The organism is Kocuria oxytropis (genome assembly GCF_040981195.1).
GTDB lineage: Bacteria > Actinomycetota > Actinomycetes > Actinomycetales > Micrococcaceae > Kocuria > Kocuria oxytropis.
Genome location: NZ_JAVFXA010000001.1, coordinates 1 through 57,177 on the forward strand (window position 1 = coordinate 1; position 57,177 = coordinate 57,177).

General features: G+C 73.2%; 51 protein-coding genes (1 of these 51 only partly in view). 27 read left to right on the plus strand and 24 right to left on the minus strand.

What is annotated here, in order from left to right:
* Nucleotides 1–719 (minus strand): (Fe-S)-binding protein (locus tag QYM41_RS00005; RefSeq protein ID WP_368797684.1); only part of this gene is annotated, 719 nt, incomplete at its 3' end.
* 275 nt (nt 720–994) lie between these two features.
* Between QYM41_RS00005 and QYM41_RS00010 the strand changes: the two genes are divergently transcribed.
* Together QYM41_RS00010 and QYM41_RS00015 are read left to right on the plus strand one after the other, a co-directional pair.
* The gene (locus QYM41_RS00010) at nt 995–2,782 is read left to right on the plus strand and encodes an L-lactate permease (RefSeq protein WP_368797685.1); all 1,788 of its coding nucleotides are present in this window, start codon (nt 995–997) and stop codon (nt 2,780–2,782) included.
* Between the two features lie 151 nt (nt 2,783–2,933).
* A complete protein-coding gene (locus QYM41_RS00015; protein WP_368798133.1) occupies nt 2,934–3,653 on the plus strand; it encodes a FadR/GntR family transcriptional regulator in 720 nt (239 codons plus the stop codon).
* 448 nt (nt 3,654–4,101) lie between these two features.
* On the opposite strand, the gene QYM41_RS00020 is transcribed toward QYM41_RS00015, so the two are convergent.
* Nucleotides 4,102–4,782 (minus strand): response regulator transcription factor, encoded by a 681-nt coding sequence (locus QYM41_RS00020; RefSeq protein WP_368797686.1) that lies wholly within the window; start codon nt 4,780–4,782, stop codon nt 4,102–4,104.
* A gap of 219 nt (nt 4,783–5,001) precedes the next feature.
* On the opposite strand from QYM41_RS00020, the gene QYM41_RS00025 reads away from it, so the two are divergent.
* From QYM41_RS00025 to QYM41_RS00035, 3 genes are all read left to right on the plus strand, one after another.
* A complete protein-coding gene (locus tag QYM41_RS00025; protein ID WP_368797687.1) occupies nt 5,002–5,154 on the plus strand; it encodes a hypothetical protein in 153 nt (50 codons plus the stop codon).
* Nucleotides 5,155–5,281: 127 nt separating this feature from the next.
* On the plus strand, nt 5,282–6,424 hold the full coding sequence (locus QYM41_RS00030; RefSeq protein ID WP_368797688.1) for a sensor histidine kinase: 1,143 nt from the start codon (nt 5,282–5,284) through the stop codon (nt 6,422–6,424).
* Nucleotides 6,421–6,762, plus strand: coding sequence for an MGMT family protein (locus tag QYM41_RS00035; protein WP_368797689.1), 342 nt, complete (start codon nt 6,421–6,423; stop codon nt 6,760–6,762). Before QYM41_RS00030 ends, QYM41_RS00035 begins: the two co-directional genes overlap by 4 nt.
* Nucleotides 6,763–6,838: 76 nt before the next feature.
* On the opposite strand, the gene QYM41_RS00040 is transcribed toward QYM41_RS00035, so the two are convergent.
* On the minus strand, nt 6,839–7,819 hold the full coding sequence (locus QYM41_RS00040; protein WP_368797690.1) for a phosphoribosylaminoimidazolesuccinocarboxamide synthase: 981 nt from the start codon (nt 7,817–7,819) through the stop codon (nt 6,839–6,841).
* Entirely contained in the window at nt 7,816–9,138 is a 1,323-nt protein-coding gene (purD, locus tag QYM41_RS00045; RefSeq protein WP_368797691.1) for a phosphoribosylamine--glycine ligase, read from the minus strand. Before purD ends, QYM41_RS00040 begins: the two co-directional genes overlap by 4 nt.
* A 107-nt stretch (nt 9,139–9,245) precedes the next feature.
* Between purD and QYM41_RS00050 the strand changes: the two genes are divergently transcribed.
* Genes QYM41_RS00050 through purM form a run of 5 tightly spaced genes read left to right on the plus strand, consistent with a single transcriptional unit; the run spans nt 9,246 to nt 14,026 of the window.
* On the plus strand, nt 9,246–10,277 hold the full coding sequence (locus QYM41_RS00050) for an asparaginase (RefSeq protein ID WP_368797692.1): 1,032 nt from the start codon (nt 9,246–9,248) through the stop codon (nt 10,275–10,277).
* A 3-nt stretch (nt 10,278–10,280) separates the two neighbouring features.
* On the plus strand, nt 10,281–10,646 hold the full coding sequence (locus tag QYM41_RS00055; protein ID WP_368797693.1) for a sterol carrier family protein: 366 nt from the start codon (nt 10,281–10,283) through the stop codon (nt 10,644–10,646).
* A 10-nt stretch (nt 10,647–10,656) separates the two neighbouring features.
* Nucleotides 10,657–11,091 (plus strand): hypothetical protein, encoded by a 435-nt coding sequence (locus tag QYM41_RS00060; RefSeq protein ID WP_368797694.1) that lies wholly within the window; start codon nt 10,657–10,659, stop codon nt 11,089–11,091.
* 5 nt (nt 11,092–11,096) lie between these two features.
* Nucleotides 11,097–12,863, plus strand: a complete 1,767-nt coding sequence (gene purF / locus QYM41_RS00065; RefSeq protein WP_368797695.1) for an amidophosphoribosyltransferase — start codon at nt 11,097–11,099, stop codon at nt 12,861–12,863.
* Between the two features lie 2 nt (nt 12,864–12,865).
* On the plus strand, nt 12,866–14,026 hold the full coding sequence (gene purM, locus QYM41_RS00070; RefSeq protein WP_368797696.1) for a phosphoribosylformylglycinamidine cyclo-ligase: 1,161 nt from the start codon (nt 12,866–12,868) through the stop codon (nt 14,024–14,026).
* Nucleotides 14,027–14,301: 275 nt separating this feature from the next.
* Here purM and QYM41_RS00075 read toward each other — a convergent pair whose 3' ends face one another.
* The 7 genes from QYM41_RS00075 to QYM41_RS00105 form a co-directional block, all read right to left on the minus strand.
* Nucleotides 14,302–14,526 carry a DUF3073 domain-containing protein gene (locus QYM41_RS00075; RefSeq protein ID WP_368797697.1) on the minus strand — a complete coding sequence of 75 codons (225 nt, stop codon included), beginning with the start codon at nt 14,524–14,526 and terminating at the stop codon, nt 14,302–14,304.
* Nucleotides 14,527–14,765: 239 nt separating this feature from the next.
* Entirely contained in the window at nt 14,766–17,381 is a 2,616-nt protein-coding gene (clpB, locus tag QYM41_RS00080) for an ATP-dependent chaperone ClpB (RefSeq protein WP_368797698.1), read from the minus strand.
* Between the two features lie 215 nt (nt 17,382–17,596).
* On the minus strand, nt 17,597–18,166 hold the full coding sequence (locus QYM41_RS00085; RefSeq protein WP_368797699.1) for a hemerythrin domain-containing protein: 570 nt from the start codon (nt 18,164–18,166) through the stop codon (nt 17,597–17,599).
* Between the two features lie 204 nt (nt 18,167–18,370).
* Complete coding sequence (gene amaB / locus QYM41_RS00090; RefSeq protein ID WP_368797700.1) at nt 18,371–19,897, minus strand: L-piperidine-6-carboxylate dehydrogenase; 1,527 nt, start codon at nt 19,895–19,897, stop codon at nt 18,371–18,373.
* A 153-nt stretch (nt 19,898–20,050) separates the two neighbouring features.
* A complete protein-coding gene (gene hglS / locus QYM41_RS00095) occupies nt 20,051–21,460 on the minus strand; it encodes a 2-oxoadipate dioxygenase/decarboxylase (RefSeq protein ID WP_368797701.1) in 1,410 nt (469 codons plus the stop codon).
* Nucleotides 21,461–21,493: 33 nt separating this feature from the next.
* The gene (locus QYM41_RS00100; protein WP_368797702.1) at nt 21,494–22,684 is read right to left on the minus strand and encodes an NAD(P)/FAD-dependent oxidoreductase; all 1,191 of its coding nucleotides are present in this window, start codon (nt 22,682–22,684) and stop codon (nt 21,494–21,496) included.
* A 187-nt stretch (nt 22,685–22,871) separates the two neighbouring features.
* Nucleotides 22,872–23,537: a GntR family transcriptional regulator gene (locus QYM41_RS00105; RefSeq protein ID WP_368797703.1), complete on the minus strand. Its 666-nt coding sequence runs from the start codon at nt 23,535–23,537 to the stop codon at nt 22,872–22,874.
* Nucleotides 23,538–23,919: 382 nt separating this feature from the next.
* On the opposite strand from QYM41_RS00105, the gene QYM41_RS00110 reads away from it, so the two are divergent.
* The 8 genes from QYM41_RS00110 to ppgK all read left to right on the plus strand — a co-directional run bounded on the left by QYM41_RS00110 (nt 23,920) and on the right by ppgK (nt 34,904).
* Nucleotides 23,920–25,272, plus strand: coding sequence for an MFS transporter (locus tag QYM41_RS00110; protein WP_368797704.1), 1,353 nt, complete (start codon nt 23,920–23,922; stop codon nt 25,270–25,272).
* A 168-nt stretch (nt 25,273–25,440) separates the two neighbouring features.
* Nucleotides 25,441–26,322, plus strand: coding sequence for a ribonuclease Z (locus QYM41_RS00115; protein ID WP_368797705.1), 882 nt, complete (start codon nt 25,441–25,443; stop codon nt 26,320–26,322).
* A gap of 397 nt (nt 26,323–26,719) precedes the next feature.
* Entirely contained in the window at nt 26,720–28,405 is a 1,686-nt protein-coding gene (locus QYM41_RS00120) for a ribonuclease J (RefSeq protein ID WP_368797706.1), read from the plus strand.
* A gap of 117 nt (nt 28,406–28,522) precedes the next feature.
* Nucleotides 28,523–28,891, plus strand: a complete 369-nt coding sequence (locus QYM41_RS00125; protein WP_368797707.1) for a MerR family transcriptional regulator — start codon at nt 28,523–28,525, stop codon at nt 28,889–28,891.
* A 230-nt stretch (nt 28,892–29,121) separates the two neighbouring features.
* Complete coding sequence (locus QYM41_RS00130; RefSeq protein ID WP_368797708.1) at nt 29,122–31,323, plus strand: acyltransferase family protein; 2,202 nt, start codon at nt 29,122–29,124, stop codon at nt 31,321–31,323.
* Between the two features lie 202 nt (nt 31,324–31,525).
* Nucleotides 31,526–33,049 carry a SulP family inorganic anion transporter gene (locus QYM41_RS00135; RefSeq protein WP_368797709.1) on the plus strand — a complete coding sequence of 508 codons (1,524 nt, stop codon included), beginning with the start codon at nt 31,526–31,528 and terminating at the stop codon, nt 33,047–33,049.
* 540 nt (nt 33,050–33,589) lie between these two features.
* Nucleotides 33,590–33,910, plus strand: coding sequence for a hypothetical protein (locus QYM41_RS00140; protein WP_368797710.1), 321 nt, complete (start codon nt 33,590–33,592; stop codon nt 33,908–33,910).
* A gap of 148 nt (nt 33,911–34,058) precedes the next feature.
* On the plus strand, nt 34,059–34,904 hold the full coding sequence (gene ppgK / locus QYM41_RS00145) for a polyphosphate--glucose phosphotransferase (protein WP_368797711.1): 846 nt from the start codon (nt 34,059–34,061) through the stop codon (nt 34,902–34,904).
* Here ppgK and QYM41_RS00150 read toward each other — a convergent pair.
* On the minus strand, nt 34,874–35,479 hold the full coding sequence (locus QYM41_RS00150; protein ID WP_368797712.1) for a CDP-alcohol phosphatidyltransferase family protein: 606 nt from the start codon (nt 35,477–35,479) through the stop codon (nt 34,874–34,876). The two genes, ppgK and QYM41_RS00150, sit on opposite strands and share 31 nt — an antisense overlap.
* 284 nt (nt 35,480–35,763) lie before the next feature.
* On the opposite strand from QYM41_RS00150, the gene QYM41_RS00155 reads away from it, so the two are divergent.
* Both QYM41_RS00155 and QYM41_RS00160 read left to right on the plus strand, forming a co-directional pair.
* A complete protein-coding gene (locus tag QYM41_RS00155; protein WP_368797713.1) occupies nt 35,764–37,914 on the plus strand; it encodes an acyltransferase family protein in 2,151 nt (716 codons plus the stop codon).
* A 40-nt stretch (nt 37,915–37,954) separates the two neighbouring features.
* Nucleotides 37,955–38,383 (plus strand): VOC family protein, encoded by a 429-nt coding sequence (locus QYM41_RS00160; RefSeq protein ID WP_368797714.1) that lies wholly within the window; start codon nt 37,955–37,957, stop codon nt 38,381–38,383.
* Between the two features lie 29 nt (nt 38,384–38,412).
* Here QYM41_RS00160 and QYM41_RS00165 read toward each other — a convergent pair whose 3' ends face one another.
* Both QYM41_RS00165 and QYM41_RS00170 read right to left on the minus strand, forming a co-directional pair.
* The gene (locus tag QYM41_RS00165; RefSeq protein WP_368797715.1) at nt 38,413–38,964 is read right to left on the minus strand and encodes a DinB family protein; all 552 of its coding nucleotides are present in this window, start codon (nt 38,962–38,964) and stop codon (nt 38,413–38,415) included.
* Nucleotides 38,965–38,995: 31 nt separating this feature from the next.
* Nucleotides 38,996–39,529: a hypothetical protein gene (locus QYM41_RS00170; RefSeq protein ID WP_368797716.1), complete on the minus strand. Its 534-nt coding sequence runs from the start codon at nt 39,527–39,529 to the stop codon at nt 38,996–38,998.
* A 177-nt stretch (nt 39,530–39,706) separates the two neighbouring features.
* On the opposite strand from QYM41_RS00170, the gene QYM41_RS00175 reads away from it, so the two are divergent.
* The gene (locus tag QYM41_RS00175) at nt 39,707–40,420 is read left to right on the plus strand and encodes an HAD family hydrolase (protein ID WP_368797717.1); all 714 of its coding nucleotides are present in this window, start codon (nt 39,707–39,709) and stop codon (nt 40,418–40,420) included.
* Complete coding sequence (locus QYM41_RS00180; protein WP_368797718.1) at nt 40,417–41,076, plus strand: HAD family hydrolase; 660 nt, start codon at nt 40,417–40,419, stop codon at nt 41,074–41,076. Before QYM41_RS00175 ends, QYM41_RS00180 begins: the two co-directional genes overlap by 4 nt.
* A 148-nt stretch (nt 41,077–41,224) precedes the next feature.
* On the opposite strand, the gene QYM41_RS00185 is transcribed toward QYM41_RS00180, so the two are convergent.
* From QYM41_RS00185 to QYM41_RS00195, 3 genes are all read right to left on the minus strand, one after another.
* Nucleotides 41,225–42,745 (minus strand): DEAD/DEAH box helicase, encoded by a 1,521-nt coding sequence (locus QYM41_RS00185; RefSeq protein ID WP_368797719.1) that lies wholly within the window; start codon nt 42,743–42,745, stop codon nt 41,225–41,227.
* A 375-nt stretch (nt 42,746–43,120) separates the two neighbouring features.
* Nucleotides 43,121–43,873: an SDR family NAD(P)-dependent oxidoreductase gene (locus tag QYM41_RS00190; RefSeq protein ID WP_368797720.1), complete on the minus strand. Its 753-nt coding sequence runs from the start codon at nt 43,871–43,873 to the stop codon at nt 43,121–43,123.
* A 138-nt stretch (nt 43,874–44,011) separates the two neighbouring features.
* Entirely contained in the window at nt 44,012–44,785 is a 774-nt protein-coding gene (locus QYM41_RS00195; RefSeq protein WP_368797721.1) for a type 1 glutamine amidotransferase domain-containing protein, read from the minus strand.
* A gap of 187 nt (nt 44,786–44,972) precedes the next feature.
* Here QYM41_RS00195 and QYM41_RS00200 point away from each other — a divergent pair, with 187 nt between their 5' ends.
* Together QYM41_RS00200 and QYM41_RS00205 are read left to right on the plus strand one after the other, a co-directional pair.
* Nucleotides 44,973–45,368: a hypothetical protein gene (locus QYM41_RS00200; protein WP_368797722.1), complete on the plus strand. Its 396-nt coding sequence runs from the start codon at nt 44,973–44,975 to the stop codon at nt 45,366–45,368.
* 140 nt (nt 45,369–45,508) lie between these two features.
* Nucleotides 45,509–47,188: an HNH endonuclease signature motif containing protein gene (locus QYM41_RS00205; RefSeq protein WP_368797723.1), complete on the plus strand. Its 1,680-nt coding sequence runs from the start codon at nt 45,509–45,511 to the stop codon at nt 47,186–47,188.
* A 201-nt stretch (nt 47,189–47,389) separates the two neighbouring features.
* On the opposite strand, the gene QYM41_RS00210 is transcribed toward QYM41_RS00205, so the two are convergent.
* From QYM41_RS00210 to QYM41_RS00220, 3 genes are all read right to left on the minus strand, one after another.
* Nucleotides 47,390–48,265, minus strand: a complete 876-nt coding sequence (locus tag QYM41_RS00210) for a D-hexose-6-phosphate mutarotase (protein ID WP_368797724.1) — start codon at nt 48,263–48,265, stop codon at nt 47,390–47,392.
* 66 nt (nt 48,266–48,331) lie between these two features.
* Entirely contained in the window at nt 48,332–49,777 is a 1,446-nt protein-coding gene (locus QYM41_RS00215) for an alanine/glycine:cation symporter family protein (protein WP_368797725.1), read from the minus strand.
* 267 nt (nt 49,778–50,044) lie between these two features.
* Complete coding sequence (locus QYM41_RS00220; protein ID WP_368797726.1) at nt 50,045–51,307, minus strand: multidrug effflux MFS transporter; 1,263 nt, start codon at nt 51,305–51,307, stop codon at nt 50,045–50,047.
* Between the two features lie 419 nt (nt 51,308–51,726).
* On the opposite strand from QYM41_RS00220, the gene QYM41_RS00225 reads away from it, so the two are divergent.
* Genes QYM41_RS00225 through QYM41_RS00235 form a run of 3 tightly spaced genes read left to right on the plus strand, consistent with a single transcriptional unit; the run spans nt 51,727 to nt 53,658 of the window.
* A complete protein-coding gene (locus QYM41_RS00225; RefSeq protein WP_368797727.1) occupies nt 51,727–52,371 on the plus strand; it encodes an LOG family protein in 645 nt (214 codons plus the stop codon).
* Between the two features lie 4 nt (nt 52,372–52,375).
* A complete protein-coding gene (gene trmB / locus QYM41_RS00230) occupies nt 52,376–53,167 on the plus strand; it encodes a tRNA (guanosine(46)-N7)-methyltransferase TrmB (protein WP_368797728.1) in 792 nt (263 codons plus the stop codon).
* Complete coding sequence (locus QYM41_RS00235) at nt 53,164–53,658, plus strand: GNAT family N-acetyltransferase (RefSeq protein WP_368797729.1); 495 nt, start codon at nt 53,164–53,166, stop codon at nt 53,656–53,658. The genes trmB and QYM41_RS00235 overlap by 4 nt, the downstream gene beginning before the upstream one ends.
* A gap of 21 nt (nt 53,659–53,679) precedes the next feature.
* Here the strand turns inward: QYM41_RS00235 and QYM41_RS00240 are convergent, their stop codons facing one another.
* The 4 genes from QYM41_RS00240 to dnaK all read right to left on the minus strand — a co-directional run.
* Nucleotides 53,680–54,120 (minus strand): heat shock protein transcriptional repressor HspR, encoded by a 441-nt coding sequence (locus QYM41_RS00240; protein WP_368797730.1) that lies wholly within the window; start codon nt 54,118–54,120, stop codon nt 53,680–53,682.
* A gap of 1 nt (nt 54,121) precedes the next feature.
* Nucleotides 54,122–55,138, minus strand: coding sequence for a DnaJ C-terminal domain-containing protein (locus QYM41_RS00245; RefSeq protein WP_368797731.1), 1,017 nt, complete (start codon nt 55,136–55,138; stop codon nt 54,122–54,124).
* A 164-nt stretch (nt 55,139–55,302) separates the two neighbouring features.
* Nucleotides 55,303–55,959 (minus strand): nucleotide exchange factor GrpE, encoded by a 657-nt coding sequence (locus QYM41_RS00250; RefSeq protein WP_438612527.1) that lies wholly within the window; start codon nt 55,957–55,959, stop codon nt 55,303–55,305.
* Between the two features lie 2 nt (nt 55,960–55,961).
* Nucleotides 55,962–57,177, minus strand: the 3' portion of a protein-coding gene (gene dnaK / locus QYM41_RS00255; RefSeq protein WP_368797733.1) for a molecular chaperone DnaK. It continues 641 nt past the right edge of the window; only the last 1,216 of its 1,857 coding nucleotides appear in the window; the start codon falls outside the window, past its right edge; its stop codon occupies nt 55,962–55,964.

The following is a 57,177-nucleotide window of genomic DNA, read 5'->3' on the forward strand; positions in this document are numbered from 1 at the left end:
AAGTGCACGGTGGCCGGCCCGGTGTCCCGGCGGTTCATGGCCCCGCCCAGGTGCATGAGGCAGGAGGCGTCACCGCCGGTGCACACCGCGGCACCGGTCGAGACGATGTTGCCGATCTTCTCCTCGGCCATCGCGGCGGAGACGTCCGGGTTCTTGAAGGAGAAGGTCCCGCCGAAGCCGCAGCACTCCTCGGCGTCGGGCAGGTCCACGAAGTCGATGCCGTCGACCGAGGCGACGAGGTCCTTCTGCCGGTCCCCCAGGCGCAGCAGCCGCATGCCGTGGCAGGACGGGTGGTAGGTGACCCGGTGCGGGAACCAGGAGCCCAGCTGCGCGGCGGCGTCCGTCACGCCGAGCACGTCGGTCAGCAGCTGGGAGAGCTCGTAGGTGGTCGCGGCGACCGCCGCGGCGTCCCGGGCGAGGCCCTCGTCGCCGCCGGCGCGGGCGATCATCGGCTGCTGGTGGCCGAGCGACGCCACGCAGGAGCCGGAGGGAGCCACCGCCACGTCGTAGTCGGCGGCGGTGAAGGCCTTGACGTGGTTGCGGACCACGGGCAGGGCGTCGTCGAAGTAGCCGCTGTTGACGTGCATCTGGGAGCAGCAGCCCTGGCCGGGCGGGAACACCACCTCGTGGCCGAGCCGCTCGAGCAGCCGCACGGTGGCCAGGGCGACCCGGGGGTACATCGCGTCCACGATGCACGTGGCGAACAGGGCGATTCTCATGGGACCTCCGGGGAACGAGGGACGGGCAGGTCGACGACGCCGGGCCGCCTGTGGTCTGACCATACTAGGCCAGTGAGACGGACGACACAACGCACCCCGGAAACAGTCGGAATCGGCAGGGACGAGGGTTGGACGTGTGACCTGGCTCATGTACTCTTCGTGGTCAGACCATTGTGGTCCGACCATAGCGTCGTCCGGTGCGCGGGACTCTCCCCGCACGTCCGGCCCCTTCCCTCGCCCCGCCCCTGACGAGGTGGGCCCAGAAAGGAATCCCCGTGGACTCACTTGCTGTGCTGAGCCTCCTGGCCCTGCTGCCCCTGCTCCTCGTGGGCGTGCTCCTGGCCGGTTTCCGGTGGCCGGCGAAGTACGCGATGCCGGTGGGCTACGTCACCGCCGTCCTGGTGGCGCTGCTCGTGTGGCGCATGAGCTTCACGGGAGTCCTGGCCGCCACCATCGAGGGACTTGTCGTGGCCATCACCATGCTCTACATCGTCTTCGGCGCCCTGCTGCTGCTCTCCACCCTCACCGTGGGCGGGGCGATGGCCACGATCCGCGCCGGCTTCGACAACATCTCCGCGGACCGGCGGATCCAGGCCGTCATCATCGGCTGGCTCTTCGGCTCCTTCATCGAGGGCGTCTCCGGCTTCGGCACCACGGCCGCGGTGGTGGCACCGCTGCTCCTGGCCATGGGCTTCCCCGCGATGGCCGCCGTGATGGTGGGGCTCATCGTGCAGAGCACGCCCGTGAGCTTCGGAGCGGTCGGGACGCCCATTCTCGTGGGGGTGGCCAACGGTCTGGGCGGGGACCCCGCGGTCGCCGAGCGCGTCAGCGTCCTCGGCCTGACCATGCCCGAGTTCGTCAACTCGATCGGCTTCTACACCGCGGCCATGCACGCCGTCGTGGGCCTCCTCGTCCCGCTCATCCTCGTGACCCTGCTGACCGGTTTCTTCGGCCCGGACCGCCGCTTCCGCGACGGCCTCGCCGTGTGGCCCTTCGCCGTGTACGCCTCCCTGGCCATGACCGTCCCCTACCTGCTGGTCGCCCGCTTCCTCGGCCCCGAGTTCCCCTCGATGTTCGGCGGGCTGATCGGCCTGGCGCTGGTGATGTTCACCTCCAGCAAGGGCTTCCTCATGCCGAAGGACACCTTCGTGTTCGGTCCCCGCACCGACTGGCCCGCCCGCTGGATGGGCACCATCGAGCCGGCCGAGGCCACGGACGTGTCCACGCACATGAGCGTGGTCCGCGCGTGGGCCCCCTATGCGCTCATGGCGGGACTGCTGGTGGCCAGCCGGGTCATCGCCCCGGTGAAGGAGTTCCTGACCGGTCTCGCGATCCCGTTCGAGAACATCCTGGGCACCGGGATCACCACCACCGTCCAGCCTCTCTACCTGCCCGGTTTCGTCCTGATCCTCGCCTCCGTCTTCGCGTACCTGCTGCACCGGATGACCTCCCGGCAGATCGCCCGGACGCTCAGCATCTCGGCGGGCCAGCTCGCCGGCACGGCCGCCGCCCTGCTCTTCGCCGTCCCCCTGGTCCGTGTGCTCATCCAGTCCGGTCCCGCCCTCAACGAGTCGGGGCTCTCCAGCATGCCGGTCACCCTCGCGGAGGGGGCCGCGGCGATCTCGGGCGGCGCCTGGCCGGTGATCGCCCCCTGGATCGGTGCCCTGGGCGCCTTCGTGGCCGGGTCGAACACCATCTCCAACCTGACGTTCTCGCAGTTCCAGTTCTCCACCGGCGCCCAGATCGGCCTCGACCGCCCCGAGCTCGTGGTGGCCGCCCAGGCCATCGGCGGCGCCGGCGGCAACCCGATCGCCATCCACAACATCGTGGCGGCCTCCGCCACGGTGGGCCTGCTCGGGCGCGAGGGAGACCTGCTGCGCAAGACGATCATCGTGACCACGTACTACTGCCTGGCCGGCGGCGCGGTCGCGTACCTCTTCATCCACGGCGTGGGCCTGAACCTGGGCACCGTCATGCTGGTCCTGCTCGTGGCGGGACTCGCCCTCCTGGCCCGGCGGCTGTGGCGCCAGGACGCGCCGGCGAGCACGCGGCTCCGGGTCTGAGCCGGGCCGCGACGGCACCGCGTGCGCTGCGACCCCTGCCCTCGGTCAGGGGTCGCCGTCACCTCCGGCGCGGCGGACCGACGGCACCTCCCTAGACTGGTCTGCGTCCCGCCCATCCCGTGAGGAGCCCCTCGTGCCCGCCACCTCGCGCATGTACACCGTCGTCCTGGACTGGCTCGAGGAGCGCCTGCGCTCGGGCGAGATCTCGGTGGGCGACAAGCTGCCCGGGGAGCGCCACCTGGCCGAGGAGTTCGGCATCTCCCGTGCGTCCGTGCGGGAGGCGATCCGCATCCTCGACGCCATGGGGCTGGTCCGCTCCTCGACCGGCTCGGGGCCCAACGCCGGAGCGATCGTCATCTCGGACCCCTCGGCCGCGCTCGGGTGGGCGCTGCGGATGCACGTGGCCACCCGGTCCCTGCCGGTGCGGGACCTGGTGCAGACGCGGCTGCTGCTGGAGACCCAGTCCGCCCACGAGGCGGCCACCGCGGCGGAGACCCCGGAGCGGGCGGCCGCGCTCGGGCGCGCGGCGGAGCTCGTGGAGGCCATGGAGGATCCGGACCTGCCGGACGAGCGCTTCCACGCCGCCGACGCGCAGTTCCACATCCTGCTCGCCTCCCTGGCCGGCAACATGGTGGTGGAGACGATCATGTCCTCGCTGCGCCAGGCCACCATCGGGTACGTGCAGGAGACGGTCGCCGGGCTCGAGGACTGGCCCCGGGTCCGCCGCACCCTGCAGCAGCATCACCGGGAGATCCTGCTCGCCACCCAGGAGCGCCGGGGGGAGGACGCCGCCGCGGCGCTGCAGAACCACATCACCTGGTTCTTCGGCCACAGCGCCGCCGCCCGGCATGAGGACGACCGGCACGACTGACAGCACCCCGGGACCGCGGTGCCGCGGACCCGGCCGGGCGCTCCGCCGGACCTCCGGAACGAGCGGAACGCACGAGAACGGCCCCACCGTTGCCGGTGGGGCCGTTCTCCTCTGCGAGATCTGCGGAGCAGGTGTTGCACGGTAGGGGGCCGTCGGCCGAGGGGGGTGCAAGGTGATCCAGGCCTTGCGCGGCCACATCCCGGTCCAGGGGGGACTGTCCCGGGGCGGCCCCCTACCGTGAGCAGGTCGGTGGACCATCCGGTCCGGGGCTCGGCCACAAGGGGGGTCGGGCCGTGCGCCGTGGGGATGTCTCTCACTCATCCACCGACTTTTCTTCTCTGCTCGCACTGATCACTATGCCGTGTTTGCTAATGCAGATGAATGCACTTTCGTCTACAAGTGGCGTGGACTTCCGTCCGGATCCGGGCCGACGGAGGTCGAGGGGACCTCAGAGATCACGCAGCTGCGGATCCACGAGTCCGCTCTGGTACGCCTTGATCAGCGCCTGCACACGGTCGCGGACCCCGAACTTCTCACAGACCCGCCCGAGGTAGGCCTTCACGCTGCCCTCGGAGACGTGCATCTGCTCGGCGATCTCCCGGTTGCTCAGACCCTGCGCCAGGAGGGTCACGGTCTCCATCTCCCGGTCGGTCAGCAGGGAGCGCAGGCCGTCGTCGGCCGAGCGCGCCTGCTGCTGGTCCGGGACGGAGATGACGTTGTCCGCGAGCGCCCGGGCGATCGCCGGGGAGAGGGCGATCTCGTCGGCGAGCACCTGGTTGACGGCGTCGATGATCTCGTCCGGCCGCGCGTCCTTGACCAGGTAGCCGGCGGCACCGGCACGCAGCGCCGGCACCACGAACTCCAGCGTGGAGAACGTCGTGAGCGCCAGCACCTTGGACCGCGGGCTGCGCGAGGTGATCTCGCGGGTGGCCTCGATCCCGTCCATCACGGGCATCTTCATGTCCATGAGGACCACGTCGGGGTCGATCGCCAGACATCGGTCGACGGCCTCGCGCCCGTTGGAGGCCGTGCCGATCACCTCGAACCCGGGCTCGGCCGAGAAGAAGGACTTCAGGGCCTCCAGCATCAACGGCTGGTCGTCCACGACAAGCACTCTGCAATCAGTCACCCGCACAGTCTATTTTTCCCTGTCCCCCAAAGTGCAACACGTCATATTCGACAAAAGTCACAGAGGGTCTGGACAAAGGTCAATAGGTCGACCTGGTTAACGTTGGCAAAATGGAAGGTACCAGGGCAGCACACCCCCCTCGCGGCCGGGACATCTCTCCCCCCTCACCGGCCGCCACCCCCCGATCCGGTGCTGACCTCGTGATCCAAGGAGCCCCCCATGTCCAAGAAGAAGCTGACCACCGCCATCGCCTCTGCCGCCCTCGCGGTGTCGTTCATCGTCGCCCCGGTGGCCCCCGCGAACGCCGCCGGCGTGATCGTCCCCATGGGTCCCCGCGCCACGATCTGCTACTACGTCCCCTTCTGGTGCTAATCGGCCCAGGGTCTGTGCTAGATCTCTCTGAGTGACCCTCACAACGGAAACTCCGGCGACAGCACCGCGTGCAACCGGGAAGATCCCCGTCTTCCAGGCCGAGCCCCTTGCTCGGTGGTTGCGCACGGTGCTGTTGTTGTTCGCCGTCTTCGCCGCCATCGACGATCTCCGCGACGTCTTCCAGGCGTGGCTCGACGGCTCGATCAACACGGGAGACGTCGAGCAGGCGCTCGACAGTGTGCTCGCCTACGCCGCCATCGGCATGCTTGCCACCAGAGCGACCTGGGCATCCCTCGTCTCGTGGGGATGTCTCGCGTTCTCCCTGCGCATCGACGAATACCCCATGGCTGCGCTCACGGCGTGCACGATCACCATTGCTGTGGTGGCGACCACCACACGGCGTTTCGTCGTCATCCACTTGATCAGCTATGGCGTATGGATACTGCTGTCCTCGCTCAAGCACCCGGAATCCTCGATCATCTTCTGGAGTCTCAGTGCGGTCACCCTGGCCGGGGCTCTGATCGGCGCGGCTGTCCGCTATTTCGGCGCCCAACGACGGCGCAGCGAGCAGCGCGTCCGCGACCTGGAGATCCTCAACGAGCGGCTCCGGGAGGACGAGCGGCAGGCGCTGGCCCGCGACCTGCACGACGTCGTCGCCCACGAGCTCACTCTCATCACGATGCAGACCATGAGCCGGCGCCGCTCCGGGGACGTGGGCGAGCTCCACCAGGTCCTCGAGACCGTGGAGGACGCCGCGCGCTCGGCGCTGCACGAGCTGCGGGTCATGCTGCGGCTGCTGCGCAACGAGAACGAGGGAGAGCACCCTCGGGACGTCACGGGCGCGGGCCTGTCCATCGGCAGCCTCGAGCACGTGGTGACGTCCCTCGCGGCGAGCCTGCGGGACCTGCGCTTCGAGCCGGAGGTCGTCGTCACCGGGGACCTCGAGGCCATGCCCACCACCGTGCGCGGCACGGCGGCCCGGATCCTGCAGGAGTCGGTCACCAACATCATCAAGTACGCCCCGCGCGGGTCCCGGTGCCGGATCGAGGTCACGGCGGACGACCACGAGCTGTGCCTGCGCGTGGCGAACCCCATGCCGCGCAGCACCCAGCGCACGGGAGGCCGCTCCGGGGAGCTGTCCTCCGGGCTCGGCCTGCGGGGCATCGCGGAGCGCGTGTCCCTGCTGGGCGGCCGCGCCGACAGCGGCCCCGTGGGCGGGCAGTGGGTCCTCGACGTGTGCCTGCCCGTGGACGGCCGGGACGCCCTGTGAGCCGGCGGGCCGGGGCGGACCCCGGCGTGGCCCGGCGCGTGGCGGAGGTCGTCGCGCTGATCCCCCCGGGCCGGGTGCTGCCCTACCGGGACGTGGCGGAACTGGCGGAGTGCCGGTCCCCGCGCCTGGTGGGCACGATCATGGCGCGCAACCCCACCGGCGCCGAGCTCCCGTGGTGGCGGGTGGTCACCGTGCAGGGCACGCTCGCCGACCACCTGCAGGCCGAGGCCCGGCAGCGCTACCGGGAGGAGGGCACTCCCCTGGTGGAGGACGACCGGCACCTGGTGCGCGTGGACATGGGCCGCGCGCTGTGGACGCCGGACTCCCCCGGCGCCTGAGACCGGCCACACCTGCTCGGCGCCACGTCACGGATTCCGGGAGCCCGGATCCGGGCTGCCGGCCCCCGCACCGAGGTCAGTACTCCGGCGGGCCCGCCACCTCGAAGAAGTTGCCGTCCGGGTCGAAGCTCCGGCCGGTGAGCCGTTCGAAGGCCTCGACGTAGCGGGCGCGGGTCCGCTCCACCACCTGCTCCGGCAGCGGGGGGACGGGACCGCTCCCGTCCCACCCGGACTCGTCCGAGCGCAGCCAGTCCCGCACGTACTGCTTGTCGAAGGAGGGCTGGGGCCGGCCCGGCTCGTAGGTCGCGGCGTCCCAGAAGCGGGAGGAGTCCGGGGTGAGCACCTCGTCCCCGAGGGTGATCGCGCCCCGGTAGGAGTCCAGGCCGAACTCCACCTTGGTGTCCGCCACGATGATCCCGCGCTCGCGGGCGATCCGCTCGGCGGCCGTGTAGATGGTCAGGGTCAGTTCGCGCAGCCGGTCCGCCACGGCGTGGCCGACGCCGTCGGCCATCTCCTGGAACGTGATGGGCAGGTCGTGCTCGCCCACGTCCGCCTTGCCGGTCGGGGTGAAGATCGGCTCGTCCAGCCGGGAGCCGTCCACGAGTCCCGGGGGCAGCGCGATCCCGCAGATCTCCCCGGTCTGCCGGTAGTCCTTGAGCCCGGACCCGGTCAGGTAGCCGCGGGCGATGCACTCCACGGGGAACATGGACAGGTTCTTGCACACGATGGCCCGTCCCCGGACGGACTCGTGCACGTCCGTCGACAGGACGTGGTTGGGCACGTCGGCGAGCTGCTCGAACCACCACAGGGACAGCTGCGTGAGGATCTTGCCCTTGTCCGGGATCTCGGTGGGGAGGATCTCGTCGAACGCGCTGATCCGGTCCGTGGCCAGCACCAGGACCGAGCCGGCCCGGTACTCGGCGTCGTCGTGGATGGCCACCCCCGTGGCGCGCAGCCGCGACTCGTCGGGGACGTAGAGCTCCCGGACCTTGCCGGAGTAGATGTGCGTCCACCCGGGGATCTCGGGAGGGGTGGTGACGGTGCCCTGCTCGCTCATGCCTGCTCCTGACGGGATCGGGGATCGGACGCGCGCGGGACGGTGATGAGCCCCCGGGCCGCCTTCAGCGCGATGTCGGTGCGGTGCTGGGAGCCCTCGAGGGTCACGACGCCCACGCCCCGGTACGCGCGCTCGCGCGCGACGTCGAGGTCCGCGCCGAGCCCGACGACGGCGAGCACCCGCCCGCCGGCCGAGACGACCTGTCCGGCGTGCTCGCCCTCGGGGGCCAGGGCGGTCCCGGCGTGCACCACGTGCACGCCCTCGAGCGCCTCGGCCTCCTCCAGCCCGCCGACCGGGTCCCCCCTGCGGGGGCTGTCGGGGTAGTCCTGCGCGGCGACGACCACGGCCACCGCCGTCTCGGGCCGCCAGCGCAGCTGCTCCGCCTCGTCGAGCCGGCCGGCCGCGGCGTCCCGCAGCAGCCGCCCGAGCGGGGTGCCGAGGCGGGCCAGGACGGCCTGCGTCTCGGGGTCCCCGAATCGGGCGTTGAACTCGATGACGCGCAGGCCGCGGCTCGTGACGGCCAGCCCGCAGTACAGCACGCCCACGAACGGGGTGCCCCGGCGGCGCATCTCGTCCACCGTGGGACGGGCCACGCGCTCCACGACCTCGTCCACGAAGCCCTGCGGCAGCCACGGCAGCGGCGTGTAGGCGCCCATGCCGCCGGTGTTGGGGCCCTCGTCGTCGTCGCGGATCCGCTTGAAGTCCTGCGCGGGGCTCAGCGGGATCACGCGGGAGCCGTCGGTGAGCACGAACAGGGACACCTCGGGGCCGTCGAGGAACTCCTCGACCACCACGGACCCGCCCGCGGCGAAGCAGGCGGCGGCGTGCTCGAGCGCGGCCGCCCGGTCGGAGGTGACGACCACGCCCTTGCCGGCGGCGAGCCCGTCGTCCTTGACGACGTACGGCGGGCCGAAGGTGTCGAGGGCGTCGGCGGCCTCCTCCTCCGTGGTGGCGACCCGCGCCATCGCGGTCGGCACCCCGGCGGAGGCCATGACCTCCTTGGCGAAGGCCTTGGAGCCCTCGAGCCGTGCCGCGGCCCGCGACGGGCCGAAGACGAGGAAGCCCGCCTCCCGCAGGGCGTCGGCCACACCGGCCACCAGCGGCGCCTCGGGCCCGACGACGACGAGGTCCACCGCGAGCTCGCGCGCCAGCGCGGTGGCCGCGGCGGGGTCGTCGGCGTCCACGGCGTGCACCGGGACGAGCTGGGCGATCCCGGCGTTGCCGGGCGCGCAGTGGACCTGCTCGACCTCGGGATCTGCCAGCAGTGCACGGATGATTGCGTGTTCGCGGCCGCCGGGGCCCAGTACCAGAACCTTCACGCCCTCAGGCTAGTGGGCGGCACCGGGAAGTGGCACATCGTTCCCGGCATGCGGGCACGGCCCCCGGGCCCGTCCGGGACGGCCGTCCCCGCTGACATACTGGGGCGATGCAGACCTTCACCTCGGACCGTGCCGTGGACCTCGCCGTGATCGAGCGCAGCGGCTTCGTCGAGTCCCGCCACCGCGGCTCCGCCGTGGTCCTGGCCCCGGACGGGACCGTGGCGGTGGAGCTGGGCGACATCGGCACCCCGATCTTCCCCCGTTCCACGCTCAAGCCGTTCCAGACGATCGCCGCCATGAAGGCCGGCGTCCCGCTGCGCGGGGCCCAGGTGGCCATCGCCTCCGCGTCCCACATCGGCTCCTTCGAGCAGCTGGACGCCGTGAGCTCGATCCTGACGGCCGCCGGCCTGACCGAGGACGCGCTCCGGTGCCCGCCGGACTGGCCGGAGGACGAGGAGGTCCGCACCGAGCTGGTGCGCACCGGGCAGGGCAGGACGCGGATCTGCATGAACTGCTCCGGCAAGCACGCCGCGTTCCTGTGGGCCTGCACCGAGAACGACTGGCCGACGGACAGCTACCTGGACCCCGAGCACCCCCTGCAGCGCACCGTGCTGGAGACGGTCGAGGAGTTCACCGGCGAGCGCGTGGCGCACGTGGGCGTCGACGGGTGCGGCGCCCCTGTCGCGGCCGTCTCCCTGACCGGTCTCGCCCGGGCCTACTCCACCCTGGGCCGGGCCGCGGGCAACCTGGACGCCGACGCCCGCGCCGCCACGGTGGCCCAGTGCATGCTCGACTACCCCGAGCTCGTGCACGGCCCCGGCAAGTACAACACCGTGGTCATGGAGGAGCTGGACGTCGTGGCGAAGCTCGGGGCGGAGGGCGTGCTCGCCCTCGGCACCCGCGGCGGGTGGTCGGTGGCGCTCAAGGTGCTCGACGGCGGCTCCCGCGCCAACGCGCTCGTCGGGCTGGCCCTGCTCGCCCACGCCGGGGCCGTGCCCGCCCCCGCGGCCGCCGCGGTGATCGAGCAGGTCGTGCGCCCGATCATGGGCGGCTCCCGGCCGGTGGGCCGGATCCGTCTGGAGGACCCGCTCCTGGAGCTGCTGGGCCCGGACCTGGTCCGGGCGCTCGGGCAGGACTAGGCCGTGGCCCGCCGCCGCGTCGACCCCGCGGACGGGACCCTGGCCCTGAGCGCCTGGCGTGCGGACCCGGACGGCGCCGCGCGCCGGACCGTGGCCACCGCGGTGCGCTACACCCTCGAGGAGCTCGCCGAGCGGGTGCCCGGCAACAGCGTGGAGGTGCGGGTCCCGCCCTTCGGCGTGACGCAGTGCGTGGCCGGGCCCCGGCACACCCGCGGCACCCCGCCCAACGTGGTGGAGACCGATGCCCGGACGTGGCTCGGCCTGGTCACGGGCGCCGTGACCTGGCCGGAGGCCGTCGCCTCGGGCGCGGCTGTGGCCTCGGGCACACGGACCGATCTCGCGGACGCCCTCCCCCTCTTTCCCCGGTAGCCTTGAGGACATGAGCTCCACTCCCTCGTCCCCCTCCGCGCGCCCGTCCCCGCGGAGGTTCCCGCGCCGGCGCCGCCGGGAGCGGGCGGCCGTGCCGCTGGCGGCGTCCGGCAGCCAGCAGATGACCCTGCGCCGCGCCCCGAACATCTGGGCCTTCGTCCTGCTCGGCGGTGTCCTCGGTGCCCTCGTGGGGGTGCTCGTGGGGCTGTCCGGCGGCGGGAGCGCCGAGTTCACCCGGGAGGCCGTGACCCTGTTCATGGTCTCCGTCGGCACGGTCCTGGGCCTGGCGGCCGGGGCCGTCGTGGCCCTCGTGCTGGACCGGGTCTCCGTGGCCCGCGCGCGGGCCGTCACCACCGAGGTGGTCGACGGGGAGGACGGCACCCCTGCCGGGCCGGCGCAGGACGCCCCCCGGACCACCGACCCCCGACGCTCGAGAGAAGGCTGATCGACGTGGTTCGCCCTGATGGACAACTCAGCCACGACCTGTTCCCCGGAGAGAAGGGCCCCCAGGACGCGTGCGGCGTGTTCGGCGTCTGGGCCCCCGGCGAGGAGGTCGCGAAACTGGCCTACTACGGCCTCTACGCCCTGCAGCACCGCGGCCAGGAGTCCGCCGGCATCGCCGCGAGCGACGGCAGCCGGATCGCGGTGTACAAGGACATGGGTCTCGTCTCGCAGGTCTTCGACGAGGCCACCCTGAGCACCCTCACCGGGCACCTGGCCGTGGGCCACTGCCGGTACTCGACCACGGGCGGCTCCCACTGGGCCAACGCCCAGCCCACGCTGGGCGCCACCCCGCACGGCACCGTGGCGCTCGCGCACAACGGCAACCTCACGAACTCGGCCGAGCTGTACGAGAAGCTGATCGACAAGTCCGGGTTCCCCTCGCAGGGCGAGATGGCGCAGGGCAACACCACGGACACCGCCCTGGTCACCGCGCTGCTGGCGGAGCACCCGCACGGCTCCCTCGAGGAGGCGGCCATGCACCTGCTCCCCCAGCTCGTGGGCTCCTTCTGCCTGGCCTTCATGGACGAGAACGCGCTCTACGCCGCCCGCGACCCGCAGGGCATCCGCCCGCTGGTCCTCGGCCGGCTCGAGCGCGGCTGGGTGGTGGCCTCCGAGACCGCGGCGCTGGACATCGTGGGGGCGTCCCTGGTCCGTGAGATCGAGCCCGGCGAGTTCGTGGTCATCGACGAGCACGGCCTGCGCTCCCAGCGCTTCGCCGAGACCCGCCGTGCCGCGTGCGTGTTCGAGTACGTCTACCTGGCCCGCCCGGACACCACCATCAACGGCCGCTCCGTGTACGAGTCCCGCGTGGAGATGGGCCGCCGGCTCGCCCGGGAGCACGGCATCGAGGCGGATCTCGTGATGCCCACGCCCGAGTCAGGGACCCCCGCCGCCATCGGCTACGCCGAGGAGTCCGGGATCCCGTTCGGCAACGGCCTGGTCAAGAACGCCTATGTCGGACGAACGTTCATCCAGCCCTCGGACACCATCCGCCAGCTCGGCATCCGGCTCAAGCTCAACCCGCTGAAGTCCGTGGTGGCGGGCAAGCGGCTCGTGGTCATCGACGACTCGATCGTGCGCGGCAACACCCAGCGCGCCCTCATCCGGATGCTCCGGGAGGCCGGGGCCGCCGAGATCCACGTGCGGATCTCCTCCCCGCCCATCAAGTGGCCGTGCTTCTACGGCATCGACTTCGCCTCCCGGGCCGAGCTCATCGCCAACGGCCTCGGCGTCGAGGAGATCCGGGCGTCCCTGGGCGCCGACTCCCTCGGCTACATCTCGGAGGACGGGATGATCGCGGCCACCCTGCAGGAGCGCGGCGAGCTGTGCACGGCGTGCTTCTCGGGGACCTACCCCACCCGCCTGCCGGACGCGGACAAGCTGGGCAAGAACGTCTTCGAGACCCGCAGCACCCCCGTGGACTCCTCGCCCCGCCGCGCGCCCGGCGGCCCGTCCGTGGCGCAGCGCCCGGAGCACGCCTCCGCCGTGTCCATCGACACCCGGCCCTCGGCCACGGACGGCCTCGCGCGCCGGTCCGCCGAGCGCACCCGCATCTCGGACGAGGACCCGGGCGTCCAGGAGACCTCCACCGGGTGCGACCCCGGGCCCGACGCCGACCTCGAGGACCTCATCCTGCCCGAGGACCGGATCCCCGCCGCACCGGCACCCGGATCCCAGCACGCCGCCCAGCACGAGACCGCGAAGGACGCCTGACCATGGCCCAGCCCCCCTCCTCCACGAACCGCACCGTCACCTACGCCAGCGCGGGCGTGGACGTCGAGGCGGGAGACCGCGCCGTCGAGCTCATGAAGAGCGCGGTCCGGGCCACGCACACCCCCCAGGTGGTCGGCGGGGTCGGCGGGTTCGCGGGACTGTTCGACGTCTCGGAGCTGCTCTCCTACCGCAAGCCCTACCTCGCCACCTCGACCGACGGCGTGGGGACCAAGGTCGCGATCGCCCAGACCCTCGACGTGCACGACACGATCGGCTTCGACCTGGTGGGCATGGTCGTCGACGACATCGTCGTCGTCGGCGCCAAGCCCCTGTACATGACCGACTACATCGCCACGGGCCGGGTGGTCCCCGAGCGGATCGCGGACATCGTGCGCGGCATCGCCGCGGGCTGCGAGCAGGCCGGCACCGCGCTGGTCGGCGGGGAGACCGCCGAGCACCCGGGCCTGCTCCGCCCGGACGAGTACGACGTGGCGGGGGCCGCCACCGGCGTGGTGGAGGCCGACGAGCTGCTGGGCCCCGACCGCGTGCGCGCCGGTGACGTGATCATCGGCATGGCCTCCTCCGGGCTGCACTCCAACGGGTACTCCCTGGTGCGGAAGGTCATCAACGTGGCCGGCTGGTCCCTGGACCGGCAGGTCTCCGAGCTCGGCCGCACCCTGGGCGAGGAGCTGCTGGAGCCCACCCGTGTCTACGCCGCCGACGTCCTGGACCTCGCCGCCGCCTTCCCCGTCAACGGAACCGACCGGACCACGGGCCACGGGGTGCGCGGCTTCAGCCACGTGACCGGCGGCGGGCTCGCCGCGAACCTCGCCCGGGTGCTGCCCGCGGGGCTCGAGGCCACAGTGGACCGCAGCACGTGGGAGCTGCCCGCGATCTTCCAGCTCATCGGGCAGCTGGGCGGCGTCCCGATGCCCGACCTCGAGCGGACCCTCAATCTCGGCGTGGGGATGGTCGCGATCGTCGACCCGGCGGTGGCCGAGGACGCCGTCGCACACCTCGTCGCCCGCGGCCTGCCCTCGTGGGTGATGGGCACCGTCGGGGAGATCGACCCGGGCGCCGACCACGACGGACCCGACTGGGTGCAGGGCGCGAAGGGTGTGGACGGCGGCGCGGTGCGCATGGTCGGCACCTACGGGGGCTGACCCCGTCCAGTGTCGCCGCCCGCGCGGACGACGGAGGCCCCGCCCGTCGGCGGGGCCTCCGTCGTTCGTGCGGCCTCCGTCGTCAGCGGGAACAGGCGGCGCTGTCCGCAGGGAACAGGTGGCACTGTCCGCAGGGCACAGGGGGCGCTGTCCGTGGCCACGGGCGGCGGTGTCCGCCGGGGCACGGTGATGTCGGTGGGCACGCGAAGAAGGTGCACGTCCTGGACGGGCACCTTGTTGCGTCGTGCGGTGGAGACGAGCGGAGTTCCCGGCGCCTACCGGCGGTAGTCCTCGTCGTAGTCGTCGGCGTACTTGTCGACGTAGGCCGAGTAGTCGTCCTCGTCCTCGTCGACGGTCTCCTCGACCGGCTCGCGCAGCGGGGGCATCTGCTCGCTGCCGCGCAGTTCCCGCTGGAGGGCCGTGAGGTCGGTCTGCGGGCTGAAGTACTTCATCTCCCGCGCCTGCCGTGTCGCCTTAGCCTTTTGACGGCCGCGCCCCATGGCGTGACCCCCTCTGTCTCTTGGTCCGGACGGCGGCACTCAGGCACAGAGTACGGCCCCGGAAATGTCGTATGAATGGTTCGTGAGACCAGGGTACATGGTTTGCCAGCCCCTTGCGCCCGGCCCGTGGCCCGCGCGGTGGACTGTCGGCAACCTCACGGGGGACCGGCCGGACGCGGTCCGGACGCGGCGGTGGCGGGCCGTGCGCGCCGCGGAACACGGCGCGCACGGCCCCTGCCTCAGCCCGCGGTGCGGGCCCCTTCCCGCGCGGCGGTGACCGTGAGCCCGTCCGCCACGACGTCGGCGTCGACGTCCACCCGGACCGTGTCACCGTCCACGACCGCCCCGGAGAGGATCGCCCGGGCGAGCTTGTCCCCGATCTCCCGCTGCACCAGCCGGCGCAGCGGCCGGGCGCCGTAGGCGGGGTCGTAGCCGGTGAGGCCCAGCCACTCCGTGGCCGCCGGGGTGACCTCCAGCTCCAGGCGGCGCTGCCCCAGCCGCTCGGCCAGCTGCGCCACCTGGATGTCCACGATCTTGGACAGGTCGGACGTGGACAGCGGGTCGAACAGGATGACGTCGTCGAGCCGGTTGAGGAACTCCGGCTTGAACGAGGCGTTGACCACGTTCATCACCGCCTGCTTCTTCGCCTCCGGCTCGATCGTCTGGTCCACGAGGAACTGGCTGCCCAGGTTGGAGGTGAGGATCAGGATCACGTTGCGGAAGTCCACGGTGCGTCCCTGCCCGTCGGTGAGCCGCCCGTCGTCGAGCACCTGCAGCAGGATGTCGAAGACGTCCGGGTGGGCCTTCTCGATCTCGTCGAGCAGGACCACCGAGTACGGGCGGCGCCGGACCGACTCCGTGAGCTGGCCGCCCTCCTCGTAGCCGACGTAGCCGGGAGGGGCTCCGACCAGCCGGGAGACCGTGTGCTTCTCGCCGTACTCGGACATGTCGATCCGGACCAGCGCGCGCTCGTCGTCGAACTGGAACTCCGCCAGGGACTTCGCGAGCTCCGTCTTGCCCACGCCGGTGGGCCCCAGGAACAGGAACGAGCCGATCGGCCGGTTCGGGTCGGAGATGCCGGCGCGGGAGCGGCGCACCGCGTCCGCGACGGCCTGGACGGCCCGGTGCTGGCCGATGAGCCGCTTCCCCAGCACCTCCTCCATGTGCAGCAGCTTCTCGGTCTCCCCCTGGAGCATGCGCCCGGCGGGGATGCCGGTCCAGGCCGAGATCACCTCGGCGACGTCGTCCGCCGTGACCTCCTCGGAGACCATGGTGTCGTGCGGGGCGGAGCTGTCCTCCTGCTCCTGGGCGACGTCGAGCTCCTTCTGCAGGGCGGGAATCTCCCCGTAGAGCAGCCGGGAGGCCTCCCCGAGGTCGCCCTGGCGCTGGGCCATCTCCGCCTGCGAGCGCAGGTTGTCGATCCGCTCCTTGAGGTCGCCCACCCGGTTCAGACCGGCCTTCTCCTCCTCCCACCGGGCGTTGAGGGCGTCCAGCTCCGCCTTCTTGTCCGCGAGCTCCTGCTGCAGCGCGGCGAGGCGCTCGACCGACGCGGGGTCGGTCTCGCGCTCCAGGGCGAGCTCCTCCATGGTCAGGCGGTCGACCGCCCGGCGCAGCCGGTCGATCTCCTCCGGCGCGGAGTCGATCTCCATGCGCAGCCGCGAGGCGGCCTCGTCGACCAGGTCGATGGCCTTGTCCGGCAGCTGGCGGCCCGGGATGTACCGGTTGGACAGCGCCGCGGCGGCGACCAGCGCGGAGTCCGCGATCTGCACCTTGTGGTGGGCCTCGTAGCGCTCCTTGAGCCCGCGCAGGATTGCCACAGTGTCCTCCACGGAGGGCTCGCCCACGTAGACCTGCTGGAAGCGGCGCTCCAGGGCGGCGTCCTTCTCGATGTTCTCGCGGTACTCGTCCAGGGTGGTCGCGCCGATCAGGCGCAGCTCGCCGCGGGCCAGCATCGGCTTGAGCATGTTCCCGGCGTCCATCGAGCCCTCGGCGGCGCCGGCGCCGACCACGGTGTGGATCTCGTCGATGAACGTGACGATCCGGCCCTCGGACTGCTTGATCTCCTCGAGCACGGCCTTGAGCCGCTCCTCGAACTCACCGCGGTACTTGGCGCCGGCCACCATGGAGCCCAGGTCCAGGGAGATCAGCGTCTTGCCGCGCAGCGACTCGGGCACGTCCCCGGCGACCATGCGCTGGGCGAGGCCCTCGACCACCGCGGTCTTGCCGACACCGGGCTCGCCGATGAGGACGGGGTTGTTCTTGGTGCGCCGGGACAGCACCTGCACCACGCGCCGGATCTCGGAGTCCCGCCCGATGACCGGGTCCAGCTTGCCCTCGCGGGCCATGGCGGTCAGGTCGGTGCCGAACTTCTCGAGCGCCTGGAAGGTGCCCTCGGGGTCGGGGGTGGTCACGCGGCGGTCCCCTCGCACGGACGGGACGGCGGTCCTGAGCTGGTCGGGTCCGGCGCCCGCCTCCCGCAGGATGTCGCCGACCTTCCCCTCCTGCTGGGCGAGGCCGTACAGGAGGTGCTCGGTGGAGATGTACTCGTCGCCGAGGGACCGGGCGAACTGCTCCGCGGCCTGGATGACCTGCAGCGCTCCCCGGTTGAACTGGGCCTGGGCCGTGGAGGACCCGGACGCCGAGGGCAGGGCCTTGATGGCGGCGCTGGCCTGCGCGGAGACGGCGTCGACGTCGGCCCCGGTGGCCTTGAGGACGGCGACGGCCACGCCCTCGCGCTGGTCCATGAGGGCCTTCAGGACGTGGGCGGGCTCGACCTGCGGATTGCCGGCGGTCGAGGCGTTGGTCGAGGCGGCGGAGAGCGCCTCCTGGGACTTGGTCGTGAACTTGGTGTCCACTGCGGCTCCTTGGGACGGGTCGAACGGGGACGAACTGCCCCGGCACTGCTGCTCCATGAGTGCGGCCGAGCAGTTCAGCTAACCTGAGTCTACCTCACTCAACCCCGGGTGGACAGAGAGCGCCCCCCGCTCTCCCCCGGAACGGCACGGACCCCCGCCGAGCGGCACGCGGTGCCGGCTCAGCAGGGGTCCGCGCAGGGCCTGCGGGGCCGCCCCTACCCGGTGCTGCGGCCCGTCAGCCTGTCCCGGAGCCGGTCGACCATGCCCACGCCGGGCCCGATGGTCTTGTGGAACAGCTCGGAGTGGGGCGCGTGGGGGTGCGGCCGGGTCGGGGCCAGCTTCTTGGCGTTCTCCACCTTCTCCCCCAGTGCCACGAGATCCTCCGCCGGGATGTGGGCCCGCAGCTTCGGGAACTGGTCGGACTCCTCGTCCTCGATGTGGTGGCGCAGCTGGGACTGCATCTCCCGGACCAGCTCCAGGAACGCCGGCTCCGAGGCGTCGACGCCCTCCACCTGCTTCATGACCTGCACGAGCTCGTCGTGCTCCTGCTTGTCGTGCTCGACCTCCTCGGCGCCGCCGGGAAGGTGCTTCTCCATGGCCGGGTAGACGTGCATCTCCTCGGCGACGGCGTGGCGCATGACCTCGGCGATCACGGTGTCGGCCAGGTCCCGGCGCCGGCCGGCGTCCGGCGTGCCCTCGATCCGGCCGAGCAGCTCGAGCATCTCCCGGTGGTCGGCGGTGAGGATGTCGACGACATCCGTTCCCGCAGCGTGGGTGTCGGTCATGGGACGTGCCTCCTTGACGTGGTGGTGCGCGGTTCCGCGGCCGGCGGCGCCCGAGCGTCGCACGGTCCCGTGCCGCCGTTCAGCAGTGTGCTGATCGTCTTCGACCCTAGGTCACGGCGACGGCCGCGGACCAGATCTCGCCGGCGGATGACGCCCGGCACGGGACGGTCGGCCGCCGTCCCGTGCCGGTCGTGCAACGGCGGCTCAGAGGAACGTGACGCCCTGGGCCAGGGGGAGTTCCCCGGAGTAGTTGACGGTGTTGGTGGCCTGGCGCATGTAGGCCTTCCACGAGTCCGAGCCGGACTCCCGGCCGCCGCCGGTCTCCTTCTCCCCGCCGAACGCCCCGCCGATCTCCGCGCCCGAGGTGCCGATGTTGACGTTGGCGATGCCGCAGTCAGCGCCGGCCGAGGAGAGGAAACGCTCGGCCTCGAGCTGGTCGTTGGTGAAGACGGCCGAGGACAGCCCCTGCGGCACCCCGTTCTGCAGCTCGATGGCCTCGGCGAACTCGCTGTAGGTGAGCACGTAGAGGATCGGGGCGAAGGTCTCGTCCTGAACGATCGCGGTCTGGGCGGGCATCCGCACGATGGCCGGCTCGACGTAGAAGGCCCCGGGGTGCTCCTCGGCCAGCACCCGAGTCCCACCGGTGAGCACCGTGCCGCCCTGGTCCTGGGCGTCGCTCAGGGCCTGCTGCATGGCCTCGTAGCTGCGCTCGTCGACCAGCGGGCCCACCAGGGTGTCCGGGTCACGGGGATCGCCGATGGCGAGCGTCCCGTAGGCCTGCACGAGCTTCTCGACGAGGGCGTCCAGGACGGACTCGTGCACGATCAGCCGCCGCAGGGTGGTGCAGCGCTGCCCGGCGGTGCCGACGGCCGAGAACACGATCCCGCGCAGGGCGAGGTCGAGATCGGCGCTGGGCGCCACGATCGCGGCGTTGTTGCCGCCGAGCTCGAGCAGGGCCCGGCCGAAGCGGGCGGCCACGCGCGGGGCGACCTCCCGGCCCATGCGCACGGACCCGGTGGCCGAAACCAGTGCGACCCGGGGGTCCTCGACGAGGCGCTGACCGCCTGCGCGGTCGGCGAGCACGAGCTGGTGGATCCCCGCCGGTGCCCCGCAGTCCTCGACGGCACGGCGCAGCAGCGCGTCGGCGCCGAGGGCGCAGAGGACGGCCGCCTCGGAGGGCTTCCACACCACGGTGTCCCCGCAGACCAGGGCCAGGGCGGTGTTCCAGGAGTGGACGGCCACGGGGAAGTTGAAGGCGGAGATCACGCCGACGACCCCCAGGGGGTGCCAGGTCTCCATGAGCCGGTGGCCGGGGCGCTCGGAGGGCATGGTCCTGCCGTAGAGCATGCGGGACTGCCCGAGGGCGAAGTCGCAGATGTCGATCATCTCCTGGACCTCTCCGAGGGCCTCGGAGGTGATCTTGCCGGCCTCGGCCTGCACGAGCAGGGCGAGGTCCTCCTGGTGCTCGGTGAGCAGCTCGCCCCATCGCTTGACCACGTTCCCCCGCACCGGCGCCGGGACGTCCCGCCAGTGCGGAAAGGCCCGGTGAGCCGCGCCGACGGCCGCGGTGACGTCCTCCGCACGGGCCTGCGGCAGGGTCACGAGCACCTCCCCGGTCAGCGGGCTGCGGGCCTCGAGCGGGCCGGAGAGGGCGTCGACGTCGACCCCGCACGCCCGGAGGGCACGGCGGACCTCGGCGGCGAGGGTGGTCTCCTGGACGGTCTGGGACATGGCGCTCCTCCTGGTGCTGACGGGTGCTCGAACGTGCTGGGGCCCGGCTTCCGCGGCGGGCGCGGGACCCGGGGGGCGGGGACGGGGTGCGGAGTCGGGGTGGGGCCGGGTTTCGGGGACGGGACCCGGGGTTGGGGGCCCGCCGCTGCGGGATCAGCGCGCGACGACGGCGGAGAGCTGCTCGCGCAGCCGGGCGGTCGAGGCGTCCTGCTGGCGCCGGTAGAGGTCGTGCGGGTCGACCACCGCGCGCCCGACGACCCCGGACATGACGGTGAGGTCGTAGTCGGTACCGGTCTGTGCGTCGTCGCGGGTGCCCTCGTCGGTGAGGTTGGACCGGAAGATCCCGGCGGCCGAGCGCGGGAGGAAGTCCTCGTAGACGATCGGCTCGGGCACCGCGATGCCGGCCTCGACCAACTCCTCGAGGCTCGCGTCCGGGCCCGCGAGGGACCCGTCGGCCCGGTCCAGGGCATCGCGGTCGAGGACGTAGGTGAAGTACGCCAGGCCCTGCAGGGCCAGTTCTCTCTCGGTACGCGGGAGGTTCTCCTCCCACACGGTGCGGGCCACCTCGACCCGGATGCCGCCGCCCTCCCCGGCGGCCAGGCGCCGGTCGGTCTCGGCGACCATCCGGTCGTAGAGGTCGCGTCCTGCTGGGGTGAGGGCGATGCCGCGCTGCTCCACCTCCCCGAAGCGCACCCGCAGCGCACCCGGGCCCACGGTGCCGTCGGCGAAGCGGAACACCCGCTCCTCGGCCAGGGCCCGGAAGGAGGTCTGGGGCAGCAGCACGTCCAGGCCCTCCCAGCGGGGCGGGCCCTGGATCTCGTCGATCATCGTGATGCCGAGCGCCTCCATCCGGGCGTAGAGGTCGTCGATGTCGAGCACCCGCGGAGTGAGGTGGTTGATGTGAGTGGTGGTCACCCCGCCGATGTCGGCGGCCACCGCCGAGACCGCCTCGAGTTCCCGGTACCAGGCGTGGTCCACCGGGTCGCCGGAGAGCTCGAACGCGGCGGTGGCCAGGTCCAGCAGCCGCCCGGCGTCGGCCTCCTCGAGACCGCCGTGCTCCGTGGCGCGGTCGGCCAGCTCCAGCAGCTCGGGCGGGAACAGGGTGCGGCGGTCGATGAACTCCTGCAGCCGCTGCTGGAGCTCCCGGTCGAAGAAGCGGGGGTCGTCGGCGGCCAGCATCGAGGTGAAGACCCGGAACGGGTTCTTCGCCAGCTCGTCGGGGTCGGTCGGGCGGAAGGCGGTGGAGACCACCGGCACGGAGGACGTCGAGGCGTCACGCAGGTCGTAGAAGCCCACCGGGTGCATCCCGAAGGCGGCGAAGACCCGGGCCACCTGGGCCATCTCGCGCGGGGAGCCCACCCGGATCGCGCCGTGCCGCTCGGCCGTGACGCGGTCGATGCTGCCCAGCCGTTCCGCGTCCGCGCCGCGGCGGGCCAGGAAGTCCTCGTTCACGGCGGCCGAGACGTCCACCAGGGTGGTGTAGGCCGGCACCTCCTGGCCGTACATCGTCGACAGCCGGCGGGCGAACTCGGCCCGCAGCTGCCACAGCTGCTGGAAGGTCATGGCGGGGGTTCCTCTCGTCGGGCGCGGGACGGATCAGATGATGTTCACCTCGCGCAGCACGGACTCGGCGGCGCGGAAGCGGTCGGCGGAGAAGCGGCGCGGGTCCAGGAAGGACGGCCTGCCCAGGTAGAGGTCGGCCATCAGCTCCCCCACCGCCGGGCCCTGCAGGAACCCGTGCCCGGAGAAGCCGGTGGCGTAGAAGAAGCCGGGCAGCTCGCGTGCCTCGCCGATGAGCGCGTTGCGGTCCGGGGTGTTCTCGTAGAGCCCCGCCCAGCCGCCCTCCAGGTCGGGGTTCTCCAGCTGCGGGGCGCAGACGGCGGCGGCGGCGTTGAGCTCGGGCAGCCAGCTGTGGTCGAACTCGCGGGCGAAGCCGGGTTCCTGCTCGTGGGAGATGCCCAGCAGCAGGCCGTTGCGGTAGTTGTGGTGGTAGAAGGTGCTCGAGAGGTCCAGCGTGAAGGGCACCCGCGGGTAGGGCACGGGCCGCTGGCGCGTGAGTCCGACGAGGCGCCGGACCGGGGTGACGGGCAGGTCCACTCCGGCCATGGCCCCGATCCGGGCGCTCCACGCCCCGGCGCAGCACACCACCGCACCCGCGCGGACCGTTCCCCGCTGGGTGGTCACCGACTCGATGCCGGCGGCGGTGCGCTGGACGTCCACTACCTCGGTGCGGTCGAGGACCGTCACCCCGTGCTCGACGGCGGCGGCGGCGTAGGCGGCGACCACCGCGCCCGGGGCGGCGAACCCGTCCCCCGGGGAGAACGAGGCCCCCACCAGCGCGGCGGGGTCCAGCAGCGGGTTGATCCCGGCGGCCTCGGCGGGCGTCACCATGCGGCTGTCGACCCCCAGCGCGTTCTGGACCTCGGTGGCCCCCTCCAGATCGGCCGCTTCCGCCCCGGACCGGCAGAGGAAGAGGTAGCCCACCTGCTGGAAGCCGATGTCCGCCCCGAACCGCTGGGGGAACCGGCGGAAGGCCTCCAGCGAGCGGCGGCCGAGCTCGATGTTGCCGGGGTCGGAGAAGTTGGCCCGGACACCGCCCAGGGGTTTGGCGGAGGACCCGCTGCCCAGTTCGGCGCGCTCCACCAGCACGATGCTGCGCACGCCCTGGGAGGCCAGGTGCCAGGCCGTGCTCAGGCCCATGATGCCGCCCCCGATGACGACGACGTCGGCGGCCGGTGGCTGGACCGTGGCGAACGTCGGGTCCAACGGGACGATCTGATCGGGCACGGGGGCCTCCCTCGGCGCTGCTCCGCGCGGGATGTGCCTGCCGACCCACCCACTCCAGCTCATCGGTTATCGATAACCAGCATGGCGGGATGCTCCGCGGTGGTCAAGGGATGACGGGCAGCTCCGCGGGGGTCCGCGCCGGCAGCGCACTGCGGCCCGGTCCCTCGCGGGCACCCGGCCGGGCCCCTCAGGGGCGGGCGTAGTCCAGGTGCCGGATCATCCGCTGCGCCGCGAGCTCCGGGTCGCCGGCGACGACGGCCTCGGTGATGCCCCTGTGCTCCGCGGCGCTGCTGCGGACCAGCCCCCGCTCCTGCAGGTGGTAGGAGCCGTTGATGCGGGACTGGTCGCGCAGGTTCTCCACGATCGCCGTCCACCGGGTGTTGCCGAGCATGCCCACGAGCGCGATGTGGAAGCGCTGGTCGGCCTCGAGATACTCCAGCACGCCGCCCGCGCCCGCGGCCTCCACGGTCTGCTCCGTCAGCGTCCGCAGCAGCGCGGCCTGCTCGGCCGGAACGCCGGTCGCGGCGACGCGGCGCACCGCTTCCACCTCGACGAGGAGGCGCAGGTCGTAGACCTCCTGCTTGTCCTGGTCCGTGAGCTCCACCACGCGGAAGCCACGGTTGCGCACGAGCTCGAGCAGTCCCTTGTTGGCCAGCGACATCATGGCCTCCCGGGCGGGACTGTTGGAGACCCCGAGGCGGGCGGCGAGGGCGTTGGCGGAGTAGATCTCCCCCGGCTTCATGGCTCCGCTGAGCAGGGCGCGGCGGATCAGGGCCTCGGTCGAGTCCTTCAGGGTGGAGCGGGAAAGCTCCTCGGGCTGGAGAGCGTCGCCCCACGCGTGGCTCCGCTCCATCCGCCCTCCCCGCCTGCCCTTCGCCCCGAGCGGCCTCCGGAGGAGGCCTGTCGACTCCTGGGAAACATAGCAGTCGACCCGGCCGGCTCGGCGGGCACCACACCCGTCCGTGCCGCACGAGCCCGTCGGGCGACCACGGGAAGCCCCGGCGAGCCCTGCGGCCCCCGGGAACCACGCGTCTGCCACGACCACGGCGTCTCCGGCGGACTCCGGGACCGGAGAGAACGGGCGCGATCCATATCACAGGCGTGCCCGATCTGTCCAAGATCACACGCCGGAACCGTTGGATGCCCTCGACATCGTCCGTAGCATCGGAGGTTCCACCCGTTCGGCCCGACGACGCGCCTTCCACACCCCCTTGTTCCACACGGAAGGATCTGCCATGTCCGCACCCCGCACTGCCGTGCTCCAGGTGGTCAACGCCCCGGACCGCACCGGCACCCGTCTCGCCCTCTTCGCCCTGGCCCTCGGCGGCTTCGGCGTGGGCACCACCGAGTTCGCCTCGATGGGCCTGCTGCCGTTCATCGCCGAGGACCTCCACGCCTCGATCCCCTCCCTCGGGCACGCCATCTCGCTCTACGCCCTGGGCGTGGTCGTCGGCGCGCCCCTGATCACGTCCCTCACCGCCCGGGTGGAGCGCAAGCGGCTCCTGCTGGGCCTGATGATCGCGTTCACCGCCGGCAACGTGCTGTCCGCGACCGCGCCGTCCCTCGAGTGGCTGTACGTGTCGCGCTTCCTCTCCGGCCTGCCCCACGGCGCCTACTTCGGCGTCGCCGCGGTGGTGGCCTCCTCCCTGGTGCCGCGCGAACGGCGCGGCACGGCCGTGGCACGCGTGGCCCTGGGCCTGACCGTGGCCAACATCGTGGGCGTCCCGCTGGCCGCCGTGCTCGGCGGCACGCTGGGCTGGCGTGCCGGGTACGGGCTCGTGGTGGTCATCGGGCTGCTCACCGTCGCTTCGATGGCCCTGTGGATCCCCCGCACCCGCAACGAAGGGGGCGTCTCCGTGGCCCAGGAGGTCCGCGCCCTGGGCCGGCCCCAGGTCGCCCTGACCCTGCTGGCCGGGGCGGTCGGCTTCGGCGGCATGTTCGCGGTCTACACGTTCGTCTCCCCGATCCTGACGGAGCTCAGCGGTCTCGACATCTCGGCGGTGCCGTGGGTGCTGGCCGTGTACGGGGTGGGCATGACCGCGGGCTCCCTGCTGGCGGGCCCGCTGCTGGACCGCTCCATCGAGAAGACCGCGCTGGGCGCGGGAGCCGTCTCCGGGGTGGCTCTCGCCTTCTTCGGCCTGTTCGCCCACTCCGCGGTCGCGGCCGTGCTCGGCGTGCTGTGGATCGGCCTGATGGGGGCCCTGTTCAGCACCGCGCTGCAGATGCGCCTGCTGCGCGAGGCGAAGGACGCCCCGTCCCTGACGGCCGCCATGAACCACGCGGCCTTCAACCTGGCCAACGCCATGGGCGCCTTCCTCGGCGGGATCGTGATCTCCGCCGGCTGGGGCTACCGCTCCCCCGCCTGGGTGGGCGTGGGCCTGGCCGTGGCCGGCCTGCTCATCCTCGGCTACGCGACCCGCCTGCACCGGACGGGGGTCGCCCCCGTCTCCTCCCCGGACCGCGCCCGGCTCGGCTGGACCTCCCGCGCCGCCGCCGACCTGACCGTGCTCCTCCCGGAGCCCGCGCTGCCGCGCCCGGTCCTCGCGAGCAGCGCCCGGATGACCGGCTGGTCCGAGCTCGGCCGCTGAGCGGTGACCGCCGGGACCGCAGGTCTCCGCGGCCCCGGTGGCGAGGGAGCGGCGGCGTGGGAGCGGCGGCGTGGGAGCGGCAGCGAGGGAGCGGCAGCGAGGGAGCGGCGGTCTCCGGGGACCCGGCGGCCCTCCCCCGGGCCGCGCAGCGGTGGCACACTCGGGCCCATGCGTGAGCTCGTGGTCCTCGGCACCGCTTCCCAGGTCCCGACGCGGACCCGCAACCACAACGGGTACCTGCTGCGGTGGGACGGCGAGGGCCTGCTCTTCGACCCCGGCGAGGGAACGCAGCGGCAGATGACCCTGGCGGGCGTCCCGTCCGGCCGGATCACGCGCATCTGCCTCACCCACGTCCACGGCGACCACTGCTACGGACTGCCCGGGGTGCTCTCGCGCATGGCCCTCGACGGCGTGCCGCACCCGGTCCACCTGCACTACCCGGCCTCGGGCGAGGAGGTGGTCCGGGCCCTGGTCTCCCTCGCGACCCCGGGCGCCGACCTGCGGCTGCACCCGCACGGCAGCGGTGGGACCGTGGCGCCCGGGCTGGAGGTGCGCGCGCTGGACCACCGGGTCGAGACGTACGGCTACCGGCTCGTGGAGGCGGACGGCCGCACGATGCTCCCGGACCGGCTCGCGGCGGCCGGCATCACCGGCCCCGACGTGGGCCGGCTGCAGCGGGCGGGCCGGCTGGGCGGGGTGCGCCTCGAGGACGTGAGCAGGCCGCGCCCGGGGCGGCGCTTCGCGTTCGTCATGGACACGGCACCCTGCCCGGGGGCGGAGGAGCTCGCCGACCGTGCCGACCTGCTCGTGGCCGAGTCCACGTTCGCCGACGACGACACCGCACTCGCCGCACGCCACCGCCACCTCACCGCCGGTCAGGCCGGAGCGCTGGCCGCCGGCGGCGGCGCCGGCACACTGGTCCTCACCCACTTCTCGTCGCGGTACGCCGACGTCTCCCGGCTGGCCGGCCAGGCCCGCGACCGGGCGGGCGGAGCGGACGTGCTGGCCGCGGAGGACCTGGACCGGATCCCGTTCCCGCGCGGGCGGTGACCGCGTGCCCACGGGCCGCGCGAGCGCCCCGTAGCCCGCCCGGCAGCCCCCGGGGCCGCCCGGAGGGCGCGCCCGTGACTCCCCGGGCCTGTGACGGGGCAGGCCACGGGAGCCCCGTCACAGGACCCCACCGGAGCATCCCGACCCCCTCCACAGGGTCGCGCAGAGCCCGCCCGGAGTCGGCCACGGAGCTCGTCCAGGAGCCTCCTGAGGCCGTCCGGAGACTGTCCGCACGGGGCGCCGCACCCGTCGGCGGTGCCCTGCGGTCACCGCCGACCCTGCCCCGACGTTAGAGTTGTCCCAGACTTCTCGGGGCAATCCGGCCCCGCCTGCGGCCCGTACTCCACCGGAGCGGTCCGCGCCACCTCGCACGACCCCACGATGAAAGCGGAATCCTTTGACCAATTCCTCCCGCAAGCTCAAGTCCCCGCCCCCGCTGCCCTCCGGGGGCCTGCGGATCACCCCGCTGGGGGGTCTGGGCGAGATCGGGCGCAACATGACCGTCTTCGAGCACGCCGGCAAGCTCCTCGTCGTCGACTGCGGCGTGCTCTTCCCCGAGGAGCACCAGCCGGGCATCGACGTGATCCTGCCCGACTTCACCTCGATCCGTGACCGGCTGTCCGACATCGTGGGGATCGTGCTCACGCACGGTCACGAGGACCACATCGGGGGTGTGCCCTACCTGCTCAAGGAGCGCCCGGACATCCCCGTGATCGGCTCCGAGCTGACCCTGGCGTTCATCACGTCCAAGCTCAAGGAGCACCGGATCACCCCCAAGGCCGTGCACGTGGAGGCCGGCGACCTGCACCGGGCGGGGCCCTTCGAGTGCGAGTTCGTCGCGGTCAACCACTCGATCCCGGACAGCCTGGCCGTGGCGATCCGCACCGACGCGGGTCTGGTCCTGCACACCGGGGACTTCCGGATGGACCAGTTCCCGCTGGACGACCGGATCACCGACCTGCGCCACTTCGCCCGCCTGGGCGACGAGGGCGTGGACATGTTCCTCACCGACTCCACCAACGCCGAGGTCCCGGGCTTCACCACCTCGGAGCAGGAGCTGACCCCGGCGATCGACCGGGTCTTCGCCACCGCGCCGAAGCGGATCATCGTCTCGAGCTTCGCCAGTCACGTCCACCGGATCCAGCAGGTCCTGGACGCGGCCCACGCCCACGGGCGCAAGGTCGCCTTCGTGGGCCGGTCCATGGTCAAGAACATGGGCATCGCCCGGGACCTGGGCTACCTGAAGATCCCGCGCGGTCTGGTGGTGGACTTCAAGAAGCTCGCCTCGATGCCGGATGCCAAGGTCACCCTGGTGTGCACCGGGTCCCAGGGCGAACCGCTGGCGGCGCTCTCGCGCATGGCCAACGAGACGCACCAGATCCAGCTCAACGCCGGGGACACCGTGCTCATGGCGAGCTCGCTGATCCCCGGCAACGAGAACGCGATCTACGGCATCATCAACAAGCTCACCGACCTCGGGGTGAAGGTCGTGCACAAGGGCAACGCCAAGGTGCACGTCTCCGGCCACGCCTCGGCCGGGGAGCTGGTCTACTGCTACAACATCGTCAAGCCCACCCATGTGCTGCCCGTGCACGGGGAGTCCAAGCACCTGCACGCCAACGCCGAGCTGGCCGTGCGCACCGGGGTCGACCCGGAGAACGTGCTCATCGGCCGGGACGGGACCGTCATCGACCTCGTCGGGGGCAAGGCCCGGATCTCCGGGCAGGTGGAGGCCGGCCTGGTCTACGTCGACGGGCACACCGTGGGCAAGGTCACCGAGGAGACCCTCGTGGAGCGGCGGCTGCTGCAGGAGGGCGGGGTGGTCACGGTCGTCGCCATCGTCGACGCCGACACCAACGCCCTGGCCGAGCCGCTGGAGTTCCTCGCCAAGGGCTTCGTGCACGACGAGCACATCTTCGACGGGGCCGCCGACAAGGTGAAGAACGCCCTGTCCCGGCCGGCCACGTCCAAGGTCGCCGACCTCGAGAAGCTCGAGTCGATCATCGCCGAGACCGTGTCCCGCCACCTCGAGCGGGCCTACCGCCGGGCCCCGCTCGTGACGGTCGTCGTCGTCGACGCCTGAGCCGCACCGCCCGCCCGGAGCCCCGGTCCGGGGCCCGGCGGGACGTGCGGAGCCGGGCCCCGGTCCGGGCCCGGCAGTTGCTAGACTCGTGGTCCCCTGAATCCTGGAGGTCGTCCGATGCCGCAGCGCGTCCGTGCAGGCACCATGCAGATCGGCGAGCTCGCCGAGCGGACCGGACTGTCCCTGCGCACCATCCGCCACTACGACGAGGTGGGCCTGCTGCCGGCCTCACGGACCGAGGGCGGATTCCGCGTCTACACCGAGCGGGACGTCGAACGGCTCACCCACATCAAGCGGATGAAGCCGCTGGGCTTCACCCTGGAGGAGATGGCCGAGCTGCTCGAGCTGCTCGGCGCCGAGGAACCCGGCGGGGAGCGGCTGGCCGAGTACCTGGCGCGGGCCCGCCCGGAGCGGGACCGGCTGGCCAGGAAGCTGGCCCAGGCCGACGAGTTCATCGGGATGCTGGAGCAGCGGCTCGGCCGCTGACGAACCGCTCGCCCGGGCGCCGCACCGCGTGCCCGCCGTCGAGCCGCACCCCGTGCACGCAGGAGATGCCCAGGCCACCGTGGTGCACTGCTGTGACCACCCCTGGGGGACCGCTCCACCGGGCCCGCCCGGTCCCGGCCGGTGACCGGCCCGATCGCCGCGGCAGCGACGTGCCGGCCGCGCAGCTCCCCCGGGCCGCCCGCCACCGACCCGGACAGGCGCTGCTCCCCATGACGTTTCCCCCGGCGACCGCACCGGCGCCCGCGCGTGGCGCACCGCCCGCCCCGGTGTCGCGGACGCGGCACCGGGAGGACCTGCAGGGTCTGCGCGGGGTGGCCGTGCTCCTGGTGGTGGTCTTCCACCTCTGGACGGACCGGGTCTCGGGCGGGGTGGACGTGTTCTTCGTGCTCTCGGCCTTCCTGCTCACCGGCTCCTTCGTGCGCCGGATCGAGAGCGGGCGGGCGCTGGAGCTGCCGGGCTACTGGGCCCGGACCTTCGCCCGGCTGCTCGGCCTCGTGGCGGTGATGCTGCTGGCCGTGCTCACGGCGGTGTTCGCCTGGTTCCCCCCGAGCCGGTGGGGCGAGCTGCTCACCCAGGCCTGGGGGTCCCTGACCTACACGGCGAACTGGGTGCTGGCCCGTCAGGCCGTGGACTACTACGCCGGCAACTCGGCCGCCACCACTCCGCTGCAGCACATGTGGTCGCTGTCCGTCCAGGGACAGGTGTTCCTCGTGTGGCCCCTGCTGCTGGCCGGCGCCGCCTGGGCGGCCCGCAGCTCCGGGGTGGGCTTCCGCCCGGTGGCACTTGCCCTGTTCACCGCCGTGTTCGCCGGATCCCTGGCCTGGTCGGTGGCCGCCACGGCGGCCGGTCCCGAGGCCGCGTACTTCAGCACCCTCACCCGCCTGTGGGAGTTCGCCCTGGGATCGCTCACCGCTCTGGCCCTGGCCCCCGCACCACCACGGCCGGCCACGCCGGCCGCCACGACGCCGCCCACCGCACCGCCCGCCGCGCCGTCCACTGGATCGCCCACCGCGCCGTCCACCGCACCGCCCGCGGGGCCGGCGCCCCGGCGTCCGGAGCCGTCCCGGGGAACCGTCTCGGCTCCCGCCCTGGGTGCCGTCCTGGGCTGGGCCGGACTGGCGGCGATCCTCACCACCCCGTTCCTGGCGGGCACCGGAACCCGGTTTCCCGGCACCGTGGCACTGGCCCCCACCCTGGGGGCCGCCGCGGTGCTGGCCGGCGGCGCGCTGGCCCCCGGAGCCCGGACCGGCGTCGGCCGGGTCCTGTCACTGGCCCCTCTGCAGTGGTTCGGCGACCGGGCCTACGGGATCTACCTGTGGCACTGGCCGCTGCTGGTCAGCTACCTGCTGCTCACGGCCCGCGACGACGTCCCGGTCCTGCACGGACTCGGGATCCTGGCCGCCTCGGTGGTGCTGACCCGGGCCGGCGCGGTGCTCCTGGCCGGGTGGCGGGCCCTGCCCGGCGTGCGGGCTGCCCCGGGGATCCGGCTGCTCGCCACCGTTCTCGTGACCGCGGTCCCCCTGACCGCCGCCCACTCCTACGCCGCCCTGCGCGACCCCGCCGCCGGGGTGGAGCGCACCCCGCAGAACTACCCCGGGGCCGCGGTGCTGCGCGGCGACGCCGCCGGGGACCCGCCGGACGTGCCGCTCATCCCCACCGCGGACGAGCGCGACCAGGAGTGGGGCGACACCGGGGAGCCGTGCCCGCCCGCGCGGACCCCGGCGGGCATCGAGGGGCTCGGCGAGTGCCGGCTCGTCGCGCCGGAGGACGGCAGCGACCCCACCCGCACCCTGGTGGTGATCGGGGACTCCCACGCCCAGCAGCTGCTGACCCCGATCCACCGGATCGCCGACGCGCGGGGCTGGGAAGTGGTCTCCTACCTGCGCATGGCCTGCCGGTACACGTCCGCCTCCGGCAGCGAGGACGAGGAGTGCGCCGAGTTCAACGCCGCCGCGCGCGCCGCGGCCCTGGAGCTCGAGCCGGACGCCGTGGTCACCATCGGCACCCTCAGCCTGCCGGAGGCTCCGCACGAGCAGCTCGTCGAGGGCTACGAGGACGGGGTCCTGCCGTTCCTGGAGGCCGGCATCCCGGTGCTCGCCTTCCGCGACAACCCGCGCTCCGCGTTCGACATGTTCGAGTGCGTGGAGACCTACGGTCCCGATCACGACCGCTGCAACCCGCCCCGCTCGGAGTCCCTGCTGCCGGTCAATCCCCTTGAGGCCCTGGCCGCCCGGCACGAGGACCTGCACAGCATCGACCTCACCGACCGCCTGTGCACCGCCACCACCTGTCCGGGGGTCATCGGCAACATCGTGGTCTACCGCGACCTCGACCACGTCACCTCCACCTACGGCGAGACGCTGGTCCCGGACGTCGAACGACGGATGCTCGAGGCCCTCGACCGGACGTGAGGTCGGCCACCTCCGCCCCGGGAGGGCAGACTCTACCCTCACGGCAGGGTAGAGTTGCAGGGGCCCGTCGGCGCACCGAGCGCCCGGGCAGCGGTTCTCCCGCGCGACGCCGCGCCCACCCGCACCGCCACGACCCGAGACACCCCTGTCCCCCGCCCTGTTCTCCCGCCCCGCCATCCTTCTCTGCGAACGGAGCCACGCCTTGGCCACCACGACAGCCACCCCCTCGGCCGAGCTGACGCCCGAGCAGCGCCGGTCGGTGCGCCTGACCCTCCGCTCCCCCCGCCACCTCAGGACCGAGGTCCTGGCCGGCCTCGTGGTCGCCCTGGCCCTCATCCCGGAGGCCATCGCCTTCTCGATCATCGCCGGGGTGGATCCCCGGCTGGGCCTGTTCGCCTCCTTCACCATGGCCGTGACCACGTCCGTCCTGGGCGGCCGTCCGGCGATGGTCTCGGCCGCCACCGGCGCCGTGGCCCTGGTCATCGCCCCGCTGGTCGCCTCCCACGGCCTGGACTACTTCATCGCCGCGGTGATCCTGGCCGGGGCCTTCCAGGTGGTGCTGGCCCTGGCCGGCGCGGCGCGGCTGATGCGCTTCGTCCCGCGCTCGGTCATGGTGGGCTTCGTCAACGCCCTGGCCATCCTGATCTTCAGCTCCCAGATCCCCGAGCTGATCGGGGTGCCCTGGGCCGTCTACCCGCTCACGGCCCTGGGCCTGGCCATCGTGTTCCTGTTCCCCCGGCTGACCGGAGTGGTCCCGGCCCCCCTGGTGGCCATCGTGGTGATCACCGCGATCGTGGTGCCGATGGGCATGGACGTGCCGAGCGTCGGCGACAAGGGCGAGCTGCCCGAGTCCCTGCCGTCGCTGTTCTTCCCCGATGTCCCGCTGGACCTGGAGACCTTCCGGATCATCGCCCCGTTCGCCCTGACCATGGCACTCGTGGGCCTGCTCGAGTCGCTGATGACGGCCAAGCTGGTCGACGACATCACCGACACGCGCTCCGACAAGACCCGCGAGTCCTGGGCCCAGGGGGTCGCCAACATGGTGACCGGGCTCTTCGGCGGGATGGGCGGGTGCGCGATGATCGGGCAGACCATGATCAACGTGCGCGCCTCCGGCGCCCGCACCCGCATCTCCACCTTCCTGGCCGGCGTCTTCCTGCTGGTCCTCGTCGTCACCCTCGGCGAGGTCGTGGCGGTCATCCCGATGGCCGCACTGGTGGCGATCATGATCTTCGTGTCGTGGGCGACCTTCGACTGGCACTCGATCCGCCCCTCGACCCTGTCCCGGATGCCGGTCCCGGAGACGCTGGTGATGCTCTCCACCGTGGCCGTGACCGTGTGGACGCACAACCTCGCCCTGGGCGTGATCGTGGGGGTGCTCGTGGCGATGGTGGCCTTCGCGCGCCGGGTCGCGCACTTCGTCACGGTCGACCGGTCGCTCGAGCGGCGGGAGGACCGGGAGACGGCCGTCTACACCGTGCACGGGGAGCTGTTCTTCGCCTCCTCCAACGACCTCTACACGATGTTCGACTACGCCGGGGACCCGCAGCACGTGGTCATCGACCTGTCCGACTCCCACCTGTGGGACGCCTCGACCGTCGCGGCGCTGGACTCGGTGACCGACAAGTACGCCCACTACGGCAAGGACGTGCGGGTCGCCGGCCTCAACCAGGCGAGCCGCCGGATGCGGGTGCGGCTGGGCGGGATGCTCCAGCAGGAGCACTGATCCGCGGCCTCCCGACGGCCTCTATTTGCGATCACAACCTTTTGTGTCTGCATGTGAACTGGGTCACACACGGGGTCTTGCCGAACGTCACGGGATCGACCATTGTTGCCTTTCACCAGGGGATTCTGTGGTCCGTCGAGGACCATCCCCCGGCTCCCGCACCGTCGACCGGCAGTGCGCCGCCTCCGGAGGGCCGCAAGGACACGGTCCGTGCGAGGGAGCAGCAAGGAGCGGGGCCGGCTGGGGGGCCGCCCCGCTCCTTTTCTGCGCCCTCTGCGTCCTCGGTGTCCGGGGCTGTTCCGGGGCACCGGTCCTTGCGAGGCACCGGTCCTTCCCGCGCACCGGATGTCCGGAGAAGGCACCGACGGTCCGGAAAACGCACTCGCCCCGGGGCCGGATGGCGCTCCGGCACCGGACCCGGAAGCATCAGGGGCGGCGGTGTCACCGCACCGCCACGGACGGTCCCGGACCGCTGCGCAGCGCCGCGCCCGGTCCGGGGTCCGTGCTCGGACCGCAGCACCGCATGGGGGGACCGTGGACGTGGACGACGACAGGATCGGGGCCGTGCAGGCGCGTCTGGCCCGGCACGCCGTCGAACGCGCCGCCCTGGACCCGGGCCGGCTCTGGTGGCAGTACTTCCAGCTCGGCGGCGAGGCCGGGGCGCTGGAGGTCGACGCCTACCTGCACGGGTGCCTGCGCCTGCCCGCCGACCACCGCAACCTCCTCGCGCGTGCGCTCAACGACCTCGTCCGGGGCGCACCTGTTGCCCGGGTCCCGTTCTCCTGGGAGATCGCGGACTCCCCGCGCGACGCCGGACCGCAGGGCCGCGGCACCACCCCGAGCACGGGCCCACGCGCCTGAACGGGGCCTCCACGGCCCCGGCCGCCGCAGTGGCAGAATGGTCCGGGGCGCCGGTCCCGGCGCCGGCCGGCGCCCGCTCGGGCGGGCCGAGCCGGGCGCAGCGCGCCCGTCGTCGTCCCCGTGCCCCACCTCGACCCTAGGATGCCGCATGGCCCACCCCTCGCCCCGCGCTCCCGCGCCGACCGCGCCGCCCGCACCGACCGGCTGGTCGACCCTGCACCGCCACCACATCGGCGTGGACGTCGGCGGCACCCTGATCAAGTACGCGGCCGTGGACATGGCCGACGGCACGCTGACCACCCCGGTCCTCCAGCGCCCCACCCCCGTGCCCGCCACGCCCGACGCCCTCGCGGAGGAGCTGGTGCTCCTCGTGGAGGAGCTCTCCGCCGGGCCGGCCGCACCGCACCCGGAGGCCAGCGTGGGACTCGCGCTCCCGGCGATCGTCCGGCACGGTGTGGCGCGCTCGGCCGCGAACATCGACAACGCGTGGATCGGGTTGGACGTGCACCGGTTCCTGACCCAGCGCCTGGGGCGCACGGTCCACGTCCTCAACGACGCCGACGCCGCGGGCCTGGCCGAGCTGCGCTACGGCGCCGGGCGCGGGAGCAGCGGCACCGTCCTGGTGATCACCCTGGGCACGGGCATCGGCTCGGCGCTGTTCGTGGACGGCAAGCTCGTGCCCAACCTGGAGCTGGGCCACCTGGAGCTCGGCGGGGTGGACGCCGAGGTGCGGGCCTCGGCCCTGGTCCGGGAACGGGAGGGCCTGGACTGGCCCGACTACGCCGAGCGGCTCCAGGAGTACTTCGCCCACCTGGAGTTCCTCTTCTCCCCCGACCTCATCGTGGTCGGCGGCGGCATCTCCGCCCGGCACGAGGACTTCCTGCCCCGCCTGCGCCTGGACGTGCGGGTGGTCCCGGCGGAGCTGCGCAACGCGGCGGGCATCATCGGCGCCGCCCGGCACGCCTACCTCGCGGTGCCGCCGGCGGAGGTCTGACCCCGCAGCGCCTGCCGGAAGTACTGCACGCCCGCGAGGACGTGCAGGACGGCCGCCACCTGGACGAGCACCCGTCCCACGTCCGTGACCTCCGGACTGGACCATGCCGGCCCTGCCAGGACGAGGACGGTCCCCACCATCAGCAGAGCGGTCTTCGCCTTGCCCACGGTGGTGACCCGCAGCGTGCCGAGGGAGCGCCGGAGGAGGGTGGCGACCCCCACCACGACGTCGACGACCGCGATGACGATCAGGACCCACCACGGGAACAGCCCCACGATGCTCGCGGCCACCGCGATCGCCACGGTCCCGAGCCGGTCCGCGATGGGGTCCATGACCTCGCCGACCCGGCTGCGCTGGTGCAGCGCCCGGGCAAGGGTGCCGTCCACCCAGTCCGTGAAGGAGAACAGGGCGACGAGGACCAGCGCGAGCACCGGCCGCTCGTCGATGTCGAGGACGGCCAGGACGGCCGGGACGATGAGCGCGAAGCGCACCACCGAGACGACGTTCGGCACCGTGAGCACGCGGTGGTAGTACGGCGACTCCGCCGGCTCGACCGCGTCCTGGTGCCGTGTCATCTGGCCTTCCCGCTCTCCTGGCGCCGTGGGCGGGCGGCCCGCGGGGGCCGCCCCTGCTGATTCCGAGAGTATCCCGTCCGCGCCCCGCACGGTGCTCCGCACGGCGCGGCCCGAGCCCCTCGCGTTGTTCCCGGCACCACCCCTGCGCTACTCTCTGCGAGGCCGGTCGACCGTCCTGCCCCGCCCCCTCCCCCCGGAACCGCCGAGCACCGCTGCCGGCGGGCGGCGCCCGCGCCGGTGCGCGGCTCGCGCCGGGGCGGATCCCGAACCTGCCCGGAGCCCCCGTGACTCTGCTGACCGCCCAGCGCATACCCGTGTCCGGGGAGGAGCGCGCCGCCCCGGCCCACCGCCCCGAGATCCAGGGGCTGCGCGGGGTCGCCGTGCTCCTCGTCGTCGCGTTCCACGTCTGGACCGACCGTGTCTCCGGCGGCGTCGACGTCTTCTTCGTGCTCTCGGCCTTCCTGCTCACCGGCTCGTTCGTGCGCCGCGTGGAGAGCGGCAGGCCCCTGGCCCTGCGCGCGTACTGGCTGCGCACCTTCAGCCGCCTCCTCGGCCCCCTGGCCGTGATGCTGCTCGTGGTCCTGGCCGTGGTCCTGCTCCTCTTCCCGCCCAGCCGCTGGGAGACCCTGGTGGGCCACGCCTGGGGCTCCCTGTTCTACGTCCAGAACTGGGTCCTGGCCGCCGAGGCGGTCGACTACTACGCCGGCGGCGGTGCGGCCTCCACCCCGCTGCAGCACACCTGGTCCCTGTCGGTGCAGGGCCAGGTCTTCCTGCTCTGGCCCCTGCTGCTGGCCGGCACCGCGTGGGCGGCCCGCCGGACCGGAGCGAGCTTCCGGCTCCTGGCCGGGACCGTGTTCACGGTGGTCCTCGCGGCATCCCTGACCCGCTCCGTGCTCGCGACCGCGGCCTCCCCGGACGCCGCCTACTTCGACACCTCCGCCCGGCTGTGGGAGTTCGCCCTCGGGTCGCTGGCCGCTCTCGCCGTCGCGGCCCTGCCCCGCCCCGGGGCTGCCGGTTCCGCGGCCCGCCGGGGACTCGCGGCCGGTCTCGGGTGGGCGGGCCTGGCGGCGGTGGTGGCGACCCCCATCCTGGTCGGCGCGCAGACCCGCTTCCCCGGCGCCGTGGCCCTGGCGCCCACCCTGGGTGCTGCGGCCGTGCTGCTGTCCGGGGCGCTCGCCACCGGCACCCGCGGCGGGGTGGGCCGGGTCCTCGCGGCCCGTCCGCTCGTCCGGCTCGGGGACCGCGCCTACGGCGTCTACCTGTGGCACTGGCCGCTGCTCATCGCCTACGCCCTGGTGACCGTCCGCGAGGAGGTGCCGGTGGCGCACGGGATCGGCATCCTCCTGGGCTCGCTCGTCCTCACCCGGGCCGCCGCCCCGCTCACCCGGCTGCCCGCGCTGCTGACCCGGCTGCCCGCGCTGCCGGCGCTGCCGGCGAACCCGCGGCGGCGCCCGGTGCGCCTGCGGCGGAGCCCGGCGCGGGGACCGCTGCCGGGCCCGGGGGACCTCGCCCGGCTGGTGGCGACCGTGCTGCTCGTGGCCGTCCCCGTGGGGGCCGCCCACGGCGGCACCCTGGTGCGGGAGGCCCAGCAGCAGGGCGTCGAGCGCAGCGGGGAGAACTACCCGGGGGCGGCGGTGCTGCGCGGCGCAGCCGTGGCCCCCGCGGGCGTCCCGCCCGTCCCGACCGCCGCGGAGCGCGAGGACGAGTGGGGGGAGACGGGCCCGGAGTGCGGCCCCGAGGACGGTCGGGAGACCATCGGCGACCTCGGCGACTGCTGGGCCGTGCGGCCCACCGACGGCTCGGCGCCCACGCGCACGCTCGTGGTCGTCGGCGACTCGCACGCGATGCAGCTGCTGACGCCCGTGACCCGCGCCGCCGAACGGAACGGGTGGGCCGTGATCAGCTACCTCCGGATGGGCTGCCGGTACGCGGCGGCCTCCCTCGGCGGCGACGACGCCTGCGACGCCTTCAACGAAGCCGCCCGGAACGCCGTGCTCGAGCAGCGGCCGGACGCCGTGCTCACGATCGGCACGCGCAGCCTCCCGGAGGCACCGCACGAGGAGCTCGTGGACGGCTACGAGGAGGGCGTCGCCCCGCTGCTCGAGGCCGGGCTGCCGGTGGTCGCCCTGCGGGACAACCCCCGGTTCCCCTACGACATGTTCGAGTGCGTGGAGACCTACGGGGCGGACCACCCGCGCTGCAACGAGCCCCGCGCCGAGGCGCTCCAGGAGGTCAACCCGCTGCTCGAGGCCGCCGCCCGGCACGACGGACTGCACGTCGTGGATCTCACTGACCGGCTCTGCACGGCGGACGTGTGCCCCTCGGTGGTCGGCAACGTCGTCGTCTACCGGGACCTCGACCACGTCACCTCGAGCTACGCGGCCACGCTCACGCCGGACGTCGAGGAACGGCTGACGGCTACGCTGGGCTGGTGAGGCGGGACCGTCACCGCCCCCGGAGCCCCAGGAGGCCGTCATGGACCCTCGCGTGCACTTCCTCACCCTGTCCACCCCGGACCTCGGTGCCGCCCGGGAGTTCTACGTGCGGGGCCTGGGCTGGGAGCCGCTGCTGGACGTCCCCGGCGAGATCCTCTTCTTCCGGATCGCTCCCGGGACCGTGCTGGGCCTCTTCGACGCGGCGAAGTTCGCCGAGGACCTCGGCCTGCCGGAGGCGTCCCCCGCGCAGGGGGTGACGCTCGCGCACAACGTGGACGACGAGGCCTCCGTCCGGACGGTGGTGGCCGCGATGGCGGCCGCGGGCGGCACGGTCCTCACGAGTCCGCGGCCGGGCGCCTTCGGGGGCGTCTTCCACGCGCACGTCGCCGATCCCAACGGCGTGGTGTGGGAGGTCGCGCACAACCCGGGGTGGCGGGTCGACGACGACGGGACCGTGCACCTCGGCTGAACCCCGCGCCGGGAAGGCGGCGGCGCGGCTCAGCCGCGGACGTCGTGGCGCAGGTGGTGCTCGAGGTCGTGCAGGAAGTACGCCGCGAAGCTCGCCACGGTGAAGTCCTTCCCGTCCCCGCGGCGGCCGGTGCGGGCCCACTGCTCCGCGGTCACGGCGTCGAAGGCGTCCGCGGTGGCGCGGATCTCCTGGGCGAGCTCCCCCGAGACCTCGTAGGGGTCCTGCAGGTTGTACCGCTCCCCGACCGCGGCGGCGTCCTGGTCCCAGTCCGCGAAGACCGGGTCATGCTCCTCGAGCATGAGCCGCAGGCGCTCACGGAACACCCGGCACACGTCGCGGACGTGGCACGCGTACTCCAGCGGGGACCATGTTCCCGGCCGGGGCCGGTCCGTCATGCCGAGCCGGTCCAGGACCGTCGCCCAGCGCTCGACCGTGGCCCGGGCGCGCTCCCCGGTGGTCGTGACGTCGTAGCCGGGGTCGAACCCGCAGTCGGAACAGCCCCGCTCGAGCACCACGGTCCAGTCCTTGGTCTCCGGCGGGACGGGGGAGATGTCGGGGGTGCCGGTGCGCTCGGTGCTCATGCGGTCAATCTACCGGGATCCGCCGGGCGGGTCACAGCCCCAGCCGGTCCAGGACCTCGTCCTCGTCGAGGGGCTCCCCGCGCTGGATCCGGCGGGTCCGGCGCAGGTCGGTCGCCGCGAGCACCACGGCCGCGGTCGCCAGCACGCAGGAGAGGATCCCCAGGGTGTTGGCGAAGCCCGCGGACAGGCCCAGGTGGACGGGGTCGGTGGCCCGCGTCAGCACGGAGGCGCCCGCGCCGTCCACCCGGTCCGGCAGGACGGCGCCGAAGCCGAGGAGCACGGCCCACGCCGCGGACAGCGTCAGCGAGGACCGCAGGGACGCCCCGCTCGGGACGTGGGCGCGCGCGTCCCGGGCCAGCAGCACGCTCGCGGCCAGGAGCAGCCCGGTCAGCGGGAGGGCCAGCGCCAGGGTGTGGACCGGCACCAGGTCTCCGGCGGCACCCACGAGACCGCGGCCGACGGCGATCCACGCCCCGAGGAGCAGGGCCACCGGGACGCCGAGCACGGGCACCGCCCGCTGCAGGGCGCTGGGGCGGTGCGGCACGCGGTCGAGGTCGGTCTGCACGCCCGCCAGTCTATCGGCGGGCGTCCCGCACCCCGGCGGCCCGGGCCCCAGCGGCCCGGCGCCGGGCGGTCTGGTCCCGGGCGGACGGCAGCCCGGTGGCCCTGCTCCTCGGGGCCCGGTCCCGAGCGGGCCGGTCCCGAGCGGGCCGGTCCCGAGCGGGCCGGTAGGCTGGAGCGCATGCCGAACCCCGGATTCCCGCAGGCCGTCCTCTTCGACCACGACGGTACCCTCGTCGACACCGAACCCCTGTGGGACCGCGCCAAGCAGAACCTCGCCGCCGAGCACGGCCGGCCCTGGACGACCGAGGACTCCCTGGCCACCCTGGGCCGGCCGGTCGCCGCGACCATCGCCCGCCTGCAGCAGGTCGGCGTGCCGCTCGGCGAGGACGAGCTGTTCCGGGCGGTCTTCGAGCACTGCGTCCGCGTCCTGGAGGGCACGGAGCTGACCTTCATCGACGGGATCGCGAAACTGCTCGAGGACCTGGCCGCCGCGGGGATCCCGGCGGCGATCGTCACCAACGCGAGCTCCGCGATCGGCCACCGCACCGCGTCCACGGCGCCGGAGAACCTGTTCCGGGTGATCATCGGAACGGACGAGTACGCGCAGGGGGTGCGCCCCAAGCCGGACCCGGACGCCTACCTCACCGCGGCGCGCCGCCTCGGGGTGGACCCCGCCGGCTGCGTCGTGGTCGAGGACTCCCCCGCGGGGGCCGCCGCGGGCGTCGCGGCCGGCATCCCCACGGTGGTCGTCCCCGGAGAGATGAGGGTCGAGCCCGGCCCCGGGATGCTGCACCTGGGATCCCACCGTGAGCTGACCCTCGAGCTGCTGCGCTCGTTGGACCCCCAGTCCCCGTCGTCGCCCTTCCACGCCCTGCAGGAGACCCGCCCGTGAGCTTCCCCGGATACCCCGCCGCCGTCCTCTTCGACCACGACGGCACCCTCGTGAACTCCGAGCCCCAGTGGGCCGTGGCCAAGCGGGCGGTGGCCGGGCGCTACGGCGTCGGCTGGGACACCGAGGACGACCTCGCCACGCTGGGGCGCACGGTGCCCACGTCGGCGCGGCTGATGGTGGAGCGAGGCGCCGAGGGGACCGTCGAGGCCATCACCGCCGAGCTCGGGCAGGAGGTGGCGGCCTCGCTCCGGGGCGAGGTGCCTTTCCTGCCCGGGATGCGCGACCTGCTGACGGAACTGGAGCGCGCCGGCATCCCCGGGGCCGTCGTGACGAACGCCTTGACCGTGGTCGCGGCGGGCACCGCGTCCGGGGCGCCCGAGGTGCTGCGGGTGGTCGTCTCGCAGGAGGACGTGGAGCAGCCCAAGCCGCACCCGGAGCCCTATCTGCTCGCGGCGCGGCGGCTGGGCGTGGACCCGGCCCGGTGCGTGGCGATCGAGGACTCGCAGACGGGGGCCGCGAGCGCGGCGGCCGCCGGGATGCCGGTGGTGGTGGTCCCCGGCGACGTTCCGGTGGACCCGGCACCCGGCCTCGTGCTCGTGGCCGCGCACACGGACGTCACCCTGGAGTTCCTGCGCGGGCTGGACCCCTCCGCCTGACAGCTTCCGTTTGACGAGTCGGCCTGACGAGTCCGTCCGACCGAGTCCGTCCGACAGATTTCGCCCGCCGAGCACGAGGGCCCGCCCCCGGCCGGACCGCGCACTGCGGAACGACCGGGGACGGGCCCTCGTGGGTGCCGTCCGGGACTCAGCGGGTCGCGGTCCCCTGGGGCGAGGACGCGCGGCGCGGGCTGCGGCTGCGACGGCGCGCCGCGGCCTGCGTGGCGCGGTCCGGCGCGGACTCGGTCGAGTACGCGGGCGCCGCGGAGCGGGTGGGTGCCGCGGTGCGGGCCGGCGCCGCCGAGCGGGAGGCCGAGCCGTTGCCGGGGCGGGAGCCGCCGCGGTTGCCGGTCTCGGAGCGCTGGTCGCGGGAGGAGCTGCGCGGCTGCTCGGAACGGGCCTGGCCGCCGCGGCCGCGGCCGCCGCCGGAGCGGGCGCCGGACCGGCCGGCACCCGAGCGCTGGCCGCCGGACGGACGGCCCTGGGCCTGGACGGGCTGCGGGACGTAGGCGACCTTCTCGGCGGGCTCGCCCACGAGCGCCGTGACGGCCGGGGAGCCGACGTTCACGGTGTCGAAGTTCGCCGTGACGCCCGCGGCCTTCATGAGCTGCGTGACCTCCCGACGCTCCTCCTTGGTGGCCACCGTCACGACGGAGCCGGAGGCGCCGGCGCGGGCGGTGCGCCCGGAGCGGTGCAGGTAGGACTTGTGCTCGGTGGGCGGGTCGATGTGCACGACCAGCTCGACCTCGTCCACGTGCACGCCGCGGGCCGCGACGTCGGTGGCCACGAGCACCCGCACGTCCCCGGCGGAGAACTGGGCCAGGTTCCGGTCACGGGCGTTCTGGGACAGGTTGCCGTGCAGGTCCACGGCGGGGATGCCCATCTGGCTGAGCTTGCGGGCCATCTTCTTGGCGCGGTGCTTGGTGCGCGTGAACATCACGCGACGTCCCGTGCCGGAGGCCAGCGCCTCGATGAGCTCCTGCTTCTCGTCCGCGTCCACCACCAGCACGTGGTGGTCCATGGTGGACACCGATGCCTGCGGGGCGTCCACGGAGTGCTTGACGGGGTTGGACAGGAACTGCTTGACGAGCTTGTCCACGCCGCCGTCGAGCGTCGCGGAGAACAGCAGCCGCTGCCCGCCCTGCGGGGTGCGCTTGAGGATGCGGGTGACCACGGGCAGGAAGCCCATGTCGGCCATGTGGTCGGCCTCGTCGATGACCGTCACGCGGACGTCGTCGAGCGTGAGGATGTTCTGCTTCAGCAGGTCCTCGAGCCGGCCGGGGCAGGCGATGACGATGTCGGCGCCCTGGGCGAGCGCCTTCTCCTGGTTGCGCTGGGACACCCCGCCGAAGATGACGGTGGTCCGCTGCCCGGCGGCCTCGGCCAGCGGGGCGATCGCGCGGTCGATCTGGGTGGCCAGCTCGCGGGTGGGGGCCAGCACCAGGCCGGTGGGCCGGTTGGCCCGGCGGGCCGCGCGGGCACCGTTGCCGGTGAGCCCGGCGAGCCGGGACACCAGCGGCAGTGCGAACGCCACGGTCTTGCCGGAGCCGGTCCGGCCGCGGCCGAGCACGTCGCGGCCGGCCAGCGAGTCGGGGAGGGTCTTCTCCTGGATGGGGAACGCCTGCTCGATGCCCTGCTGGGCGAGGACGGCGGAAAGGGCCTTGGGCACGCCAAGGTCGGTGAAAGTAGCCAAAACTGGGATACGTCTTTCGATCGGATGTCCCGGCAAGGGGGTAGCGCGCCGGGTTGCGCCGAATGACTCCTGGAGCCCCTGCGAGCGGGCTGAGACCGTCTGGAACGGTGCCGCGCTGGAAGAAGAAAGGGGTGCTCGACGCCTGCCTGCTCACCCGGGACCGGGGAGCAGTGCCATGTGCAATACCGACCACCCTACAGCACGGGTGGCGGTGCAGGACCGGCATGTGGCACAGCACACCCCCGGCCGCCCTCCCGCCGGACCCACCGGGTCGGCGCGAGAGGCAGCGATGCCTGCCGACATCTCGCACCGACCCGGTGGGTTCGGCCGGGCGGAACCGCACGGGGCGGGCTACAGGGCCGTGTAGCCGCCGTCGACCAGGTAGTAGCCGCCCGTCATGAAGGAGGCCCGGTCCGAGAGCAGGAACGTGGTCAGGGCGGCGACCTCCTCGGCGCGGCCCAGCCGGCCGAGGGGGTGCTTGGCGGCGAGCCCCTCCAGGACGGCCGCGGGAGCGGTGCGCAGCAGCGGGGTGTCGATGTAGGCGGGGCCGACGGCGTTGACCCGCACCCCGCGCTGTCCGTACTCCACCCCGGCCTGCTTGGTGAGCCCGACCACCCCGTGCTTCGCGGCGGTGTAGGCGCTGTTGCCGGCGGCGACGGCCACGGTGCCGTGGACGGAGGCCATGTTGACGATCGCCCCGCCGCCGGCCTGCTCGATGGCGGGCAGCTGGTAGCGCATGCCGAACATCACGGAGTGCAGGTCGATCTGCACGGTGCGCACCCACGCGTCGAGGTCCGACTCGCCGACGGCGTCCGCCGAGCCGCCGACTCCGGCGTTGTTCACGGCGAGGTGCAGCGCGCCGTAGGTCTGCTGGGCGAACTCGACCGCGGCCTCGCAGTCCCCGGGCTTCGCCACGTCCTGCCGGAACCCGGCGGCGTCGCCGCCGGCGGCCATGATCGCCTGGACGACGTCGTCGATCCGCGTCGTGTCGATGTCGGTGACGACGACCTTGACGCCCTGTGCCGCGAGGTCCTTGGCGCAGGCCTCGCCGATGCCGGAGGCGGCGCCGGTGACGAGCGCGACCTTGTCCTTGAGATCAGCCATGTGGTTCTCCTGCCGTGTGTCCGATGGGCCGGGCCGGGCGGCCCGACGCTCCCAGTGTGTCCGGAAACGCCGGGGCCCGCGAGGACGACGCGGACGTGTCCGCGCGCGTCGTCGCGGGCGCCCGCGGCCGGCCGGGGCTCAGCCCTCGTCGTCGGCCTTCTCGGCGTCGTGCGCGCGGCGCACCGCCGCGGCGTCCGCCTCCTGCACGGCCTTCTGCCCGCGCACCACCTCGGTCAGGAGCTTGGTCATCTCCTTGGCCACGCCGGCCGCGGACTGCGGGTTCTGCCCGGTGACCAGACGGTCGTCGACCACGACGTTCTCGCTCCAGTTCGGCGCCGTGCGCACGTCCGCGCCCTGCTCCACGAGCTTGTCCTCGAGCAGGAACGGGACGGCGTCGGACTTGCCGACCTCGTCCTCCTCGGCGTTGGTGAACGCGGCCACCTTGCGCCCCTCGACGATGCGCAGACCGGTGGAGAGCTCGACGTCGACGAGCCCCGCCGGACCGTGGCAGACGGCGCCGACGACTCCCCCGGCGTCGTGCACGGCGGCGACCAGCGACTGCAGCTCGGCGTTGCCGGCGAAGTCCCACATGGTGCCGTGCCCGCCCACGAGGTACACGGCGTCGTACTGGTCCGGGTCGACCACGCCGATCCGCGGGGTGTTGTACAGGGAGGCCCGCACGGTTTCGTCCTCGAGGTACTGCCGCTGCACCTCGTCCTCCTCGTCCTTGCCGTCCTGCGGGGGCTGCCCGCCGGCGATCGAGGCGAAGTCGACGAAGTACCCGGCGTCCCGGAACACCTTCCACGGGTGGGCCGCCTCGCCCACGAAGTAGCCGGTGGGCTCCCCGGTGTCGCCGAGGGTGTCGTGGCTGGTGAGAACGAGCAGAACCTTCTTCATGGTCTCGATGTCCATGTCTGTCCTTCCGTCGGGTGGCGGGACGCGGAGGGCGTCCTGCGAGCGGGTGGCCAGCCTAGGCGCCACGGGCCCCGGACGGGGCGGGTGTTCGCTCCGGGCCGTCCCGCCCGGTGGGGGCGGACCCTCCCCTGATAGGGTCATTGACGACTCAACCACCCTGTTCGCCCTCCCGAAAGGACCGATCATGAGCCTCTCCAACGCCATCCTGCGCGGCGTCTCCGGCGCCTACCTGGTGCAGTCCGGCTACGGCAAGAAGGACCTGCCCACCGAGGCCGCGTCGGGTCTCCAGCAGTTCGCCGCGACCGGTGTGCCCCAGTTCAAGGAGTGGGACGCCGACACCTTCGGCAAGTTCGTGGCGTACTCCGAGATGGGCATCGGCGCGGCCCTGCTGACGCCGTTCGTCAACAAGCGCCTCGCGGGTCTGGCCCTCGGCGCGTTCTCCGCGGGCCTGCTGGCCATGTACTTCCGCAACCCCGAGATGACGCAGGAGGACGGCATCCGCCCGACCGAGGCCGGCACCGGCCTGTCGAAGGACGCCTTCCTGGCCGCGATCGCCGCTGCCCTGGTGGTCTCCAAGTAGGCACAGCGCCGCACGCACCCTGCGGGTGCCGTCCGTCCCCCGGGACGGACGGCACCCGTTTCCCGTTCCGGGCCGGGAACCGCTCCGCACCGGCGCCGGACACCCTTAGGACGTCCGAGGCGGCCGGGAGAATGGGACCCATGACGACGGCGCACCGCCGGGCCCGTTCCGCTCCGGGTCGGCACCGAGCCTCTCCTGCCGGGGAGCGGATGCTGGACGCCGGCGTCCGGGCCGAGGTCCGCGCCGTCGTCGGTGAACTCGTGGCCTCGGATGCCGCGCAGGCGCGCGAGGCGGCGCGCCAGGTGCGCTGCATCGTCCGGCTGTGGCTGCTGGCCTGGGAGGACCGGGAGATCGACTGGGTCTCCACGGCCGGGCTGATGCCGTACGAGGCCGACGAGCTCGTGTGCTCCCTGCTGGAGACCGACGAGCAGATGGTGCGCGACCTCGCCGACGAGGTCGCCCCGGCGCTGCTCCTTCCCGCGGCGACGGCCCTCGACCGGGTCCGCGAGGCCCTGGTGCTCGGCCTGCACCTGCCAGGGACCCTCGAGGCTCTGGAGGCGGGCCTGTTCAGCGCCCGCCACGCCTCGGTGATCGCCGACCAGTGGCGCGAACTGGTCGAGGAGGCCCCGGCGGACCAGGAGGCGCCGCACGATCTCGTGCGGCGGCTCGCCGCGGACCTGACGGAACGGGCGCCGTTCTGCACCGTGGCGCAGCTGCGCGCGTGGGCCCGGCGCCGGCGCGCGGCGCTGCTGGCCGAGACGCAGGAGGCCAGGCACCGGGCCGCCCGTGCCGGACGCGGCGTGTGGCTCGAGCACGGTGAGGACGGCATGGCCTGGCTGCACGCCCTGCTGGACGCACCCACAGCGCTCGCGGTCCAGGACCGGCTGGACTCGCTCGTGGCGCTCCTGGGTCCGGCGGAGGCGGGCACCGGAGCTCGTCCCGGCGGAGCCCGTCCCGGCGGGGCGCAGGACGGACCGGAGGGTCCCGCCGATCCCCCCGCTCCAAGGGAGGGTGCGGGCTCCCGGAGCGAGGAGCAGCTGCGGGCGGACGTCCTGGCGGACCTCCTGCTCTCCGGGGAGCTCCCCGACGACCCCGCGTTCCCGCGCGGGGTGCGGGGGCAGGTGTGCGTGACGGTCCCCGTGCTCACCCTGCTGGGGTGCCGCCCCGGTGGCCCGGCCGAGGGAGTGCCCACGGACGCCCCGGTGCTCGCGGGTCACGGGCCGATCAGCGTCGAGGCCGCCCGGGAGCTGGCCGCCGGGGCCCCGTCGTGGCAGCGGGTGCTGACGCACCCGGTCACGGGTGTCGTCCTCGACCACGACCGCACCACCTACGCCGTGCCGGCCGATCTGCGCCGCCGGCTGCGGCTCCGGGACGGAACCTGCCGCTTCCCCGGCTGCCGCCGGAGGGCCGAGCGCTGCGACCTCGACCACACGGTGGCCTGGCAGGACGGCGGACGGACCTCCGCCGACAACCTGGCCCACCTGTGCCGCCACCACCATCTCGTCAAGCACCGCAACGGTGCTCTCGGCCGCTGGTCGGTGCGCCAGCTCGGTCCGGCACCCTGGGGAGGCGTGCTCGAGTGGACGTCACCGGCCGGGCGGACGTACCGGACGGAGCCGGACGCGTCGGCCGGGCTCGCACCGGGCGCAGCGGCACGGGACCGGATGCTGTCCGGTGCGCCCCTGCCGCCCGGTCTGCGGCCCGGCAGCACGGCACCGGAGCCACCCGGAACGCGAGGAGGGGTCGGGGACGGTGGACTGCCTGGCGCCGACGCTCGGCCGGGTGTCGTGCCGGAGGACGCGGACCCTCCTCCGTTCTGAGCACCCGACGGCCCCCGCAGTTGGAGACAGCCCTCACCAGCCAGAGCAACCGGCGGTCCGGCCTGGGGGAACGAGCCCTCGGTCGTCCTGAACACCCAGTGGCCCGTCCCATGGGAGCGAGCCCTCCCCCGTCCTGAACAACCAGCGGCCCGGCCTGCAGGAACGCCCCCTCCCGCGCTGACGGACCGGCAGTCCCGGTGGTCAGGCGGGGGGCCGGCCCGGGTCCTCCTCCGTGCTCTCCACGGACACCCGGTAGGTCATGGTGTGGGTCTCCTCCGGCTCCAGGTGCACGGCGTCGGCGTGGGTGTTGGCGCCCTCCACGCACACGAAGTCCGTCCACCCGTCCGGCCCCACGTCGGACATCGCGGCCGCCATCTCCGCCCCCGGGTTCCACACCACGGTGGTGTCGGAGTTCTTCTTGCGGATCCGGAGCACGCGCCCGAGCACGGGATCCACGACGGCCACGTCCCCGCTCGAGCGGTACACCCGGTCCGTCTCGCCGTCGAACCGGACGTCGCCCTCCTGCACGCAGTCGTCCCGGTCCAGGACCTTGTCGCGGTAGGTGGCGCCGTCGAGACCCTCCACCCGGATCTTCCGCACGTCCCCCACCACGAGGTAGGCGTGGAGTGCCTCCTCGAAGTCGAAGGGGTGCTCACCGGTGTTGGTGACGCTCAGGTCGATGGACAGCTCGGTGCCGAAGCGCACCACGCAGTACGCCTCGAACGGGTGCGGGAACTGCTCCCGGTGCGCGGGGTCGGTGACGTCCTCGTCGGAGAGCCGGTACACGACCATCGCCTCGTGGTCCGAGGACTCGCGCGACTCGACGTGCCACGGCAGCGTACGGGCGAACCCGTGCTTGGGTGTGCGCCCGCCCTCTGCTCCGTCCGCGAACCACGGGAAGCAGATGGGGACGCCGCCCCGCACGGGGCTGCCCGTCTCGAGCGCCGTGGCCGGGGACAGCCACAGCACCGGGGCATGGCCCGTGGGGATCCAGTCGATCACGTGCGCGCCCTGGTCGTAGACGGCACCGGTGGCATCCGCGCAGGAGAACGCGCGGGGATCGGGTAGTTGGCTCATGCCCCTCAGGCTAGACGCAGGGCCCGGTCCCCGTCAGGAGGCCGGGCCCTCGCACACGGACGGCCGTCAGACGCCGGTGCGCTCGTACGAGTCGATCGCGCCGGGGTGGCCCTCCATGAAGTCGTCGACCTGTCGGCGGTCCGCCCGCAGCTGCGGGTCGTGGTCCAGGTAGTGCTTCGTCTCGCGGACGATCAGTCCGGAGAGGAGCAGCAGCCCGAGGAGGTTGGGCAGTGCCATGAGGCCGTTCATCACGTCGGCGAAGTTCCAGACGACGGCGAGCGGGACGGTGGCGCCCACGAACACCACGACGGAGAAGACCACCCGGTAGGGCATCACCGCCGGGCGCCCGAAGAGACGTTCCATGCAGCGCTCGCCGTAGTAGGCCCATCCCAGGATCGTGGAGTAGGCGAAGAGGACGAGCCCCACGGTCACCACGACGTGCCCCCACTCACCGGGCAGGCCCTGGCTGAAGGCGTCGCCGGTCATCGTGGCGGCGAAGTCCGCGCCCTGCTCCCAGACCCCGGTGCAGATGAGCACCAGGCCGGTGAAGGTGACCACGATGATGGTGTCGATGAAGGTCTGGGTCATGGACACCAGTCCCTGCCGCACCGGGTGGGTCGTCCGGGCGGCCGCGGCCGCGATGGCCGCCGAGCCCATGCCGGACTCGTTGGAGAACAGCCCGCGGGCCACGCCCATCTGCACGGCGAGCATGATGGCCGAGCCGGCGAACCCGCCGACGGCCGCGGTCCCGGTGAAGGCGTCGGTGAAGATCAGGACGATCGCCTGGGGCAGCGCCGCCACGTTGACGAGCAGGATGAACAGCGCGCCCAGCACGTAGAAGAGGATCATGAACGGCACGAGCGCGGCCGTGACCCGCCCGATCGTCCGGATGCCGCCGACGAGGACGACGAGCGTCAGCACCGCGAGCACGATGCCGGTGATCCAGGTCGGCACCCCGAAGGAGACCTCGACGTTCGAGGCGATCGCGTTGCCCTGGGTCATGTTGCCGATCCCGAACGCGGCCAGCGCGGCGGCGATGGCGAAGAAGATCGCCAGGAACTTCCCGAACCCGTTGCGGATGCCGCGCTCCAGGTAGTACTGCGGCCCGCCGGAGATCTCCCCCTTGGCGTCCGTGGTGCGGAAGCGGACCGCCAGGAACGCCTCCGAGTACTTGGAGGCCATGCCGAGCAGGCCGGTGACCCACATCCAGAACAGGGCGCCCGGCCCGCCGATCGAGATCGCGGTGGCCACGCCCACGATGTTGCCCGTGCCGACCGTGGCCGCGAGCGCCGTGGTCAGCGCCTGGAACTGGGAGACGTCCCCGCCGCGTGCGTCCGCGTCCTGGCGGTCCAGCAGGGCCAGTCGCAGCGCGGAGCCCAGCTTGCGGAACTGCAGACCGCCCAGCCGGACGGTCAGGTACAGGCCGGTGAGCAGCAGCAGGGGGATGAGGACGTAGGGCCCCCAGATGATGGCGCCCAGCTCGCCGAGGGCGGTCTCGATGGTGTTGAGCATGTGTTCTCCCGTGGGTGTCGGGTGGGTCAGGGATCGGCCGAGAGGGGGCTGTGACCTCCGTCTCGGCCGAAGGAATCTAATCACAGGTCCGGCGGTGCGCCCGCAAGGAACGTCGGACCAGGACCGGTGTCGGCCCGGCCGGTCTCGGCCCTGTCCCGACGGAGGAGACGTCCGTGACCGGGGCGGCGGCTCAGGGGCGGTGAGGGCTCGGGTGCCCCCACGACGCGACGACGGCGACCGCCCAGGCACACCCGGGCCTCGGGGCGGCTACGGGTCGGCGGCAGCGGGGTCGTCGGGGCCGCGCCGGGAGAGCCGGCGGGCGAGGGAAACGGCGGCCGCGGCGAGCAGCGAGCACACCGCCATGGACACCGCCATCGGCACCGCGGTGTGCTGACCGGCCAGCCCGGTCAGCGGACTGACGAGCCCGCCCAGGAGGAACTGGGTCAGTCCGAGAACCGCCGACCCGGCACCGGCCCGCCCGGGCACCCGCCCCTGGGCGAGCGCCACGGCGTTGCCCATGACGAAGCCGATGCAGGTCTGGCTCACGAAGAGGTGCGCCAGGGTGGTCCACCCGGTGATCCCGGCCAGGACCAGGCCCAGTCCCACCACGTTGACCGTGGCCATCACCACGATCGCGGTGCGCAGGATGGTGCCGGGCTCGAGCCGGTCGACCAGACGGGTGTTGACGACCGCCCCCAGGATCGAGCCGCCCGCGTTGACGGCGAAGACCACGGAGTAGCCGAGGGCCGAGTAGCCGAGCACGTTCTGCAGCACGAAGGAGGACGCGGAGATGTAGGAGAACAGTGCGCCGAACGCGAGTCCGAAGGTCAGGGCGTAGGCCATGAAGGAGGGGGTGCGCAGCACCCGCCAGGACCCGGTGACGACCGCACCGACCCCGCCGCGGTGCCGGCGGTGCGGGGGCAGGGTCTCGGGCACCACGAGCACGGAGCACGCCAGCATGAGCAACCCGAACCCCGCGAGCGCCCAGAACACCGTCTGCCACGGGGCCACTGTGGCGATCACCCCGCCCAGCAGTGGGGCCACCACCGGCGCGAGAGAGGTGATGGTCGCGAGGATCGAGAACAGCTTGGCGGCACCGCGGCCGGAGGAGATGTCCGAGACCACGGCCCGGGCGATCACCACGCCGGCCGCCCCGGCGAGACCCTGGACCGCCCGCAGGACCAGCACCGTCCCGATGTCCGGGGCCAGGACCACGGCGACGGAGCTGAGCAGGAACAGCGCGTTGCCGGCCACCATGAGCCGGTGCCGGCCGAGCACGTCGGACACCGGCCCCAGCAGAAACTGACCCACGGCCATGCCGACCATGTACGTGGTCAGCGTCAGCTGCACCGCGGAGGCCGAGGCCCCGAAATGTCCGGCCATCGCGGGCATCGATGCCAGGTACATGTCCGTCGCCATCGGGCTCACGGCACTGAGGATCCCCAGCGCCGCCACCAGCACCACCCGGTCCCGGCCGCCGGAGAGGCGCAATCGGGAGCGAACGGCGTCGTGGGGCGGCGGTGAGCTCACGGGAGGTCCTTCGGCGGATGTCTGCAGGGCGCGACTCATGCTATCGACGCCGCACCCGCGCGGGCGACGGCGGACCCACGGACACCGGCAGCCGCGCGGACGACGGCGGACCCACGGACACCGGCAGCCGCGCGGACGACGGCGGACCCACGGACACCGGCAGCCGCGCGGACGACGGCGGACCCACGGACACCGGCAGCCGCGCGGACGACGGCGGACCCACGGACACCGGCAGCCGCGCGGACGACGGCGGACCCACGGACACCGGCAGCCGCGCGGACGACGGCGGACCCACGGACACCCGCAGTCGGGCGGACGACAGCAGACGCACGGGCACCGGTGTCCGCGCGGACGTTGGCAGCCGCTCCTGCATCCGCCCCCGCACGGACACCGGCGTCCAAGGGGGCGACAATGTCCCCATGAGACTCGCCGTGTACACCGGGGCCTCCCTCGGTTCCAACCCCCTGTTCGCCGAGGCGGCCCGGGCTTTCGCCACCGCTCTCGCCCGCCGGGACGTGGGCATCGTCTTCGGCGGCGGCCACGTGGGACTGATGGGTGTCGTGGCCGACGCCGCCCTGGCCGCCGGGGGTGAGGTGGTCGGGGTCATGCCGCAGTCCCTCGTCGACGACGAGACCGCCCACCCCGGCCTCACCGAGCTGCGGATCGTTCGGACGATGCACGAGCGCAAGGCGGAGATGGCCGCGCTCGCGGACGGGTTCGTGGCCCTGCCCGGCGGGCTGGGCACCCTCGAGGAGATCTTCGAGGCCTGGACCTGGCTGCAGCTGGGAGTGCACGCCAAGCCGGTCGGCTTCCTCGACGTGGCCGGTTACTGGCAGCCTCTGCTGGACGCCGTGGCGACGATGTCCGCCGCCGGGCTGGTGCCGCCCGAGCACCGGAACGCCGCCGTGGTGGCCCAGGACGCGGACGAGCTGCTCGCCCGGTTCGCGGCGTGGGAGCCCCCGCGCCGCCGTCACCGAACCACCGGCCTTGCCCCCACCGGCCCCGCGACCACCGGTCCTGCCCCCACCGGCCCCGCGACCACCGACCCTGCGCCTAGGATGTAGGGCGATGAGCGAGCACACCCCTTCCCCCGCAGAGGGCACCCCGCAGGGTCCCGTCCCCGAGGAGTTCCACCGCCGGCCGTACTCCTTCGTGCGCCGCGGCGACCGCCTCACCGCCCGGCGTCAGAAGGCCTGGGACGACTGGGCGCCCACGCGGGTGCTCGACATCCCGCGGGTGCGCACCGACACCTCCGTGCACCCCGATCACGAGTTCGACGCGGCCGCGGCTTTCGGCCGCGAGGCCCCCCTGGTCGTGGAGGTCGGCTCGGGGCTCGGCGAGGCGGTCGTGCACGCCGCCGCCCAGGACCCCGGGCGGAACTACCTCGCGGTCGAGGTGTACAAGCCCGGGATCGCGGACCTGCTCCTCAAGGCGGGCCAGGCCGGCGTCGACAACGTCCGGGTGGTGCAGGCCAACGCGCCCGAGGTCCTGGAGCACATGCTCGCTCCGGGCTCGGTCGACGAGCTGTGGGTGTTCTTCCCGGATCCCTGGCACAAGACCCGCCACCACAAGCGGCGCCTGGTCTCCCCCGCGTTCGCCGAGCTCGCCGCCCGGGTGCTGGCGCCCGGCGGGCTGTGGCGGCTCGCCACGGACTGGCAGGAGTACGCCCTGGTCATGCGGGAGGTCCTGGACGCGTCCCCGCACTTCGAGAACGTCCACCCGGGCCCGCTCGCCGACGACGAGCACCCGGACACCGGCTGGGCCCCCCGCTGGGAGGGACGGATCCTCACGAGCTTCGAGCGCAAGGCGCAGGAGGCGGGCCGCGTCCCGCGCGACCTCCTCTACCGCCGGACGGCGTGAACGAGCGGCCCGGGCCGGAGCGGGACGGCTTCGTCGTCGTGCTCCCGGGCGATCCCCGCACCCGGCCGCTGCTCCAGGGGCTGCACCTCGAGTACGTGGAGCGCTACGGGCCCGCCATCGGCGCGGAGGAGATGGCGGACCACCCGGTGGAGGACTTCACCGCTCCTGCCGGGGCCCTGCTGCTCCTGCTGGAGGACGGCGTGACGGTGGGCGGGGGCGCGTTCCGCCGGCACGACGACGACACCGCCGAGCTCAAGCGGGTGTGGACCGCCCCGGAGCACCGCCGGCGCGGGATCTCGCGGCGGGTCCTCGCCGAGCTCGAGCGGCTCGCCGCCGCGGCGGGCTACCGGCGGATCCGCCTCACCACGGGCAGCCGGCAGCCCGAGGCCTACGCCCTCTACCGCGGCAGCGGGTACGTGGTGCTGCCCGGTCCGGCCCGGGTCTACCCGGGCGGGGTGTACGACGTGGCCTTCGAGAAGCCCCTGCGCTGACTCGGCCCGGGGACCGGGCGGTCAGCGGTCCTGCGTACGAGGTGGCCGGTAGAGCACCACGGCCTGGGAGATCTTGCGGGCTCGGGGACGGGCGCCGCGGGCCATGCGCACCACGTCCCCGCCCACACCGGCGGCGAAGATCCGCGAGGACTCCTCGGCCCGGTCCCGGGCCTCCTCCAGCTCCCGGGACAGCTCGGCCACCCTCGAGCGCAGCGCCGCGACCTGGTTCTCCAGCTGCAGGATGCGCCGGATGCCCTCGAGGGACACGCCCTGCTGGGAGAGCACCTGGATCTGCTGCAGCTTCTCGATGTCCCGCTGGGAGTACCGCCGGGCCCGGCCCGGGGCGCGGGACGGCTTGACGAGACCGAGCCGGTCGTACTGGCGCAGGGTCTGCGGGTGCATCTCCGCGATCTCCGCGGCCACGGAGATCACGAACAGCGGCTGGTCGGCGTCCAGTGCCATCTCACACCCGCGCCTTCGCGGCCAGGCCGGCCCGCGGGTCCTCGGCGGCGGTCGCCTCGGCGAAGGCCCGGGCGGCCTCCTGGGCCCGCTCGTCCAGGTCGGCGGGAACGTGCACCTCGACCGTCACGATGAGGTTCCCCGCGCCCTTGGCCGTGCTGAACCCGCGCCCCTTGACGCGGAAGCGCCGGCCGGAGGACGTGCCGGCGGGCACCTTGAGCCGCACGGTGCCGCCGTCCAGCGCCGGCACCTCGACCGTGGCGCCGAGCGCCGCCTCGGGGAACGAGATCGGCACGGTGACCTCGACGTCGTCCGTGCCCTCGACCCGCCGGAAGAAGGCGTGCGGGCTCACGTGGACCGTGACGTAGAGGTCGCCGGGTCCACCGGGCCCGGAGTGGCCCTTGCCGGCGAGCTTGAGCTTCTGCCCGTCCCGCACACCGGCCGGGATCCGCACCGTGGTCTCCTGGCCGTTGCCGCGGCGCAGCTTGATCGTGGTGCCGTGGACGGAGGAACGGAACGGGATGGTGGTCTCCGTGCGGATGTCCTCCCCGCGCGCCGGCGGGCCCTGGTAGCCGGCGTAGCCGCCCGGGGCTCCGTACCCGGTCTGACCGCCGAACTGCGCGAACAGGTCCTCGAACCCGGGCTGGCCGCCCGGCCCGCCCGTGGAGTACGTCGTGCGGCGGCGCCTGCCGCCGCCGCCCCCGCCGAAGATGTCGCCGAAGAGGTCCTCGAAGTTCGCCGAGCCGCCCGCGCCGCCGGCGCCGCCGGCGGTGAAGCGCGCACCGGAGCCCATGGCGCGGATCGCGTCGTACTGCTTGCGCTCCTCGGGGTCGGAGAGCACGGAGTTCGCCTCCGTGATGTCCTTGAACCGCTGCTCGGCCTCCGCGTCGCCCGGGTTCTGGTCCGGGTGGTACTGGCGGGCGAGCTTGCGGTACGCCTTCTTGACGTCGGCTGCGGACGCGTCCTTGGAGACGCCGAGAATGCTGTAGAAGTCCTTGTCGATCCAGTCCTGGCTGGCCATGACGCCTCCTTTCTGTGGGGCCGGTCGGGGTCCTGCGGGACAGGGCCCGGTGGGTGTCCTGGGGTGGTCCCCGGTGCCGCGGCGCCGGGGACGGGAGGACGGGTCAGGGGAGGCCCGCGGGGCGGGCCTCCCCTGCCGTCGCACGGATCAGGCCGGGACGGGCCTCACTCTGCGACCGCGACGGCGACCTGGGCGGGCCGCACCACGCGCTCGCCGATCCGGAAGCCGGAGCGGAGCACCATCGAGACCTGGTCGGGCTCGACCTCGCTGGTGGGCTGCTGCAGGACCGCCTCGTGGACGGTCGGGTCGAACTTCTCCCCGACCTCCCCGATCCGCACGAGCCCCTGCCGCACGAGGGTCTCCTCGAGCTTGTTCGCGATCGCCGCGAACGGGCCGTCCGTGAGGTCGCCCGCCTGCCGGGCCGCGTCGATGTCGTCGAACACCGGCAACAGCGTCTGCAGGAGGTCGCCCGTCACGAAGGTCCGCAGCTGCTCCTTCTCGCGGGCCGTGCGGTGCTTGAAGTTGACGAACTCGGCCTGCAGGCGGCGCAGCTCCTCGAGCCGCTCCTCCGCGAGGGCGGCCGACGGGGAGTCCGCCGCCTCCGCGGCCGACGGGGCGGCGTCCCCCGACTCGGCGTCGGTCGACTGGGGCGTCGAGAGGATGTCGTCCACCGTCAGGCCCTCCGGCCCGGCCTCCTCGCGGGGGCCGGATCCGGAGTCCTGCGAGCGGTGCTCGTCGGGCTGCGCGGCCGCGTCCCCGGGACCGTTGCCGGGGCCGTTCTCCGCCGCGTTCTCGTCGGGTCCTGGCGTGGGGTCGGGCATGCTCACTTCTTCTCGTCCTCGTCGTCGACGACCTCGGCGTCGACGATGTCCTCGTCACCGGGGGCGCCGGTCGCACCCGCACCGGGGGCGCCCTCGGCACCCTCGGCCTGGGACTGTGCGTAGAGGGCCTCGCCGAGCTTGGTCTGGGACTGCTGCAGCTTGTCGTAGGCCGTCTTCACGGCGTCGTCGTCCTCGCCCTCGAGCGCCTGCTTCAGGGCGTCGACGTCGGCCTGCACCTCGGACTTCACGTCCGCGGGCAGCTTCTCGTCGTTGTCCTTCAGCAGCTTGTCGACCGAGTAGGCCTGCTGCTCCGCGTTGTTGCGCAGGTCGGCGGCCTCCCGGCGCACCCGGTCCGCCTCGGCGTTGGCCTCGGCGTCCTTGACCATGCGGTCGATGTCCTCCTTGGACAGGGAGGACCCGCCCGTGATGGTCATCGACTGCTCGGTGCCGGTGCCCTTGTCCTTCGCGGAGACGTGCACGATGCCGTTGGCGTCGATGTCGAAGGTGACCTCGATCTGCGGCATCCCGCGGGGGGCCGGGGCGATGCCGGTCAGCTCGAAGGTGCCCAGGTTCTTGTTGTCCCGGGTGAACTGGCGCTCGCCCTGGAAGACCTGGATCGACACCGACGGCTGGTTGTCCTCGGCGGTGGTGAAGGTCTCGGACCGCTTCGTGGGGATGGCCGTGTTGCGCTCGATGAGCTTGGTCATCACCCCGCCCTTGGTCTCGATGCCCAGGGACAGCGGCGTCACGTCGATCAGCAGCACGTCCTTGCGGTCGCCCTTGAGCACGCCGGCCTGGATCGCCGCGCCGACGGCGACGACCTCGTCCGGGTTCACGCCCTTGTTGGGCTCCTTGCCGGCCAGGCGCTGGACGGTCTCCGCGACGGCGGGCATGCGGGTCGAGCCGCCCACCAGCACCACGTGGTCGATGTCGGACACGGAGATGCCGGCCTCGGCGATGACGTCCTTGAAGGGCTTCTCGGTGCGCTCGAGCAGGTCGCGGGTGAGCTCCTCGAACTTCGCCCGGGTGAGGCGCTCGTCCAGGTGCACCGGCCCCTCGGGGGTCACGGACAGGTACTGGAGGGAGATGTTGGTGCTCGTCGCGGAGGAGAGCTCCTTCTTGGCCTGCTCCGCGGTCTCCTTCAGGCGCTGCAGGGCGATCTTGTCCTTGGACAGGTCCGCCCCGGTCTTCTGCTTCACCTGCGACAGCAGCCAGTCG

Coding starts and splice junctions, on each gene's coding strand:
- QYM41_RS00015 (WP_368798133.1), top strand. CDS start 2,934: ATGTACACCGTCGTCCTGGACTGGCTCGAGGAGCGCCTGCGCTCGGGC.
- QYM41_RS00025 (WP_368797687.1), top strand. CDS start 5,002: ATGTCCAAGAAGAAGCTGACCACCGCCATCGCCTCTGCCGCCCTCGCG.
- QYM41_RS00040 (WP_368797690.1), bottom strand. CDS start 7,819: ATGAGCGAGCAGGGCACCGTCACCACCCCTCCCGAGATCCCCGGGTGG.
- QYM41_RS00050 (WP_368797692.1), top strand. CDS start 9,246: ATGCAGACCTTCACCTCGGACCGTGCCGTGGACCTCGCCGTGATCGAG.
- QYM41_RS00060 (WP_368797694.1), top strand. CDS start 10,657: ATGAGCTCCACTCCCTCGTCCCCCTCCGCGCGCCCGTCCCCGCGGAGG.
- purM (WP_368797696.1), top strand. CDS start 12,866: ATGGCCCAGCCCCCCTCCTCCACGAACCGCACCGTCACCTACGCCAGC.
- QYM41_RS00075 (WP_368797697.1), bottom strand. CDS start 14,526: ATGGGGCGCGGCCGTCAAAAGGCTAAGGCGACACGGCAGGCGCGGGAG.
- QYM41_RS00085 (WP_368797699.1), bottom strand. CDS start 18,166: ATGACCGACACCCACGCTGCGGGAACGGATGTCGTCGACATCCTCACC.
- amaB (WP_368797700.1), bottom strand. CDS start 19,897: ATGTCCCAGACCGTCCAGGAGACCACCCTCGCCGCCGAGGTCCGCCGT.
- hglS (WP_368797701.1), bottom strand. CDS start 21,460: ATGACCTTCCAGCAGCTGTGGCAGCTGCGGGCCGAGTTCGCCCGCCGG.
- QYM41_RS00105 (WP_368797703.1), bottom strand. CDS start 23,537: ATGGAGCGGAGCCACGCGTGGGGCGACGCTCTCCAGCCCGAGGAGCTT.
- QYM41_RS00110 (WP_368797704.1), top strand. CDS start 23,920: ATGTCCGCACCCCGCACTGCCGTGCTCCAGGTGGTCAACGCCCCGGAC.
- QYM41_RS00115 (WP_368797705.1), top strand. CDS start 25,441: ATGCGTGAGCTCGTGGTCCTCGGCACCGCTTCCCAGGTCCCGACGCGG.
- QYM41_RS00125 (WP_368797707.1), top strand. CDS start 28,523: ATGCCGCAGCGCGTCCGTGCAGGCACCATGCAGATCGGCGAGCTCGCC.
- QYM41_RS00130 (WP_368797708.1), top strand. CDS start 29,122: ATGACGTTTCCCCCGGCGACCGCACCGGCGCCCGCGCGTGGCGCACCG.
- ppgK (WP_368797711.1), top strand. CDS start 34,059: ATGGCCCACCCCTCGCCCCGCGCTCCCGCGCCGACCGCGCCGCCCGCA.
- QYM41_RS00150 (WP_368797712.1), bottom strand. CDS start 35,479: ATGACACGGCACCAGGACGCGGTCGAGCCGGCGGAGTCGCCGTACTAC.
- QYM41_RS00160 (WP_368797714.1), top strand. CDS start 37,955: ATGGACCCTCGCGTGCACTTCCTCACCCTGTCCACCCCGGACCTCGGT.
- QYM41_RS00165 (WP_368797715.1), bottom strand. CDS start 38,964: ATGAGCACCGAGCGCACCGGCACCCCCGACATCTCCCCCGTCCCGCCG.
- QYM41_RS00175 (WP_368797717.1), top strand. CDS start 39,707: ATGCCGAACCCCGGATTCCCGCAGGCCGTCCTCTTCGACCACGACGGT.
- QYM41_RS00190 (WP_368797720.1), bottom strand. CDS start 43,873: ATGGCTGATCTCAAGGACAAGGTCGCGCTCGTCACCGGCGCCGCCTCC.
- QYM41_RS00195 (WP_368797721.1), bottom strand. CDS start 44,785: ATGGACATCGAGACCATGAAGAAGGTTCTGCTCGTTCTCACCAGCCAC.
- QYM41_RS00200 (WP_368797722.1), top strand. CDS start 44,973: ATGAGCCTCTCCAACGCCATCCTGCGCGGCGTCTCCGGCGCCTACCTG.
- QYM41_RS00205 (WP_368797723.1), top strand. CDS start 45,509: ATGACGACGGCGCACCGCCGGGCCCGTTCCGCTCCGGGTCGGCACCGA.
- QYM41_RS00210 (WP_368797724.1), bottom strand. CDS start 48,265: ATGAGCCAACTACCCGATCCCCGCGCGTTCTCCTGCGCGGATGCCACC.
- QYM41_RS00215 (WP_368797725.1), bottom strand. CDS start 49,777: ATGCTCAACACCATCGAGACCGCCCTCGGCGAGCTGGGCGCCATCATC.
- QYM41_RS00225 (WP_368797727.1), top strand. CDS start 51,727: ATGAGACTCGCCGTGTACACCGGGGCCTCCCTCGGTTCCAACCCCCTG.
- trmB (WP_368797728.1), top strand. CDS start 52,376: ATGAGCGAGCACACCCCTTCCCCCGCAGAGGGCACCCCGCAGGGTCCC.
- QYM41_RS00240 (WP_368797730.1), bottom strand. CDS start 54,120: ATGGCACTGGACGCCGACCAGCCGCTGTTCGTGATCTCCGTGGCCGCG.
- QYM41_RS00245 (WP_368797731.1), bottom strand. CDS start 55,138: ATGGCCAGCCAGGACTGGATCGACAAGGACTTCTACAGCATTCTCGGC.
- QYM41_RS00250 (WP_438612527.1), bottom strand. CDS start 55,959: ATGCCCGACCCCACGCCAGGACCCGACGAGAACGCGGCGGAGAACGGC.